55 protein-coding genes and 3 pseudogenes (2 of these 58 cut by a window edge) are annotated in these 57,671 nt (G+C 45.7%); 51 read left to right on the top strand and 7 right to left on the bottom strand.

Features of this window, described 5'->3' with window-relative positions:
- The 16 genes and pseudogenes from ABEW73_RS00875 to ABEW73_RS00800 form a co-directional block, all read left to right on the top strand.
- Positions 1 to 13, top strand: the 3' end of a protein-coding gene (locus tag ABEW73_RS00875; RefSeq protein WP_430172645.1) for a GNAT family N-acetyltransferase. Its footprint begins 464 nt before the window's first position; only the last 13 of its 477 coding nucleotides appear in the window; the start codon falls outside the window, past its left edge; its stop codon occupies positions 11 to 13.
- A gap of 20 nt (positions 14 to 33) precedes the next feature.
- The gene (locus ABEW73_RS00870) at positions 34 to 774 is read left to right on the top strand and encodes an SDR family NAD(P)-dependent oxidoreductase (protein WP_430172647.1); all 741 of its coding nucleotides are present in this window, start codon (positions 34 to 36) and stop codon (positions 772 to 774) included.
- Positions 775 to 826: 52 nt separating this feature from the next.
- Positions 827 to 1,306 (top strand): NUDIX hydrolase, encoded by a 480-nt coding sequence (locus tag ABEW73_RS00865; RefSeq protein WP_430172649.1) that lies wholly within the window; start codon positions 827 to 829, stop codon positions 1,304 to 1,306.
- A gap of 42 nt (positions 1,307 to 1,348) precedes the next feature.
- A complete protein-coding gene (locus ABEW73_RS00860) occupies positions 1,349 to 1,894 on the top strand; it encodes a GrpB family protein (RefSeq protein WP_430172651.1) in 546 nt (181 codons plus the stop codon).
- A gap of 5 nt (positions 1,895 to 1,899) precedes the next feature.
- Complete coding sequence (locus tag ABEW73_RS00855; protein ID WP_430172653.1) at positions 1,900 to 2,781, top strand: class I SAM-dependent methyltransferase; 882 nt, start codon at positions 1,900 to 1,902, stop codon at positions 2,779 to 2,781.
- A gap of 75 nt (positions 2,782 to 2,856) precedes the next feature.
- Entirely contained in the window at positions 2,857 to 3,342 is a 486-nt protein-coding gene (locus ABEW73_RS00850) for a histidine phosphatase family protein (RefSeq protein WP_430172655.1), read from the top strand.
- Between the two features lie 144 nt (positions 3,343 to 3,486).
- Positions 3,487 to 4,182, top strand: coding sequence for a response regulator transcription factor (locus ABEW73_RS00845; RefSeq protein ID WP_430172657.1), 696 nt, complete (start codon positions 3,487 to 3,489; stop codon positions 4,180 to 4,182).
- Entirely contained in the window at positions 4,179 to 5,714 is a 1,536-nt protein-coding gene (locus tag ABEW73_RS00840; RefSeq protein WP_430172659.1) for a sensor histidine kinase, read from the top strand. The genes ABEW73_RS00845 and ABEW73_RS00840 overlap by 4 nt, the downstream gene beginning before the upstream one ends.
- A 177-nt stretch (positions 5,715 to 5,891) precedes the next feature.
- Positions 5,892 to 7,100: a WD40 repeat domain-containing protein gene (locus tag ABEW73_RS00835; protein WP_430172661.1), complete on the top strand. Its 1,209-nt coding sequence runs from the start codon at positions 5,892 to 5,894 to the stop codon at positions 7,098 to 7,100.
- 72 nt (positions 7,101 to 7,172) lie between these two features.
- Positions 7,173 to 7,862: a stalk domain-containing protein gene (locus ABEW73_RS00830; RefSeq protein ID WP_430172663.1), complete on the top strand. Its 690-nt coding sequence runs from the start codon at positions 7,173 to 7,175 to the stop codon at positions 7,860 to 7,862.
- A gap of 303 nt (positions 7,863 to 8,165) precedes the next feature.
- Positions 8,166 to 8,597, top strand: coding sequence for an STAS/SEC14 domain-containing protein (locus ABEW73_RS00825; protein WP_430172938.1), 432 nt, complete (start codon positions 8,166 to 8,168; stop codon positions 8,595 to 8,597).
- A 938-nt stretch (positions 8,598 to 9,535) separates the two neighbouring features.
- Positions 9,536 to 9,985, top strand: a pseudogene (locus ABEW73_RS00820) (GNAT family N-acetyltransferase); the annotation flags it as partial.
- Complete coding sequence (locus ABEW73_RS00815; protein ID WP_430172940.1) at positions 9,977 to 10,465, top strand: GNAT family N-acetyltransferase; 489 nt, start codon at positions 9,977 to 9,979, stop codon at positions 10,463 to 10,465. The pseudogene ABEW73_RS00820 and the gene ABEW73_RS00815, both read left to right, overlap by 9 nt.
- A 29-nt stretch (positions 10,466 to 10,494) precedes the next feature.
- Positions 10,495 to 11,376 carry a GNAT family N-acetyltransferase gene (locus ABEW73_RS00810; RefSeq protein WP_430172665.1) on the top strand — a complete coding sequence of 294 codons (882 nt, stop codon included), beginning with the start codon at positions 10,495 to 10,497 and terminating at the stop codon, positions 11,374 to 11,376.
- Positions 11,377 to 11,404: 28 nt separating this feature from the next.
- Positions 11,405 to 11,848, top strand: a complete 444-nt coding sequence (locus ABEW73_RS00805) for a GNAT family N-acetyltransferase (RefSeq protein ID WP_430172667.1) — start codon at positions 11,405 to 11,407, stop codon at positions 11,846 to 11,848.
- Between the two features lie 39 nt (positions 11,849 to 11,887).
- On the top strand, positions 11,888 to 12,262 hold the full coding sequence (locus ABEW73_RS00800) for an NUDIX domain-containing protein (protein WP_430172669.1): 375 nt from the start codon (positions 11,888 to 11,890) through the stop codon (positions 12,260 to 12,262).
- Between the two features lie 156 nt (positions 12,263 to 12,418).
- Here the strand turns inward: ABEW73_RS00800 and ABEW73_RS00795 are convergent, their stop codons facing one another.
- The gene (locus tag ABEW73_RS00795; RefSeq protein ID WP_430172671.1) at positions 12,419 to 13,627 is read right to left on the bottom strand and encodes an S-layer homology domain-containing protein; all 1,209 of its coding nucleotides are present in this window, start codon (positions 13,625 to 13,627) and stop codon (positions 12,419 to 12,421) included.
- Between the two features lie 371 nt (positions 13,628 to 13,998).
- Here ABEW73_RS00795 and ABEW73_RS00790 point away from each other — a divergent pair, with 371 nt between their 5' ends.
- Both ABEW73_RS00790 and ABEW73_RS00785 read left to right on the top strand, forming a co-directional pair.
- The gene (locus ABEW73_RS00790; RefSeq protein ID WP_430172673.1) at positions 13,999 to 14,676 is read left to right on the top strand and encodes a class I SAM-dependent methyltransferase; all 678 of its coding nucleotides are present in this window, start codon (positions 13,999 to 14,001) and stop codon (positions 14,674 to 14,676) included.
- Positions 14,677 to 14,716: 40 nt separating this feature from the next.
- Positions 14,717 to 15,190, top strand: a complete 474-nt coding sequence (locus tag ABEW73_RS00785; RefSeq protein ID WP_430172675.1) for a DinB family protein — start codon at positions 14,717 to 14,719, stop codon at positions 15,188 to 15,190.
- Between the two features lie 54 nt (positions 15,191 to 15,244).
- On the opposite strand, the gene ABEW73_RS00780 is transcribed toward ABEW73_RS00785, so the two are convergent.
- Positions 15,245 to 16,729: an endonuclease/exonuclease/phosphatase family protein gene (locus tag ABEW73_RS00780; protein ID WP_430172677.1), complete on the bottom strand. Its 1,485-nt coding sequence runs from the start codon at positions 16,727 to 16,729 to the stop codon at positions 15,245 to 15,247.
- Between the two features lie 48 nt (positions 16,730 to 16,777).
- On the opposite strand from ABEW73_RS00780, the gene ABEW73_RS00775 reads away from it, so the two are divergent.
- The 12 genes from ABEW73_RS00775 to ABEW73_RS00720 all read left to right on the top strand — a co-directional run bounded on the left by ABEW73_RS00775 (position 16,778) and on the right by ABEW73_RS00720 (position 24,904).
- Complete coding sequence (locus ABEW73_RS00775) at positions 16,778 to 17,173, top strand: hypothetical protein (RefSeq protein WP_430172679.1); 396 nt, start codon at positions 16,778 to 16,780, stop codon at positions 17,171 to 17,173.
- Positions 17,174 to 17,321: 148 nt separating this feature from the next.
- Positions 17,322 to 18,590 carry a LamG-like jellyroll fold domain-containing protein gene (locus ABEW73_RS00770; RefSeq protein WP_430172681.1) on the top strand — a complete coding sequence of 423 codons (1,269 nt, stop codon included), beginning with the start codon at positions 17,322 to 17,324 and terminating at the stop codon, positions 18,588 to 18,590.
- Between the two features lie 148 nt (positions 18,591 to 18,738).
- On the top strand, positions 18,739 to 19,227 hold the full coding sequence (locus ABEW73_RS00765; RefSeq protein ID WP_430172683.1) for an NUDIX hydrolase: 489 nt from the start codon (positions 18,739 to 18,741) through the stop codon (positions 19,225 to 19,227).
- A 45-nt stretch (positions 19,228 to 19,272) separates the two neighbouring features.
- Positions 19,273 to 19,695 carry a hypothetical protein gene (locus ABEW73_RS00760; protein WP_430172685.1) on the top strand — a complete coding sequence of 141 codons (423 nt, stop codon included), beginning with the start codon at positions 19,273 to 19,275 and terminating at the stop codon, positions 19,693 to 19,695.
- Positions 19,696 to 19,806: 111 nt separating this feature from the next.
- Positions 19,807 to 20,346 (top strand): YfiT family bacillithiol transferase, encoded by a 540-nt coding sequence (locus ABEW73_RS00755; protein WP_430105287.1) that lies wholly within the window; start codon positions 19,807 to 19,809, stop codon positions 20,344 to 20,346.
- Positions 20,347 to 20,352: 6 nt separating this feature from the next.
- Positions 20,353 to 20,793 (top strand): NUDIX hydrolase, encoded by a 441-nt coding sequence (locus ABEW73_RS00750; RefSeq protein WP_430172687.1) that lies wholly within the window; start codon positions 20,353 to 20,355, stop codon positions 20,791 to 20,793.
- Between the two features lie 39 nt (positions 20,794 to 20,832).
- Positions 20,833 to 21,300: an NUDIX domain-containing protein gene (locus ABEW73_RS00745; protein ID WP_430172689.1), complete on the top strand. Its 468-nt coding sequence runs from the start codon at positions 20,833 to 20,835 to the stop codon at positions 21,298 to 21,300.
- Positions 21,301 to 21,357: 57 nt separating this feature from the next.
- Positions 21,358 to 21,936, top strand: coding sequence for a hypothetical protein (locus ABEW73_RS00740; protein ID WP_430172691.1), 579 nt, complete (start codon positions 21,358 to 21,360; stop codon positions 21,934 to 21,936).
- Between the two features lie 56 nt (positions 21,937 to 21,992).
- The gene (locus ABEW73_RS00735; RefSeq protein WP_430172693.1) at positions 21,993 to 22,676 is read left to right on the top strand and encodes an HAD family hydrolase; all 684 of its coding nucleotides are present in this window, start codon (positions 21,993 to 21,995) and stop codon (positions 22,674 to 22,676) included.
- 39 nt (positions 22,677 to 22,715) lie between these two features.
- On the top strand, positions 22,716 to 23,597 hold the full coding sequence (locus ABEW73_RS00730; RefSeq protein WP_430172695.1) for an alpha/beta fold hydrolase: 882 nt from the start codon (positions 22,716 to 22,718) through the stop codon (positions 23,595 to 23,597).
- 16 nt (positions 23,598 to 23,613) lie between these two features.
- The gene (locus ABEW73_RS00725; RefSeq protein ID WP_430172697.1) at positions 23,614 to 24,129 is read left to right on the top strand and encodes a hypothetical protein; all 516 of its coding nucleotides are present in this window, start codon (positions 23,614 to 23,616) and stop codon (positions 24,127 to 24,129) included.
- A gap of 88 nt (positions 24,130 to 24,217) precedes the next feature.
- Entirely contained in the window at positions 24,218 to 24,904 is a 687-nt protein-coding gene (locus ABEW73_RS00720; RefSeq protein ID WP_430172699.1) for a class I SAM-dependent methyltransferase, read from the top strand.
- A 344-nt stretch (positions 24,905 to 25,248) separates the two neighbouring features.
- Here ABEW73_RS00720 and ABEW73_RS00715 read toward each other — a convergent pair.
- A pseudogene (locus ABEW73_RS00715) lies at positions 25,249 to 25,436 on the bottom strand (transposase); the annotation flags it as partial.
- A 142-nt stretch (positions 25,437 to 25,578) separates the two neighbouring features.
- Here ABEW73_RS00715 and ABEW73_RS00710 point away from each other — a divergent pair.
- The 17 genes and pseudogenes from ABEW73_RS00710 (at position 25,579) to ABEW73_RS00630 (ending at position 45,706) form a co-directional block, all read left to right on the top strand.
- Positions 25,579 to 25,659, top strand: a complete 81-nt coding sequence (locus tag ABEW73_RS00710) for a hypothetical protein (RefSeq protein ID WP_340390707.1) — start codon at positions 25,579 to 25,581, stop codon at positions 25,657 to 25,659.
- 105 nt (positions 25,660 to 25,764) lie between these two features.
- A complete protein-coding gene (locus ABEW73_RS00705) occupies positions 25,765 to 26,484 on the top strand; it encodes a response regulator transcription factor (protein ID WP_430172701.1) in 720 nt (239 codons plus the stop codon).
- A gap of 3 nt (positions 26,485 to 26,487) precedes the next feature.
- Positions 26,488 to 27,888: a sensor histidine kinase gene (locus tag ABEW73_RS00700; protein ID WP_430172703.1), complete on the top strand. Its 1,401-nt coding sequence runs from the start codon at positions 26,488 to 26,490 to the stop codon at positions 27,886 to 27,888.
- A gap of 251 nt (positions 27,889 to 28,139) precedes the next feature.
- Entirely contained in the window at positions 28,140 to 28,499 is a 360-nt protein-coding gene (locus ABEW73_RS00695; protein WP_430172705.1) for a hypothetical protein, read from the top strand.
- Between the two features lie 201 nt (positions 28,500 to 28,700).
- Positions 28,701 to 29,825 (top strand): FtsW/RodA/SpoVE family cell cycle protein, encoded by a 1,125-nt coding sequence (locus ABEW73_RS00690; protein ID WP_430172707.1) that lies wholly within the window; start codon positions 28,701 to 28,703, stop codon positions 29,823 to 29,825.
- Between the two features lie 47 nt (positions 29,826 to 29,872).
- The gene (locus ABEW73_RS00685) at positions 29,873 to 30,487 is read left to right on the top strand and encodes an undecaprenyl-diphosphatase (RefSeq protein WP_430172709.1); all 615 of its coding nucleotides are present in this window, start codon (positions 29,873 to 29,875) and stop codon (positions 30,485 to 30,487) included.
- A gap of 27 nt (positions 30,488 to 30,514) precedes the next feature.
- The gene (locus ABEW73_RS00680) at positions 30,515 to 31,525 is read left to right on the top strand and encodes an LCP family protein (RefSeq protein WP_430172711.1); all 1,011 of its coding nucleotides are present in this window, start codon (positions 30,515 to 30,517) and stop codon (positions 31,523 to 31,525) included.
- A gap of 120 nt (positions 31,526 to 31,645) precedes the next feature.
- On the top strand, positions 31,646 to 32,008 hold the full coding sequence (locus tag ABEW73_RS00675; protein ID WP_430172713.1) for a hypothetical protein: 363 nt from the start codon (positions 31,646 to 31,648) through the stop codon (positions 32,006 to 32,008).
- Positions 32,009 to 32,292: 284 nt separating this feature from the next.
- Positions 32,293 to 34,353, top strand: coding sequence for an alpha-galactosidase (locus tag ABEW73_RS00670; RefSeq protein ID WP_430172715.1), 2,061 nt, complete (start codon positions 32,293 to 32,295; stop codon positions 34,351 to 34,353).
- A gap of 20 nt (positions 34,354 to 34,373) precedes the next feature.
- The gene (locus ABEW73_RS00665) at positions 34,374 to 36,992 is read left to right on the top strand and encodes a carbohydrate-binding protein (RefSeq protein ID WP_430172717.1); all 2,619 of its coding nucleotides are present in this window, start codon (positions 34,374 to 34,376) and stop codon (positions 36,990 to 36,992) included.
- Between the two features lie 135 nt (positions 36,993 to 37,127).
- Entirely contained in the window at positions 37,128 to 39,431 is a 2,304-nt protein-coding gene (locus ABEW73_RS00660; protein ID WP_430172719.1) for a glycoside hydrolase family 95 protein, read from the top strand.
- Positions 39,432 to 40,134: 703 nt separating this feature from the next.
- Entirely contained in the window at positions 40,135 to 41,079 is a 945-nt protein-coding gene (locus ABEW73_RS00655; RefSeq protein WP_430172721.1) for a hypothetical protein, read from the top strand.
- A gap of 29 nt (positions 41,080 to 41,108) precedes the next feature.
- Positions 41,109 to 41,903, top strand: coding sequence for an ABC-three component system protein (locus ABEW73_RS00650; protein ID WP_430172942.1), 795 nt, complete (start codon positions 41,109 to 41,111; stop codon positions 41,901 to 41,903).
- Positions 41,821 to 42,117: an ABC-three component system middle component 7 gene (locus ABEW73_RS00645; RefSeq protein ID WP_430206363.1), complete on the top strand. Its 297-nt coding sequence runs from the start codon at positions 41,821 to 41,823 to the stop codon at positions 42,115 to 42,117. Before ABEW73_RS00650 ends, ABEW73_RS00645 begins: the two co-directional genes overlap by 83 nt.
- Entirely contained in the window at positions 42,107 to 43,720 is a 1,614-nt protein-coding gene (locus ABEW73_RS00640; RefSeq protein ID WP_430172722.1) for a DUF2326 domain-containing protein, read from the top strand. The genes ABEW73_RS00645 and ABEW73_RS00640 overlap by 11 nt, the downstream gene beginning before the upstream one ends.
- A 58-nt stretch (positions 43,721 to 43,778) precedes the next feature.
- Positions 43,779 to 44,150, top strand: a complete 372-nt coding sequence (locus ABEW73_RS00635; RefSeq protein ID WP_430206362.1) for a hypothetical protein — start codon at positions 43,779 to 43,781, stop codon at positions 44,148 to 44,150.
- Positions 44,151 to 44,543: 393 nt separating this feature from the next.
- Positions 44,544 to 45,706 (top strand): annotated as a pseudogene (locus ABEW73_RS00630) (IS3 family transposase).
- An 84-nt stretch (positions 45,707 to 45,790) separates the two neighbouring features.
- On the opposite strand, the gene ABEW73_RS00625 reads toward ABEW73_RS00630, so the two are convergent.
- The 4 genes from ABEW73_RS00625 to ABEW73_RS00610 form a co-directional block, all read right to left on the bottom strand.
- Entirely contained in the window at positions 45,791 to 46,861 is a 1,071-nt protein-coding gene (locus ABEW73_RS00625; protein ID WP_430172726.1) for a retron St85 family RNA-directed DNA polymerase, read from the bottom strand.
- A 602-nt stretch (positions 46,862 to 47,463) separates the two neighbouring features.
- The gene (locus ABEW73_RS00620) at positions 47,464 to 48,336 is read right to left on the bottom strand and encodes a phosphoribosyltransferase (RefSeq protein ID WP_430172728.1); all 873 of its coding nucleotides are present in this window, start codon (positions 48,334 to 48,336) and stop codon (positions 47,464 to 47,466) included.
- A gap of 237 nt (positions 48,337 to 48,573) precedes the next feature.
- On the bottom strand, positions 48,574 to 49,467 hold the full coding sequence (locus tag ABEW73_RS00615) for a carbohydrate ABC transporter permease (RefSeq protein WP_430172730.1): 894 nt from the start codon (positions 49,465 to 49,467) through the stop codon (positions 48,574 to 48,576).
- 19 nt (positions 49,468 to 49,486) lie between these two features.
- Complete coding sequence (locus ABEW73_RS00610; protein ID WP_430172731.1) at positions 49,487 to 50,464, bottom strand: ABC transporter permease; 978 nt, start codon at positions 50,462 to 50,464, stop codon at positions 49,487 to 49,489.
- A 174-nt stretch (positions 50,465 to 50,638) separates the two neighbouring features.
- Here ABEW73_RS00610 and ABEW73_RS00605 point away from each other — a divergent pair, with 174 nt between their 5' ends.
- The 4 genes from ABEW73_RS00605 to ABEW73_RS00590 all read left to right on the top strand — a co-directional run.
- Positions 50,639 to 52,180 (top strand): response regulator transcription factor, encoded by a 1,542-nt coding sequence (locus tag ABEW73_RS00605; RefSeq protein WP_430172732.1) that lies wholly within the window; start codon positions 50,639 to 50,641, stop codon positions 52,178 to 52,180.
- On the top strand, positions 52,158 to 53,993 hold the full coding sequence (locus tag ABEW73_RS00600; protein WP_430172734.1) for a cache domain-containing sensor histidine kinase: 1,836 nt from the start codon (positions 52,158 to 52,160) through the stop codon (positions 53,991 to 53,993). The genes ABEW73_RS00605 and ABEW73_RS00600 overlap by 23 nt, the downstream gene beginning before the upstream one ends.
- Positions 53,994 to 54,115: 122 nt before the next feature.
- A complete protein-coding gene (locus ABEW73_RS00595) occupies positions 54,116 to 55,729 on the top strand; it encodes an ABC transporter substrate-binding protein (protein WP_430172736.1) in 1,614 nt (537 codons plus the stop codon).
- A gap of 99 nt (positions 55,730 to 55,828) precedes the next feature.
- Positions 55,829 to 57,671, top strand: partial view of an alpha-galactosidase gene (locus ABEW73_RS00590; RefSeq protein WP_430172737.1) — the 5' portion only. It continues 269 nt past the right edge of the window; 1,843 of the gene's 2,112 nt are visible here — the first part of the coding sequence; the start codon lies at positions 55,829 to 55,831; its stop codon lies beyond the right edge, outside the window.

Below are 57,671 nucleotides of genomic sequence, written 5' to 3'. Positions count from 1 at the left end.
GTTATCTTTTTAGAATAACGGAGGGTTAAAACAATGAGTGGAGGTCATTTCATCATCACGGGAACTTCAAAAGGAATCGGCGAGGAACTGGCCTATATGCTTCTTGAGAAGGGGAATGTCGTATATGGGATCGCGAGAGGAACGTCCGACAGATTGAGCAGCTATCCAAAATACAGGCACCGTGTATATAATCTGAGCGATGCGTTGGGGCTGGAGGAGCTTATGGATAACATATTTGAGGAGATCGATCCCGATCACGCGGATATGATCTGCCTTATCAATAATGCGTCCATGCTTGAACCACTGAAGGCCATTGAACGATGTGATGCGACAGATATTCATATGAATGTGCAAATCAGTCTGATTGCGCCAATGATCTTAACGTCCTGCTTCATCAAGAAAACGGAGGGGCTATCCATTCGAAAGAAAATCATCAACATTTCTTCTGGCTCTGGAACATATCCAGCACCTACGATGAGTGTGTACTGCACGGCGAAGGCCGGGATCAACATGTTTTCGGAGAGTGTTGGGACCGAGCAAAGGAACCGGCAGAACCCGGTGGAGATTATCGCGGTCAATCCTGGAATGGTGGACACGGATATGCAAAGAATGGCCAGAGGGAAGAATGAGCAGGAGTTTGAAATGGCCAAAGCCTTCGCCCATGCGCATGAGTCAGGACAGCTGCTATCTACAGAGGAAATCGGGGCGCATCTGTTACATATCATCGACAAGGATTTTGAACCCGGAAGCATTGTCAATTATAACGAAGTCTAAGGGCTAGTCTTGTGAAAGTTGAAGGATATCTTATCTATCGGGGGCTGTTCTCATGAAGATGCCAGCACATATCGTCGCTGTAGGCGGCGTGGTTGAGAATGAATGCGGTGAAATATTGTTGGTGAAGGACCGTAACGGCTGGGTTTTTCCAGGTGGGCAGGTGGAAGCCGGAGAGAATCTCATGGATGCACTGATCAGGGAGATCATGGAGGAAAGCGGGATCGAGACCATCGTTTCGCATCTGATCGGCGTCTATTCCAATACTTCAACCTATCCGGGCCACAGCGGGGTCACACAGGTTCCAACGAAAGTGATGATGGATTATGTGTGCAAGCCCACAGGTGGAGAGCTGAGGACATCGGAAGAAACGACGGACAGTCGTTGGGTCGCGAAGGAGGAAGTGCTTCAATTGATTACAGCCCCGGCCATTCGTACGCGTTTCCAGGCTTATTTGGATTTTAACCAGGCCATCGTCTATATGGAATATATTACGAAACCGGAGTTTGAAATTAAGCTGAGACGGAATATATAAGGACTTCGTATTGGTCTATCATATATCGAAAGGAACTTTCGCATGGAAGAAGTTATTGTAACACCATACAATCCGGACTGGAAAGACGAGTTCGAACGGGAAAAAGCTAAAATTGAGTCAGCACTGAAGGGACTTGAAATTCACATCGAACATATCGGGAGCACATCGGTGATGGGTTTAGGATCGAAACCGACCATCGATATGATGGCTGGTGTCCAAAGTTTAGCGCAAGTAGACGAACATTACATAAAGCATTTGGATGGGATCGACTATGAATATGTGTTTAAACCGGAGTTTCCGGAGCGGCTCTTCTTTAGAAGAGGGCAATGGCGAGCGGGGACGCATCATCTTCATATTTACAAGTATCAAGGCTTACAGTGGAACGAGCAGATTTTATTCAGGGAGTATTTAATGAAACATCCGGATACAAGGGATCAGTATTATACCTTAAAAAAAGTTCTCGAAAATCAATATAAACATGACCGCGTAGCCTATACCAACGGCAAGGCTGATTTCATTCGTGAAGTGATCCATAAGGCAAAGCTGGATACAGATTTACTCAATAATCTTGATGCTGGAAGGAAGTAAAGATGATGTCCGAATATTACTGGGATTCTAAAATCGAATATTTGAGAAATACCAGATGGTTATATTACAACGATGATTATCTGGAGTTTCTAGTGAAGAACGTCTGGAAATTGAATGACTCCGTTAACATTGTGGATTATGGTTGTGGATATGGATATCTTGGACTGAAGCTTCTCCCGCTATTACCCGAAGGGTCAACCTATACAGGTATAGACAAAGGTGAAGATTTGATCAAGGAAGCAAGAGAAGTGTTTGACAAGCTGCCCTATTCCGCTGAATTCATTCAAGGAGATATTGAGGACATGTTTGTGCAACGTCAGTATGACGTTGCGATCTGTCATGCATTTTTATTACATATGGCAAACCCTCGGATGATTCTTCAAAAAATGATTGATAGTGTACTGGACGGCGGCCGAGTCATTTGTTTTGAGCCCCATTGGATTGCGAATACGGCAAATTATGGCTTCGATGAAATCCAGCATTCAGAAGTTGTCCGTCTAGGCATATTACAGAAATTGTATGAAGCGAGTGCCAAAGATAGCGGTAAAGATGGGAACATCGGCATGAAGCTGCCGATAATGCTAAGTCAGCTGGGATTAGGGAATGTGGAATGCCGAGTCAGTGACAAAGTGAATTTTTTGAACCAGAACATGGACGCTGTAGAGAAGGATCGGCTTTTTCAGTCCCTGAAGGAAGAAGGTATTGGGCAGGAACAAGAAGATCCGGTTAAGGTAGTGGAGCAGTTGGTGCAGAGAGGTTTAACAATAGAAGAAGCACAAGCCCAATATGCCGCCGAACTTAAGTTGTTTCAGGAGTTTGATAGCGATTCGTGGTTAACTTACGCGCCGAATATGAAGATTTCTTTTGGCACGGTTAGTAGAGAATAAACTTACCTAAGGAGCCCTATGAAAATTGGATTGGTAAGACATTTTAAAGTTATACATAAACCCGATAGGAATTGGATGACGTCCGAACAGTTCAATGCTTGGGTGGAAGCTTACAACAACGCTGAAATTGAACAACCAGACCTGGACTACGGTTTTTCGGAGTGGAACATCTGCATTTCCAGTGATTTATCCCGAGCCATTCAGACGGCAGAAACGATATATCCAGGCTCGATCATCGCAACGAATCGGTTACGAGAGATTGAGGTTCAATCGATTCATCCTTTGGGAAATCTAAAGCTTCATTACCATATATGGTTGCTGATGGGGCGTTTGGCTTGGTATTTCTCTCATGGCTCCCAAGCGGAACGGAGAAGCGAAACACTGGATCGAGCTGGGCATATCGTCGATTGGATCGAAGAACGTTACCGTAATCGCAACGTATTAGTGGTTAGTCACGGCGCATTCATGAAAGTGCTGACTCAGGAATTGTCCAGAAGAGGTTACCGAGGAAAGGGACTTGTAAAACCCAGGAATGGTGCCATGTATATTTTTGAAAAATAAGCGGGTAAATGAAAGAGAGCCATAGGTTCTCTTTTTCTGTTGAAGTGTACTGCAGCCCATCCAGGTTGAATTATGATGCCGGATACGGTACCATCATTGCACTAGTAAATGTTGTAATCGGCCAGTAAAGGAGTCGTATCTGCAATGACCAAGGTACTTGTAGTGGATGATGAGATTAGTATCTCAAGCGCAGTCGCTTATGCGCTGCGAAGAGAAGGACATACGGTGGAGACGGCAGGGGATGGGCAGGAAGCGCTGGAGCGTGTAGAATCGTTTGATCCTGACGTGATGGTGCTCGATGTTATGATGCCGAAGCTTAGCGGGTACGATGTCTGTCGCAAGCTCGAGAACCGGCAGCGCCCAGCCATTCTGTTATTGACGGTGAAGAACGATATTGTGGATAAGGTGCTCGGCCTCGAGCTTGGTGCGGATGATTATATGACGAAGCCCTTCGATATGCGGGAGATGATCGCCAGGGTAAAGGCGTTGTCCCGAAGAAGCCGCACACCTGAAGCAGCCGGGCAGCAAGTCCCGGACCAGCATGTGATCCGGATATCCGAGCTTACCATTAATCTGTTAAATCGCACCGTTCACGCCCAGGGCAAGCCCCTTGAGCTCACGCCGAAGGAGTTTGATCTCATGGCTCTCTTGGCCCGGAATCCGGAGCGGGTGTATTCGCGCGAAGCCTTGCTTGAACAGGTATGGGATATGGATTTTGCCGGCGGCACGCGTACGGTAGATATTCATGTCCAGAGATTGCGCAAGAAGCTGGGGAACCAGCACGAAGTGATCCAAACCGTTTATGGTATCGGATATAAAAGCACGGAGATTCCATCATGAGCAAAAGAAAGGTGCGTTTCGGCTTAAAATGGAAAGTCGCACTTCTTCTCGCCTTGCTGCTGATTGCCGTTGTTGTTGTTCTAAGCACAATGGTTCTTGCTGGGATACGGGAGGATCAGCGGGTTCGCCTGGAGCAATCCTTCGCCCATGAAGCCGAAGCGGCCAATCTCAGGGTTCATCAGGAATTTTTGACGAATCCTCAAACCCAGCCGGATGAATTTATGGAAAGTGTCGGTCAACGGTTAGCGGTCGATCTTGGAACCCAGAGCGGCATGCCGGTGACCCTGTATAAGCTGGATGGTACATTCACAGGGACCTCCCTTCCGTTTCAGCCGAAAATGGATGTACAAGACGCACTTGCACACACAGCGCAAGGGCGTTCCGCCTATATTACCGAGGGGGACCAGCTGCTCTATCTTGCCCCGCTTCGGAATATGGATAAGCCGATCGGAACGATTCAATTCCACGCATCGCTAGCCGAGCAGCATGCTTTCTATGATCGGATCCAGAACCTGTTTATCGTGACGGGTCTTGCCGTATTGGCCGCGGGTTTCTTAATCGGTTTTCTATACGTCTGGCGGCAGGTTCATGTCATCAGCAGACTGAACCAGGCTGCGCAGAGGATTGGTGAAGGAGTCTATCTTAGCGAGCCGACGGTTAAGCGAAACGATGAGCTCGGCGAACTGGCGCAAGGCATATATGAGATGAGCGGGCGAATTTCCTCCTCGGTGAGCCAGCTCACGGAGGAGAAGCTGAAGCTGCTGGATGCCATCGAACGGTTGCAGGAGCTGGAACAGCAGCAGAAGCAGTTTATCGGGAATATCAGCCATGAGTTGAAAACGCCGCTGACTTCCATACTGGCCTATGCGGATTTGCTTGAAATGTATCGCGATGATCCTGCCCTGCTTGAGGAAGCCAGAGGACAGATCAGCCAGGAAGCACAGCGTCTATATCGATTGGTGGAGAAGGCGCTTCAGTTATCGTCCATGGATATTTACGAATTCGAAACCCGTGCGGAACACGTAGAGCTTCTGCCGATTCTGCAAGAAGCGGCAGCCCGGCTGGAAGCCAAGGCAGAGCAGTCTAACATTACGATTCAGTCCTCCCTAACGGATGGCAAGGTATGGGCCGATCCGGAGAATCTGATGCACATGGTTCTAAACCTGCTGGATAACGGAATTAAATATAATCGGCCCGGAGGGACCGTCACGCTCTCGAACGAAGTGAAACAGGACGAGCATGGCCATGTTCGGATGATCATTAAGGTAAGCGATACTGGAATCGGAATCCCGGACGATGCCAGAGAACGGATCTTCGATCCGTTTTATACGGTGAGCAACGACCGCTCCAGGGTTCACGGAGGAACTGGCTTAGGGTTATCTCTAGTACGCAATCTGGCGGAGAAACAGCATGGTTCCGTTCAGCTTGCGGAATCGGGTCCCGGCGGTTCTACGTTTGTGATTGTCCTGCCGATGAATCGGCCACAATCGACAGAGGTTATTTCGACAGAAGAAAGTTCAGACTTGAAATAAGGTCTGGGCTTTCTTTTTTCAAGGTGATCTATTTGTTTACAAGTTCGTTACAAGCTCGATATCGTATCGAGATATTCGTATTCTATACTGAGTTCAACAGGGAAACATGAGGTATGCTAAGACGAAAACTGCAGCTGCCATTAACTCCTTGGGGGATATGCATGGGAGGAACCTGTTATGAAAAACAGACTAGATAAGCATGGATTCAAGTTGCTGTTTGTTGTTGCTGTTGCTGCAGCCCTCACGGCCTGCCAGTCCCAGGATCGGTTGACGATTGTGGAGCCAGGCAGCAGTCAAACCGGCCAGCCCCCTGTATCGAATGCTGGAGAGACGGCATCTGGGGAGCGCAAACTCACGGTTGTGGAAGGGGCGAGTGGGCAATCCAGTCAGGAAGTGGTCGTGAATCAGACTCACCGGATCGCCTCGTCCAACATTGAGGCATGGCTGTCGGAGAATGAGGTCAAGGTGCTAACAACCCAGCTGATCAAGGAAGCGACCGAAACGGAAGAACCGCAATATGCGTATACCACCGAAGCAGTGAACGTAAGCACAGGTGAGCGGCGTGAGCTCACGAATCATGAAGAGTCGCATCCAGGCGAACAGCTTGTCAAAGAAGAGATCTCGCCAGACGGTAAATATAGCTTTATTCAGAAATGGAGGGATAAGTACACGGCTGACAATTTCCTGAAGGATTTGAGTACAGGCAAGAGCATTCCGGTTAAGGGTGACAATTACATGGAGATTGGGGGGTGGCTGGATTCCGACACCTATGTTCTCGCAGCAGGCTCCATGAGTGGCAAAGGCGATATTCGACTCATTTCCACGGACGGCACTTATACCACCATAGCCATTGAGGATGAGGATGTTGAACTTTACAACCAATTCGGAGCGAGTAAGGGCCGGATCTATTATACCGATGTGAATCAGGTGCTTAAGGTCGTTGAACCCGGACAGTCGAAGCCGATACATCTCATTGAAAATGTATGGAACTTTGCGATTTCCCCGGACAGCGAATACATTGCCGTTGCGACAGCGACCAACACAGGAGGGGACGAGAGCAGCAAATTGCTGATCTATGACGCTGCCGGCAGTTTGCAAGGTTCTCTTATCGGAAAAGGCAATCTGATCTCGTACTTGTCCTGGTCGCCGGATTCCGCCAGATTAGCCTTCGATGTGTATTCGGAGAATGAGAGCGGGATGAACGGAGTGTACGTGTTTGATACCTCATCGGGGAAGGTAAGCTGGATGGCGCCCTATTATTCTGCGGTGCATCCTGCCGCCCATCCTGTCTATCCTCTGACTTGGAGTCCAACTGGAAAAAGACTGGGGATTACGATTGATGATAAAGAAGCTTTAATTGCGACGTATGTGATGGATTTTAAATAGGGTTATATCGAGCTTCATCATATTACTCATCGACTTAGTGATGTTGGTGAGATAACGAGAGGAATGGATAAAATGAAATCATTAAAAAAATCAATCGTGGCAATTGCCGTGCTGGGAATGACGTTAACGGGAGCGGCAGGTGTCTATGCGGGAGCCAATCTGGAGAAAATCTCGGCTTACCTGAATCACAGCATCGGCTTCAAAGTGGACGGTGCCGTGTATAATACGGGCAAGAAATTGACTCCGATCACGTATCAGAACACGACGTACTTGCCGGTTCGCGCGATTGCGGATGTACTGGATGTACCCGTGCAATACGACGCGAAGAATCATCAGGTGCTGATCGGAAGTAATCCTGGAAACGGTCAGACGATCGAGTTAACCACAGTGAAATATAGCGATGCTCAATTAAAAGAAATCAAAAATGCATTCTCTAAATTTGATGGTTTCCAAGCACCGTATGCACCAAGTCAGATGGTAAAAGGCGATGTGTATCAAAAGACGGGTGCTTCGGGAGATGGAGTCAACATGGTCTTCAAACATATGACGGTATACATTTCCCCAAGAGACTACGCTCACGGATATGACAGCAAACCGGTTACTTTGTCCAATGGGGTTAAAGCGAAATGGTATACACCGGATGATACGGACATGCTGGGATTTCAGATCAATGACCGCTTCGTGACGATCAGCTCACCGGATCATTCCTTAAGCAAAGCACAGCTGGAGAAGGTTGCTGTAAGTGTTGCCCTATTAAAATAAGTATAGAGACAAAAGCGATAGAGATATGGCTTAGATATGAAAAAGGCGAATAGCGGTTACGAGGAAGCTTGCAGGTGATAGAAATATCCTGCGAGCTTTTTCATTTTTAGAAGCAACCTGTGCTGTGATATTTCCTGGGCAATCTAATCTGGTAATACATGGTACGTTGTGAAATGGTTAGATGATTTCCGTTCTGTAAATATATGGATGGTATGAGACTGATAACTTGTATCGGAACTCGTAAATAAAATAGACTCATTTCGTAAATAGTGTTGCTTCAGTGGCAGAGCAGTTTTTGTTTACATTGATTTTATAGCAAGTTTACGCATAATAGATACTAAGGGAGATGATTCCACTTTGATTGATAAGAATATTAGCACTACAGTTGCAGGAGATTTGATTGTTACTCGTCTGATATGGAAGATAAACACTGATGACGTTATTGAATGGTTTAATGGTTTTGAAAAGTCATGTCAGCAGTTTATTGGTGAAGGTCTGAAATACAAATTATTGGTAGATAGAAAAGGATATACCCCAAACCACTTCTCCGTTCAAAAAGCATGGAAAGATAAGTTCTTCAATGAAACCATTCTGAATCATAGCAAGGCAATTGCGTTTCTTCTTGAAGAAGGGGAGATCATGAATTACTTACAGCAATCCAACACAAAAGAATCCGTTAAATTTTTTGATAATTATGAACAAGCATTCAAGTGGTTAAAGAACTATCCAAGATAAGAACTTTACTGAACCAGTTGCTCTCAACAACTGGTTTTCTTATGCCCGCAGCTTTACTGTTGTTGTGAAATTGACATACTTGCAAGCTTCTAATATCTTGTTTGCAACAATATTAATGAAAAGAGCTAAAAAAAGAAGCAGCATGATCGCTGCTCCTTCCCAAATCTATTAATTACGCTGCAATAATAGGTATCCGCTAATGTTGGATGTTCTTTGGCGGAATACGATTTTGAAACCTACATCATGATCCAGTAAGCAGGCTAAGGCGGTTCTTAACAGTGCATTCGGCGTCAAATCAGCTCGGCAGGGAGAAGCATTGCCAATGACACGGGCAGCAACGATTCTACGCGCGGAGCCCGTAACAAGAGGGTTTTTTGACCAGCTGATTAATACTAAATCCGGTTGAGGAACAGCAGTGACACGACCCATTCAATTCACCTCTTTTACTATAGTAGAGTCAGTATATTAAATGATATACCGATGTGAAGTGTGCAAAGCAAAAGGCGGAGTTTTACAAAGTCGGTTACAACCCAAATTGACGAAAGGGGAACTATAGTGTGAATCTTATGAAAATCTTGGAAGAGTTTAACTAAAGTCGTTTAATTCCAGGAATATTTCATCTCTATATGGTACTATTTGGTTAAGTTGTGTTAAGGACGGGAAATAGAAGAGGGAAGTATGAGAACAATCGAACGAGCCGATATATCGGCACTTTTGAATATTGAGGATGAACCTGCTATACCTTCTTGGCAAATCGATAAAATCGAAGCCTATTAAGATTGTTTTACTGCGCCGCTTTGTCGCATTATATTCTCGAACGGCGTTGAATTAGATATTTCGACGAGCACGATCCAATACCCGAACATGACGCAGCTAGAGGATGAGTTAAGTCGTATAGGGGTATCGATTCATACCGATATGGAAGGGAGGACAATGATATGGACATGGAGTTAAAACCGATCAATCGAAAGAACTGGGAAGAAGCATTGGCATTGCAGGTTTCGGATCAACAGCATGGGTTTGTGCCAGCGGTAGCTGTATCTCTAGCCAAGATCTACATCAAACCGGATGGTGATGAAGTCGAATATATTCCCTTTGCGATATACGACGGGAACCGAATGGTTGGATTTATCATGCATGCATATGAGATGAATACAACCGATGTGTATTGGATTAACGGCTTTTTAATAGATGCAAGAGAACAGGGTAAGGGATATGGCAAAGCAGCTTTACTCCAGATGATTGCATGGATCCAAAGCCAATTTCCGCAATGTGAAGAAATATGCCTGACCGTGCATAAGGATAACCGGATAGCGAAAAATTTGTACAGCAATCTAGGTTTTATGGAAACGGGAAACTGGTTTGGCGATGAGGAAGTTATGAAGCTGAAGGTTCAATCAAACCAAGAAGAACGGAGAAAGGGGAGTGACTCATTGTCGCAGATTAACATCAATCAAAGCAGTCCTGAAGAAGCGCATTCGGTACGGACGAACCTGATCAAATTTAATGCACAGCATATCGCAGAAGATTTACAGCAGAATTATGAGGAGATCAACTTACATATAAAAGATGAGAATGGTGATATCGTAGGCGGGATCAATAGCGTGTTTTGCTGGAATTGGATTGAGGTCGATATTCTGTGGGTGGATGACCGATTCCGGGGGCGGGGATACGGTTCGAGATTATTACAGGAGATCGAGAGGATAGCGAGAGAAAAGAAATGTACCTTCATCAAGCTTAATACCTTCAGCTTTCAAGCGCCGGAATTCTACCGAAAACATGGATTTCAAGAGATTGCACGTATCGACGATGCCCCAAGGGGGCATCAGCATTATTACTTACTAAAAAGATTGGTCATGGAAAGTTAAGTCTTAGTCGAGAAAGGGAGCTATAGATAATGGGAGAGGCGCAGCAGCATATCCATCCGGTATATTCATTAGTTAGAGCAGAGTCTGTCCTCTATTCCAGGTATTTTGCAACATATCGGAAGAACGTTTGGTTCAGACCGAGTTGGCAGCATGTGCAGCAGATGATGGCGGATGCGGACGACTGCTACTGGATCTTGTCTGACGGTATAAGAATAGCAGGAATATCAATATCGGAGAATACCCTGGGATCCCTGTTTTTTATTCCTCCCTTTGGTTTTTCGCAACCGATTGCGGCTTATTTGAAGAATTATATTTTGGATAATATAACTGGAATCACTAGAATACATGCGTACAACGTTCTACCTGAACATATGGCAGCGTTCGTGGCAGAAGGCTTTAAACCCGAGCAAGCAAGAAAATGCATGATTCGACCCACAGCGGATACACACAGCCCCTTACTTGTCGATCAATTTAGGCGTGAACAACCAGAACCAGGTGAATTGGTGCAAATAACCCGACTGATGATGGATGCCTATCGTAATCGTATCGATGACCGTGATGGTGAGGCTTTTACCCAGGACATACTTTATTATTTTGAGAATAATTCAATTGATATTCTATTAGATGCTTCTTCAACTATAGTCGATCAACAATCGAATGAAATTGTGGGTGTATGTTTCGTATCCCTCTGGGAGGACCTACCGTTAATTTATGAAATTGCTGTTGCTCCTGCCTATAGGGGGAAGGGATTGGCCGAGTATATGTTACGAAAAGCCATAAGCAAATTAGACCGCTATTATGACGTCCTACGATTGTTTGTAACTACGGGGAATAGAGCTGAGCTTTTATATACGAAGCTGGGGTTCTTACCAGGAGATGAACTGACGAGCATGATCTATACCAACGAATAAAACCAACAACCATCCGAAGGAGCTTAACATGATTAGACTGCAGCCCATTGATAAGGATAATTGGACCGAATGCATTAAACTGAAAGCCAAGCCGGAGCAAGAAGGCTTTATTGCCTCCAATCTGTATTCGATTGCCCAGTTTCAATTTCTTGAACATTTTGAAGCGATGGTCATTTATGATGAGCAAAAGATGGTCGGATTCGCGTTGTATGGCTTGGACTCCGATGACGGGAACTACTGGATTTACCGTTTGATGATCGACGGGAATTTTCAAGGGAAAGGTTACGGTAAAGAGGCTTTGGAATGCATTGTCGAAGAAATTCGAAACAAACATGACCGGACGGATGTCCTTATGATAAGTTTTGATCCGAAGAACGAACGGGCCAGACAGCTTTACGTCCAAGCGGGTTTTGAGGAAATCGGCGTCATGCCGTGGTCGGATGGTGAATCCGTAGCGAAGCTGATGCTGTAAACCCTTGGCCTATACGTATGTGGAGAGGATTATGCTGATATGAAAATCATAGTGATTGGCGGCGCCATCATCCGGGATCATCAAGGGCGAATATTGCTCCAGCGACGCTCGGACTATGGCAACTGGGGCCTTCCCGGTGGCGGCATGGAGGCCGGAGAGTCCGTTGAAGAGACGATGAGAAGGGAAGTGCTCGAAGAGACGGGGCTGGTCGTCCACGATAGTGAACTTTATGCGGTCTATAGCGGACCCAGAATGCAGTATCGATATCCGGACGGAAATGAGGTCGTGTTTGTTATGTTTATTTTTAACGCCACGGTGGATTTGGAAGGGAAGACGGAGGAGCAAGGCAGAATACTTATTCATCGCGATGTGAACAACGAGTCGTTGCAGTTGGAATTCAAGGCCATTGCATGAGATTGATCTAGAGGATATCAGCTCTGTTCAAAGGCCAGTATTTGAGGATCTGCACAACGGGTTGGCGGGTATTTTAAGAACTTGATATGTCTTGTGCCACGATAAAAGGGAGTGCCTGCTGCTTGTAACAGTTGTGCACTCCCTTTGCTAACTTAACTAGAACTTGGGTTCATACCATATGGCTTGGGTAAAGTCCTGGAACTTATCAGCGTAATAATACATAACTTCAATGTTGTTATTTTCGCCGGTTGCTTTTTGACCCTTGCTTCGGATAATGGGGATGAATTCTGCATAGTATGCGCCATTCAAGGAGATTCGAACAGGCTGCTTAGGGTTGCTCAACTGCTCGTAAGTATAATAGGATGGCTCCCCGTTCACGTTGATCTGCAAGTCGATTTTCTCCGTAGCCTTCAAGGCCAGATAGAATTCCGGCAAGGCATCGCGATTCACCAAAGCAAAGTCATAAACCGGACTTTGTCCGTGTCCTGATGGGGAACCCGCATAGATAAAGTTTCTTGTGCCATTCGGAATGAGATCATCCGGCGATGGTTCCCGGACATAGTCGCTGCCACTATAATAGTCGTAAATTCGATGCAGGACAACTGCGGTTTCTGCTAACGTTACCTTTTGATTCGGGCGAAAATACCCTTTCGTATCGGGTTTCATGATGCCGGCCTCGGCAAAGCCGAGCAGTGCATAGGCTTTGACGTGATCGAGATCGGAGGCTAAGGAAAGCCCCCATCTTTTGTCTTGCATCAACCCGATTTCGGGCGCTAATGGCTGATAGGCATACTTCCATTTATCATAATGGTAGTAGGAATTGAAATGTCTTTTGGGAAGATCTTTAATCGCCCGCAGTCTCGCGATATCCTCACCGTCCGATAACTCCAAGGAATATCCAATATCATCGAACAGCGCATTCAGCGTAATCAACAAGTCCCAGCGTGTTAACACTTTCTCCGGTATATACTTGAAGGTTTCATCGTCGTAATTGATTCTGTCTGCGGCTCCGATTAATCCGTTCGGCGCTGAAGGTATGCTGCCGTAAACATCCTTAAAAATCTGGTAGGAGGGGTGTCCCTTAGGCACGCCGGGAATGTTGATATTCTTATCGGCTTCGACCCGGAAATCGGTAAACAACCGGTGAACCATAAGGGTAAGATCGGATTTGGTCACCATCTTGCCCAAGGTTTTTGTCCGATACTCCATGTTCTCAAAAACCCCATGGGATCGAAGAAAGTCAATGGACTCATTGGCCCATGCATACTTGGCTTGACCAGATTCCGCCGCACTTGCCACGGATGTCATGCAAAACGATAAAATAAGGGTTAAAGATAATAATTGACGCCACTTTCTTAAAAACATTTGAATCCCCCTGTATGTAGTTATGTATTGGATTTATATCCCATCATTGTAGACGACAAATTATGACAAAAGCAATGTTTTTTTAGTCCTCCTTACCTATTGAAAGAGAGTTGGTTTGCATTGTTCTTAAATCCGAAGCGTATGGGTTGAGAAGGCGAGTGCTGGGGATATCGAATGATACAGGATGATTTTCGACGGGGAATTTTTTAATGTAACCGTTGACATTACGGAACAAAATGGTAATATTTTAAGTCATTAGATATATATCGGTTGAATGGGTACCTGTCGGCTTCCCACAAGATCATGTAACAACAGGTTTCTGCTATCTTGGATGGTGAATGTAATGCAGCCTATCACGGAGGAGGAAACGTATGGGAATCGATTGGTATGACATGGTCGCACGCAGGAATGGCGGCTACAAAGGAAGAGCGGTGTGTACCGTAGTCGGGAGATCGGCGGAAGAGGTGTTTGAGGAGCGGTTAGTGGAGATGCTGCCGCAGTTTCATTCGGTGCTGGACGCAGGCTGCGGGCATGGCGAGTTCACGCTCCGGATGTCCAGGCATGCTGAGAATATCATTGGTTTTGACAACTCCGCGGAGATGATCGGAATCTCCCAATCCTTACTCGAGAGTAGCGGAACCCGGAATGTGGAATTTGTGTATGCCACAACGAAGACCGAGATGCCCTTTCAAGATGGTCAGTTTGATCTCATCTATGACCGCAGAGGACCCACCTCGATCCTGGAACATCCCAGGATATTAGCTTCAGGCGGCACCATCATCGGCATACATAATGCTGTGACTGCCGTTCGAAGGCGATTGTCAGAGAATGGCTACATGAATGTCGAGATTGAGGAGTATAATGAAGCGATTAGTTACTTCCCGAATGCACGCGAATTTGCATTTTATCTGTCGGATACGCCAGGGAATCCTGACTTCACCTTGCCGGAGATGAAGGGGGAGCTGGAAGCCAAGATACGAGAGAATCAGATCAACGGACAGCTTGGGGTTTATGAACATAAATATATCTGGAAAGCGATGAAGGCGTGACATCAAATCGTTTATCATACCAAAAAAGGAGTGTTGCGATATGGATCATGAGTTCAACCGGAAGTGGCTGGAGGACAAATTTGAAAACATCCGCAGCCGTACCTTAAAAGTGCTGGTGCAGTTAAACGATGAGCAAGTCAATTGGCGGCCCAACCATTCGAGTCTGAGCATATCGACGTTGATCAGGCACATCGAAGGCAACATACAAGAGCGGGTCATGAAGGGGATTCTGCATCAAGATGTTACGCGGAACCGGGAGGAAGAGTTGACGCAGGTTTTTGTCAGCCGGGATGATCTGATTCAGATCGTGAAGAATCGGTTTCAGTTCCTGATCGATACGGTAAAATCCATGTCTGGCGAGGACTTTGAACAAGTTCAATCAGTACGCGGTAAAGAACGCAGCAACCTCGACACACTGCATCAATGCGCCACGCATTATTCGGAGCATATGGGTCAGATTTTTTACATCGCGAAGCAGTGTTTGGCGGTTCAGTATAAATCCACATCGATTTAATAAAGTAAGTCCCCCTTAGATGGCATCTTCAGCGATCAAGGGGGACTTTTTATTTTACGGTTGACCTGGAGAAGGGACCTGGTGAGTTTCTTTTTTCTGCATCATGCTCGTCAGCGGCTCGGACTCTCCATACGTGATCGATTCGTTGACTCCCACATCTAGCTGCCCATTATTGAACTGGATACCTATAAGATGCGTCCCGGATGGCGATGAAATACCCAATGCGCGTCCGCTGGTAGCGGTTCCGTTCAGGCCCTGATTGTTGCCCGGCGTGAAGACGGCCAGCAGTTGAGAAGGCGAGAGCTCATCTCCAGGGACGTTATAGTTGGCAAGGAACTGCTCCATACTCAGGTCATAACAGCAGGGCTGCTTCTTGATCCAGATCACCTTGGTTTCATTCGGGCGGATGATGGTGTCGGTGCTGTAGCGATCCTTCGTAATGGTCCAGCGATTGGACTTGGATTTGTCGAACGGAAGGGCAGGGTCGTAATAGTAGTAGATTTGATACCCTTCCAGATCGATCTCTCGGTCATTCGGATTGTAGATCTCCACATAATTGTAATTCCCTTGCTCGTTCGAGTTAGCGACGACCTCAGTGATGTGCAGAGCCGTGGTCAAGGGCAGCTTGGGCACGGTTTCCTCGGTGGTTTTGTTTGACTTTTGCAGCGTGCCTTCCATCATGACGGGATAATGATCGCTCGGATATTGGCCGTCTTCATGATAGTTGATAATTTCACTGTGCAGGACATTCCAGCCCTGGCTGTGCAGAATCCAGTCGATCCGGTTTCCGCTGCCGCCGCCTGAAGGGTCCTTGTAATTATGGAAGGTTCCGAGGTCATCGTTGGTGTGTTTTTTGGCGGTGACATGTGCATCCGACAGGCCGTTACTTGTGAAAATCGAATACGTATCGCTTCCCGGAACGGTATTGAAATCGCCGGTTACGACCACGGGGATATCCGAGGCAAAGGCCTTCATCTTGTCGACAATGAGTGCGGCGCTCTTCTGCCGGGAAGCCTCGGATTGGTGATCCAGATGCGTGTTGACCATATAAAAGGTTTTGCCATTCTGAAGATCCTGAAATCGAACCCAGGTTGCCATCCGCGGAATCTGGTTACCCCAGCTGGCGGAGCTAATCGTCTGCGGCGTATCGGACAGCCAAAAGTGAGACTGCTCCAAGGGCTTCAGCCGCTGCGTATTATAAAAAATCGCCATGTACTCACCTAAGTTCCCACCCTCACGTCCGACTCCAATCCGATCATATCCTGGCAGATCGTTCTCCAGATCAACAATTTGCCGGTGAAGCCCTTCCTGCGTGCCGATGACGTCCGGTTTATGCTCCAGAATCAGGTTCTTCGTAACAGGGCGACGGTTCTCCCAAGGTTGACTGTCATTGGCGGCATAACGCAGGTTGAAGCTCATCACGCGCAAAGGCCCCGAAGATGCTTCAGCCGCACTTGCCAGTTCGCTCGAAGCGGATAGCGACGCTGTCGTCAGAACTGTAAGCATCATAAACAGGCTGGTGATTTTGGGAATTCTCATTAAAACTCCTCCTTCGTCATGTGCAAGATGATGTTCCTTCTAAAGTGGATGTTAAATAGGTTTAACCTGTCCTCCCTTCCTGATTTGCCCATATCATATCTTATTTTTAGCTGGTTGCGTATTTACAATTTTTTAGGTTTTTGCTTTCGTTTTGGATATTCGGCTGTTCCAGCTGTTACGGATGAAGCCTACTGGGTGCAATCTGAAAGTCCGTTAATGACTCTAGAACAAACTGCGGAATTCTTGAACCTTACCGAGTCTCAGGTGAAGAATATCATCTCATCCGAGAATGCGCTAAGAGGGCAGGGAGCTTCAGAGGGCTTGCCGTTTCCTTATATTGTGGTGCAAAGCGAAATCTACATCAGCAAAATGGGGCTTATCTCATGGCTTGAAGAGCTACACGGAAAAGAAGGGTGTATTGATAATGCAATAGTTACGATCTAAGGACCGTTTGCTAACGTTAAGACGGACAATACAGATACTCAACTAGAGGTTGAGTATCTGTTAGCTTACTCTACTTCTTCGTTATGTTTTTTCGTTATGCTGTTGTGTATAGTTGAAGCATCTCATGGAAAGCGTGGTGTCTTGATTGATGAATCAGGCGAACAGCGTAATTAGCAACAATATCGGCAGGCTGCGAAAACAGCTCGGCATCACACAGGAGCAATTGGCTAACAGATTGGGTGTCAGTTATCAGGCCGTGAGTAAATGGGAGAATGGGCAATCCTGCCCGGATATTTTACTAATTCCGATGCTGGCAGATGTATTCGGAGTCACGATTGATGAGATTTTTGGCAGGACTGTCCATAACATCGATTTACGGAAAGGCCTCGTACTGGAGTATTTGTTCGATGGTGATGTACGAGACAGCAGCGGAGAGGGACGACATGGACGGCTTGAAGGCGGAAAATATGGCATCGACCGCTTTGGTCGGAAGGGCGGGGCTTTAGCGTTAGATGGCAGAAATCATTACGTCCGGATCGATCAACCGCCTATTCTTTCTAATGATGCTTTTTCAATATCCGTATGGTGTTATTATGATACGCACAAGATCCTCCGAGGATGGCATAGCGCAATTGTTTCGCAAGATGGCCACCACCAGAACCGGGCGTTGCAGCTTAGCACGAAGGATGAGTATATTACGCTCCATGGTTTCCTGAGAGAACCGGATCTATCGATGAACTCCAAGATCGTGAAGGAACACTGGTATCATGTGACCATGACTTACGAGGAATCCCGATACCGAATGTATGTAAATGGTCGTCTCGTTGCTGAGCGTTCAGGCAGTTTTACACCATACCATGAAGAACCGATGTATATAGGCAGAAAATCAACCGATGAACCGTATTTCTTTTTCCAGGGGCGTATCGACGACCTGCGGATCTATCATCGTATCCTTGAGGATTGCGAGATTGAAGCTCTCCATCTTGAAGGTGGTTATAAGCCGGCTCCAATGCCACAGGTGGAATCTGTGGAGGAACCCATTCCGGTTCTGGAGGGATTGGACGACATCCGTATGATCTTTACAAAAGATACCATTGACGCAGCGGCTGACTGGTATACCCGGAATTTAGGATTCAACATATTAATGCAGGAAGAGGGCTTCTATATGTTGACGTTGTATAACAGCCCGAATTTGTTGTTGGAGTGCGTGAAAGCAAGGGAGCCGGAATCTGGACAAGAGGCCTCGTTTATATTCAAAACCAATCGGGACATTGAAGAACTGCGTTCCTATTTATCTTCGGCTGGCGCGAGAGTTGAGCAGATTCGGGACGAAGGCTTCGCATGGTTTCTGGATTTTTCGGATCCTTTTGGACAAGCCTGGATCATTATGCGTGAGAAGGGTATTCATCCGTTTTGAAGTTTCAACGACATGGTTGGATTGCGCGTAATGTGCGTTAACGGTAGAATGATGTTAATCAGCAAATATTTCATCCAAGAACCCTCCTCGTGGTTAACGCCAAAGGTGGGTTCTGTTTGTTTATGATCATGTGCAAAGGAATGAGGATATGACAGAAAATGGAATTGTGCTTGTGGTCAGCGTTACCCTTGTTCAAGGGGATCAAGTGTTCATCATCCAGGAAAATAAACCTTCGGTGCGGGATGCTTGGAACTTCCCGGGCGGGCGCATCGAGCCTGGGGAAGCTTTGCTTGAGGCGGCTATAAGAGAAGTGAAGGAAGAGACAGGATATGATGTCCAATTGACAGGCACTACAGGGGTTTATCAATTCCTCAGCAGTTTGAATAACCATGTCATCATGTTTCATTTTACCGGGGAAGTGGTGGGAGGCTCGCTTCAATTGGGAGCTGGCGAGATTAAGGATAGCCGGTGGGTTATGCTGCCTGATATCTTGGCAGATGACAGCATGAATTTCCGGGATGTCGAAGTCATGAGACAGATCGTTGAGAATCTCAAGAATGGCGTGCAGCACTCGCTTGCATTGTTTCATCCGTCTTTACTTCTAACTTCGGGGTCATCGCATATTCATAATTCTTAGCGGATTATTTCGTATTATTTTTTTGAATAAAGGAGCGAAAGAGGGATGATCCAACCTAAAAAAATCGCTTTTGGCGGATTCGTTGTCATCGGTATGTTCATATTACTGTACCTGATGACAGAAACTCATGATGAAATTCAAAGAGCGTATCAAGATTTATCTCCCCAGCAATTCTCGTTATTAAAGATGAGCTTATACGGATTTCTGTTCGGAGTTTTAATAGAGTGGAGAGCACTGGGTTGTTTAATTAAGGGGCAAGTTCGATTAAGCTGGCTGTCATTACCAGCTGCTATACTTACGGTCATCATCTTCATTCCTAGTATTTATTGGCTCGAGTGGTTTGGACTTGGAAGGCTGTTTGTTATAGAGATATTCGGGAAACCGGAAATTCACATGCTGCTTTCCGTGTTCTCCGGTGTATTGTTTATACGATCTATCTGCAACAACAAACATAGGTCTAACCCATAGATGGGGACTAGTAATAGGATGAGAAGCATGATGGTTCTTTACTGCTGTGGAACACCGTTCATATGTTTTCGTATGTGAAGGATACGATTGATGTATCGAGGAGGTAAGGAAGTGGTCAGCATCCGTTTTCCCCTGGGTTCCTTTGAGCCAAAGGTGGAGCCGACATTGGAGGAGAGGCAGAGGTTTATACAACAGATACCTTCAATCGTACCGACGCTCCGGCAAATCATAATGAAATGTCCCCTTTCCCAGCTGCATATGCCTTATCGTGAAGAGGGGTGGAGTATTCAGCAAATTGTGCACCATCTGGCTGATAACGATATGAACGCATATCTGCGATTTAAACGTGCATTGACCGAGGAGGAGCCGGTGGCAAACTCATACCGGGAGGATTTATGGGCTGAACTGAGTGATTACACGGAGGTTCCCATTGAGAACTCGCTTACGCTTTTGGAAACACTTCATTTTCGTTTTCTTATCCTGCTGAAGGATCTACAGCCCGAGGATTTCAAAAGAACCATGAGAACTCAAGTGCTTGGCAGCATTACACTGGATATCGCGCTGCAGCGATTCGTGTGGCACAACCAGCATCATATCGCGCAGATTACATCCATATTGAACCGTGAAAACGCGAAGTTACATAAGGAGTGAGCCCAATTGAGCTGGAGATCCAAGTATGCTTATGGAGGCATTGTGTTTAATCAGAATCATGAGGTCTTAATGAGAAGTCCGAGCGGCCATTGGGGCGGCTATGTTTGGACCTTCGCCAAAGGCGGTGCTGAATTAAGCGATAGCTCCCCGGAAGAAACCGCAACCCGGGAAGTGTTGGAGGAGACAGGTTATAAGTGCAGTATTATCGCGGCCATTCCTGGTGAATATGAATCGGATACATGCGTGACGAAGTATTTTTTAATGAGACCGGATGTTTGGAGTGCCGAGTATGATGAGGAAACGCAGGAAGTCAAGTGGGTTAGCGTGGAGCAGGCCTTTGAAATGATAGAATTGACAACAACCTTAAAAGGTAGACAACGCGATAAGGATGCATTAATCAGTGCGATACATACGATGAGGGCATTAATAATAGAGAATAGATTCTAATTATCCATTTTATTAGGAATCCAAAGGAGCCATCAAATCATGGGAATGTCAGATTACTATAAGGATCTAAGAGGAAAGATTGGAAACCAGTTAATCTTTATGCCGTCCGTTGCTGGCATTATCCGCAATGATCAGGGTTTTATTTTATTTGGAAGAAAGCATTACGAAGAATTATGGGGACTTGTCGCCGGTGCCATCGAGCTGGGAGAATCTCCGGCAGAGGCGATGACCCGTGAAGCGAAGGAAGAGACCGGGCTTGATATCGTGCCTGAACGAATCATTGGGGTATATGGTGGAAAAGAACGCCGATATACGTACAGCAACGGACATCAAGTGGAGTACCTCACCATTGTGTTTGATTGCCGCGTCATCTCGGGTGAGTTGGATCGTGAGAATGACGAGTTCGCGGAACTCGTGTTCTTTCCGGAGGATCAGCTGCCGCCCATGGCTTTAAAATATCCGGAACATATTTTCACCAAAGCCAATGGAGAGCGGGCTCATTTCTGAAGTGCATGACAGACTGAAATCTAAACCGTATGCATGAAATTTGGAGGTGGCGGCGCTATGTCGGAGAGAATGGAATCAAGATGGAATCCGCATGCTGCCTTACTTGGTTTGATCGTAGGCATATACGTTGTGATTTACGCGCGAGTCATCATCCGGTTAATTTACCACTATCATGTTGTATTGTCTTTCGTATCGGTAATATTGGTTTGTTTGCCAGTGCTGTTGCTGCTGCTCATACTGTATCTGATATCCAAAACATCGAGGAGCAAGTTACAATCCATGCATTATTGGTCGACGGGAATTATCGGGGTGCTTCTCTTATCTTTTTCTATCTACGCCTTAAGTTACAACCATTCACAGCAGCACTTCGATTACAACCGTTGGGTAGGTTATCCCGAACAAAGATCGATGATGGTGGACGATTTCTTACAGAAACATGATTTGATCGGTTTAACCCAGGGGGAAGTGATGGTTCGTCTGGGTGCCAACGACAATGCCAAATCGGCAAATGCCGCTGACGATAAAGCTGTGTATGATCTTGGAACACGGCGAAGGGCCGATTACAAAAGAGAGAGTCTCTATATTTATTTTGATGACCGTGGTTATGTCAAAAGTTATGAGATCTTACCGAGATAGGAAATACATGATGGATTCTCTTTCCTAGACAGACAATAGAAAGCAGGTCCCCTATGATGTTAAAAGCGATAATCTTCGATCTTGATGAGACATTAACGGACAGAAGGGCAGCAATTAACTCGTTCATTGAGCGATTGATTGCCAGGTACTTCCCGAATACCGATGAAGATACTCAGCTCATGATAGCCAAGCGATTCAAGGAAGCGGATCATTATGGCTATCGGGATAAGCAGGAAGTTTATCAGATGCTGGTCGAACGGCTTCAGTGGGTGAATCCGCCTACGGCTGATGAATACTTGTCATTTTTCAGAAAAGAAATTCCGCTTTGCATCCAACCGATGGATCAGCTGTTTCCCGTGTTGCGTCAGTTGAAATCCAAGGGACTCAAGCTAGGCATCATCACCAACGGAACCGTTCAAGTTCAAGAAGGAAAGATTCAACGATTGGGTATACGCGAATACTTTGATTCGATCGTGATTTCTGAAGAGACGGGCGTCAAAAAACCTGATCCTGCAATTTATATGAAGGTTCTGGAGCGCCTTAATGTACTGCCATCAGAAACGTGGTTCGTCGGCGACCACCCACATAACGATATCATCGGAGCAGCGCAATGCGGTATTAAACCCATATGGTTTACGCGAGATGGAAGTTGGGACTACTCCGAAGTAGTAAAGCCATATCGGACCATACATAAGCTGGAAGAATTGATTCGTATTTATAACGAACATCATGAAAGCTAGCAATGAAGGTAGAGTCCAGTGTCATTGGAGGTGTAGGTATTGAGGCGTTTTAAAAGCGATAATGGACAAAAGCTCGTTTATGAATCCTATGACCGCCTGATGGCGGGATGGACGGTACCGTATGAGCAGCATAAAATATCCACCACATACGGTATGACTCACGTAATAACGGCAGGTTCATCGGACCTCCCCCCGCTGCTGTTATTGCATGGAACGGGCGATAACGTCGCCATGATGTGGATTTATAACGTGGCGGAGTTATCCCGCAATTTCTATATCATCGCCGTGGATAATATCGGAGGTTCGGGGAAGAGCGAGCCAAGCGACAAGTATGCTCATGATTTCAATCAGGCAAAATGGTTGGACGAAATCCTTGAGGCTATGAATGTAGAGGCTGTCTATATCGCCGGTGTATCCTATGGAGCTTATCTGGCCTATCATTACGCCATCGTCAGACCGAATAAAGTAAGAAAGATTGTATGCTTGGCTGGCGGCATTGCCGGAAGTCAGCTTGAAGTGATGAGCAAAATGATGAGGGCTTTTCTGCCGGAAGCACTATTCCCTTCAGAACGGAGTGTGCGTGCACTGCTTCGCAAGCTGTGCGGTGCCCATGCAGATGCATTCGAGAACAACCCGGAGCTTATGCAGCACTGGTTCTACTTGCTGAAGTACTTTAACAATCGATCGATGATGAAACACACCATTACCATCCATTCGTCTGCCGACATTCAGGCCATTCGCAGCAAGTCCTTATTTGTTATCGGCGAGCAAGATTTGCTTAGCTATTATCCGAAGGCGGTTGCCAGACTGGAGACAAATGGGATGCGTTACCGGATCGTTCCGGGCGTGGGCCATGCGATCAATCATGAGATGCCGGAGTTCGTTCATGAAGAGATTATAGGCTTTTGCAGGGAAGCGTGAGGGAAATGTAATGACAATGAAGATTAAACATCTCACCGGTCTGTTCATCAATGCTCTGGTCTGTCTAATATTGGTTCTACTGGGGAATGCCATGACCCCGAAGCCCGGCACTAGTTCTGGAAACGGAAATCCAGTCATCCTGTTGTTAATCCCTCTGAGTATTCTTTTCCTGGTGCTTGTTCTTCAATGGATTCGTATGTTCAAGGATCTTAATATGTCCCTCAGCAAGTTAAGCATACTGATCTTAGCCTTGGCTGGCTATATTATAGCGGGTTATGTATTTCAGCTTCATAGACTCGAAATCTATAGAGACATCCAAGCCGATGCATTCAAATTGAGATATGGCGAAGTGGACTGGAACCACATCGAATCCATTACGACGGGTATTTTATCGATACATATGAATAATCAGTTCTTTAATTGGAATACGTACTTCATGATGATCGCCTTCTCGCTTCTATTATGCTTCATATACAAGTGGATACAAGGACTTGCAAACCGAAGATGTGACGGAACATCAGCGAAAAAATAAACCTGACAGCTGGGTGGATAGTAGGGAAAGCTGTTGCGCGACTTGGAAAAGAGAGATTGATCGACCAATTCAGGGGAGTGAATACCAAATGGCTATTGAAGAAATATACGGAAAACAGGCAGAAGCCTATGAGTCGATGGTTAGCAGACAGCCCGATTTATCCGAAATCCTTCATGGAATCAGACCATACGAGGGGCTGGATGTACTTGATTTGGGGGCAGGATCAGGACGATTATCTATGCTGCTAGCCGGAGACGTCAGATCTTTGATATGTACTGACATAGCGCAGCCGATGCTGGATATTTTGAATGATAAATTATCTGAAGCCTCTGATTCTCGTAATTGGACTACCGTAGTCGCTGATCATCGCAGCCTGCCGATTGATTCATCGAGTGTGGATCTGATCGTATCGGGCTGGAGCATTAGTTATCTGGCCGATTCGAGTCATGACGATTGGCGTGAGAATCTTGAACTTGTCATGACAGAGCTGCAGCGAGTTTTGAGACCAGGCGGGACGATTTTGATTCTGGAAACGATGGGAACCGGAACGGAGACACCGAATCCTCCCGATTTCCTGACCGGTTATTACGCTCAGTTGGAGCATCGATACGGATTTAGCCATCAGTGGATTCGGACGGATTATGTTTTTGATACAGTAGAAGAGGCACAGCGGAACACGGAGTTCTTTTTCGGTCAAGAGTTAACTGACAAGATCATAGCGAATCAATGGTCCACGGTGCCGGAGTGCGCGGGGATCTGGTGGAAGTACGTTTAACTAGGAGGTGACGCGGCCTCGTGGAACTACTAATATATGTGGCCTTGTTTATCCTCAACATTCCGATATTCAAGTGGATATTCAGAAGAATTTTTTATGATGTCGACGATCTGAAGCAGTCGGTGAAATACTCATTTACGCCTGACATCATTTCTTTGTTTCGAAGACGGTTTTGGAAGGATCAATGGGGTGAGTTGAAGTTATCTGTATTCTTAGGAAGCTGTTTTTTTATATTCGCGATCGAGTGTGTAATAGTGATCAAAATAGTGGACGTAATTTTTCAATAGGGTTATCTGAGGGTGTGTACTTTCATCTGTAGTAGTCCTTTTTTCTGCGACGGATTGTCAAGCTGAGTACGACAACTCTTCCATAAAGGCTTCGTGAGCAGATTTCCACCTCAAGCATTTACGGGGGCGGTTTTTGATGAGCCAGCGGCCTCAGCTAACACTTCATCCGAGATACCAGCAAAGCCATGACCTTTGGGAATAAATTCTCTTAAAAGACCATTGCCGTTCTCATTGGATCCCCGTTGCTAAGATACGGCTTTGCTCTTTCCTCGCTGGAAATGGCCTAAATAAAATTTCAAGAACATGTACAGGTTTATTACGGAGCAATATGCCCAATGACAACGAATAATATACCCCAATTGATTTACCAAGGAAAGGTCACTGTATTTGCTGCAACACGCACATAATCCAGTTGACAGGATTCCCTGGTCAGTAGAAGCTTTTGACAAGTTAATCAATTTAGAGTAATATCCACATGTAATAATTACACAGGTAAGAATAAGGATCTGAGTACAAGGCTGTCTCTTTACAGGGGGGGCTTTTTTTGCGTTTTTACGTGTTAGAAATCGAGTTATGGGGGTGGAAGCTATAAATACCGCTAATCGTAATCAAGTACTTATTGTTGAAGATGATGCACATATTAGACGTTTTGTATCGATAAATTTAATAAATAACGGATTTGTGGTGAGTGAGGCTGCATTTGGAGGAGAAGCGATACAACTCTTCACTACGAATCGACCCGATGTTGTTGTTCTGGACATTATGCTGCCAGATGCTGATGGATTTGAAATCTGCCGACAGTTAAGAGAGATAGAGCCTGCGGTCATCATCGTCTTTTTAACTGCACGCGGACAAGATCTGGACAAGATCAAAGGCTTAGAAATCGGAGCTGATGATTATATTGTCAAACCGTTTAATCCGTTAGAGCTTGTAGCACGAATTAATGCGATATTGCGCCGAACAGAAACTGCTCTAAAACCACAAAGATCCGTGATTCAATCCGGTCCAATTCGGATGGATCTGAATTCGAATAAAGTGTTCAAACATGACATCTTTATTGAATTAACGCCGAAGGAATTTCAACTAGTTAGAACCTTTCTAGAACATCCCGATACAGCACTATCCCGGAATAAATTATTAAATCTCGTATGGGGAGAGGATTATGTTGGAGATCCTAAAACAGTAGATGTTCATGTGCGAAAGTTACGGGAAAAGATTGAAGATGATGGCTCCAAGCCACATTGGATTGAAACGGTATGGGGAGTAGGATATCGCTTCAGGAAGGACGGTTAAGAAGTGGGTATTCAGAAAAGATTAGTAGGAAGTTATTTTGTGGTCATCTGTATCACTGTTCTCATTCTTGAGATTTTTCTCATGGTTTACGTGAGATATTATTATCTTCATAATGTTGAGCGGATTCTGATGAATCAAGCGGAGCTGTCTGCTTCTTTTTTTCAGCAATATTTTGCCGATGAAGATCTGGAGAAACAATCGTATCGATTATTAAAGGGGTTTGCACATAACTCGGATGCGCAAGTACAGATTATTAATTCCTCAGGCCGACTTTTGCAGGACTCTACCGGACTACCAGGCGGCAATGACATGACTACGTATTTAGATGTACGAACTGCACTCCAAGGACAACCAGGCACTTGGAGAGGAAAGGACCCTTCCACTCAAGAAGCGATATTAGCGGTATCTTTTCCCTTACGAGCCGATGATATCATCGTGGGAGAAGTCAGATTTGTCACTTCCTTGACTGAAACACTACAGACGATTAATCGTATTGCAATCGTACTGATCTGTGTAGGTCTGTTTGTTCTTGCGATTGTTACCGTTCTTGGACTATTGTTGTCTCGGACCATCACGAGATCAATTAAGGATCTTAAACAGGCAGCAGATCAGATGACAGAAGGAGACTTCAGCATAAGAGTACATAAACGCTATCAGGATGAGCTGGGCTCTCTGGCTGATACGTTAAATATGATGGCTGGTAGAATCTTGAAGAGCGAACAGCTTAAAAACGATTTCATTTCATCCGTGTCCCATGAACTGCGAACACCATTAACGTCAATTAAAGGCTGGGCCATCACGCTGAAATCGAGTGGGATTCACAACGAGCAAATCCTTAAAGAAGGATTTGCTATTATTGAATCAGAAAGTGACAGGTTAAGTCGAATGGTGGAAGAACTATTAGATTTTTCTAAACTGGATAACGGAAGAATTGTCATACACTCAGCACCTGTCCATCTATCAGAATTATTGCATCATGTGGGTAGACAACTTGCCCCAAGAGCAGCTCGGCAAGGAGTATCACTCGAAATACAAGCAGAGGAGAATCTCCCTAACATTAATGCAGACGAGAATCGTTTGAAGCAAGTACTAATTAATTTAATTGATAATTCACTCAAATTTACAGATGCCACTGGTCGAATTTTTATACACGCTCATACAGCTCCAGAACAAGTTGTTATTACCGTTGAGGACAATGGCTCAGGAATCTCAGAGGAGAATCTAGAGAATGTGCTGCAAAAATTCTACAAAGTAGATCCACATGCACCTGGCAGCGGTCTGGGTCTATCCATATCAGATGAGATCATTAAGTTACATCATGGAGAATTACGCATAATTAGTGAGGTAGGTAAGGGTACGACAGTCCAGATCTACTTGCCGATAGAAGAAAATTATAAAATTTAACTTTTTCATAACCACTTCCTTCCCTTTCAAAGATATTATAGTAAATAACCTTGACAATCGAGGAGTTGGTAATCAGAATGCTCAACAAACTCATTAGAATAGGTTTCATATCAACTACGTTATTGTTGCTCGGAGGATGTGGGATTCCCGCAACACCAGTAGATATGATTAAGCCTCCATTATCAGAAGCAAGTATTGAGCGAGACAAAATCAACCATGAACTTATCAAATTACTACCTGACGAGGTTCAATTGTTAGTCCCTACGCAGGGAAAAGACGGTAATGATATCTCGTTCGGAGATATGGACGGGGACGGTATTGATGAGGCCGTCGTTGTATATGAAGAGAATAAAGCGACAGGTAAAATGTTGAAAGCGGCGCTATTTAAGCAAGATAATGAGGAGTGGCGAATCGTCTCGGAAGTCGAGGGCTTTGGTTACGGCTTGGAGTATGCTGGATTTCCAGATATCGATCAGGACGGTCGATCCGAGCTCGTGCTTGGCTGGTCACTAGGGGCTGCAGGAAATGGTCTGGACATTTATGGCTTGAGTGAAGATAAATTGAAGCTGTTATCCAAGGAGGAGTATCACGGTAAGATTGATCTTGAGTAATCCTTCCCAAGGATTGTAGTTGAAATGAGGGAGGTGTCCTATGATTTGAAAGGTAAAATAAGGGGCCGACCTGAATCATAAAACACAATAGTCCGTAGCACTACGTCATGAAACAAGGCGTATGTTCGCTCATCGGATTATTTGTGATGTTCATTTTTAGGGGTATTCCTACAGAAATTCTACAAAATAGAGGTACTCATCATGTTTATAACCCACATAATTTCAAAACTGGATAAATCTATGCTGTTCATTATATTATGTCTTGTTGCCATTGGTACGATTGCTATTTATGGAGCTACAGTGGATACGAATTTAGAAGGCCTTCACATTAGTTATTTATATCTATTCGGTGCATTTTGCATTCCTATGCTGGTTCTCGCATTGTTAGATTATAGAGTTCTGTTAGGTAAGATATCTTACGTTCTCTATGGAATTGGCATAGGGATGCTGGTTCTTGTCAAGTTTACCGGAGAGAACATTAACGGTGCTGTTCGTTGGCTAAGTATTGGAAGTTTTCAGCTTCAACCTTCTGAATTAGCTAAATTATTTACAGTGCTTCTGATTGCTCATTTATTAGGCAAGCGAGAGGGAGCCCAGCTTCGTTTTGTTCAAGATATATTACCGATTTGTATCATTTTCATGATTCCTATCATCTTAATCATGCAGCAGCCGGATTTAGGCACTTCTCTAGTTTTTGTGGGTGCACTGCTTAGTATGCTATGGGTGGGTAACATCCGTTCATTATATATGATTCTGTTCATCAGTATTATGATCATTACGGTAGGCATAATATTATGGCTATACTATGCCAATTTCGAATTGTTATCCAAGATTGTAGAGCCTCATCAAATGTCAAGAATTCAGACTTTTCTTGACCCAGCCAGCGATCCCGATAAATCATGGCATGTTAATAACGCGAAATATGCGATAGCTTTGGGAGGATTGACTGGAAGTGACGTATCTTTTTTACGTAGAGGGTTTGTTCCTTATGCGTATTCCGATTCGATCTATGTCGTCATAGGCGAGGAATATGGTTTTTTGGGTTCTGCGGTGCTGTTGCTGCTATATTTCCTTCTCATGTATCGTATGGTTCATATCGTCAAGGTTAGTAGAGAACTTGCAGGGTCATATCTGGTTACCGGGCTTATAGGAATGTTAGTTTTTCAAGTTTTCGTTAATATAGGCATGCATATCGGTTTGGTACCCTTGACGGGTATTTCCTTACCGTTCATAAGTTATGGAGGCAGTTCACTACTTAGCAATATGATTGCAATTGGCTTGGTATTAAGTGTCAAATTTCATAAAGACGATATCTATATAGAATGAAATAAGACCAACCTTGTTATTACAGAAAAAGAAAGCAGGTTAAGAAATTGGGCATATCTCAAACAGATGATCTCGTATTTCAATTCATCAATCAAATGGCAGTAACATTCTCTGCATTAAATCCATTCATGCGATTTTTATCAGAAAAAGCGGAGTACCTCTTTTACCTGGGGATTGTTGTTTATTGGTTTACTCGCATCCATAAGAACAGGCAAATGGTGATAACAACTCTTTCGTCAGCTTGTGTTGGATTTGGTGTTGGGAGTATACTTTCTCACTTTTTTTATAGGGATAGGCCTTTTGTCCATCATACGGTTAACCAATTAATTGAACATGCCCCTAACGCTTCATTTCCAAGCGATCATTCGATTGGAGCCTTTGTAATCGCAACAGGTATATGGTTGTTTCGTAAGAAAGATGGCGTAATTTGGCTTGTATTGGCAGGTTTGATCTCATTCTCCCGAATTTGGAATGGTGTTCATTATCCTTCCGATGTCATCACGGGAGCATTCATTGGTGTAATTAGTGCATTTATGGTTTATCAAATGGTTCATCGATGGTCTGTAGCTCATAAATGTTTGAACGCGGGCATCAATCTTTATGAAAAAATCGAGAAAAATATTTGGAAAAGTTATAAAAAAGCTTCTAAACTCAAAAATTGAATTTATTAGAATTGAGTGGAGGAAATTATGTCTACTAAACCCAAGAGAAAAGCAATTCGTAAAGTTATGATGAGCATTTACCTTGTCATAATCGCCCTGATACTTGGAGTTGGAATCTATGCGGGGTATATATATTATAAGGCGGATGCTGCGATTCAACGTGTGGCAGCTCCAAAGCTGGCTGATGATCCGATCGGTAATGTAAAGAAGGAATCGATTCAACCTATGACATTTCTTTTGGCGGGTGTAGATAGTCGGGATGGTGCTGATGGGGTGATGAATACAGATGTTCTTATGCTTGTCAGTTTCAATCCACAAACCCAATCTGCTAGTTTGTTGTCCCTGCCGCGTGATTTGCTGCTAAAACCTAAATCGTTGCCTGCTCATAAATCCAATTATTATTATGCTTATTACTATATAAAGGATAAGTCAGAGGCTATTCCTAATACAAAACGTTTTTTCTCTGATTTGCTAGGTTTTCCGATTGATCATATGGTCGTGTTGAATTTTGATGCCTTACGGCAGACCGTGGACGCACTTGGCGGACTGCAAATCGATGTCGACATGGATATGAAATATAACGATTCCGCAGACGGAACGCATATCGATTTAAAAAAGGGCTTGCAGACTCTTAATGGTCAACAAGTGCTCGACTATGTCAGGTATCGTAAATCAAATCAAGGGACTCGGGAGTCCTCCGATTTCGCACGTAACGATCGACAGCAGCAAGTGATCAAGCAGATCATTGAGAAATTGGGGGATTTTCAAGGGATTTCCCAATGGGGAAACATATTGGACATTATCGGTGAAAATGTGAAGTCTGATATTCCTGAATCTGATCTTCAACAATGGGTCTATAATTTCCCGAAAATCAAACCGAATCAGATTCGTTCATTGCAGTTGGAATCCAGTTGGAAAAGTCCCTATGTTTACGTAAACAAAGAGGATTTGCAACAAGCGTTGATAGATCTAGCTGATGAAGCAGGTGTCCGTTCAGAAATTTCGTTTAAATGGGAAACTATTGGGGTACTGGAGTGATCCGTGCATTGAGTCCTTTAGTTGGTCAGACCTGATTTAACTTCATCTCAACTTTCGCTATTTAAACAATTAAACAAACCCTATGCAATCACTAAGGATGCCCATAACGAGATATCGGATATGACAACAGAAGGGCTGCCGTGCTGGCTGGTACTTACATCAACTAATGCAGTAGTACCGGGAGAATTCTATTCGAAGCTGTTCGATCGGAAACTTGAAAATCGAAATGAGGGTGCAACGATTGTGTTTCAGAATCGTAGCCAATATGAATGCGGCCTGAGTATGGTTGTTTCCGATAATGGAGCAGCTTTGTCTGAATGGAATGTTTATTACACCATTCAAGACTGTGAACGAAGTTTAATCAATGCTCGGAGGCTTGGTGCGCATTCCATCATTGAGACTCAGGATAAGCCTGGGATTGGCCGATTTTCCAGTTTCACGGGTCCTGATGGTATCAAGTGTTTCATCATGGCTCGCGAATAGGTGCTTTATTTCAATATAGCTTATGTATTTACAGAGGTTATCCGGGCGATTCGTTTGTCCTCGGGTAACCTTTTTAATTAGGTGATTTCATAGCGAAATGAGGCCATATTGCATTTTAACAAATGGGTTGCTCCAGATGTGTTATATCCCGATATGGATCGGAAGATCGTTGTATAGTAAGCGCTTTATCCTCGCTTCTATAATGATAGCAAGCTGTAAAAGGCGCTTGATGCGATAGCGTCCTGAATGCAGCACAGATGCACGCAGAAGGAGGCAATCCACAGATGTTAGGAAGCAGCGATACGGCGGTGAACGTGGGGGTGAATGCCGAAACTCACATTCGCTTGGCGAATGGTCTGGTGGCCATTGAGGTGGATTTGGAAAAAGGCGATTACGCCTACTCAGGCAGCAGGGGATTCGCTCTGCAAGAAGTACGAAGCGGCTTTCGATGGCAGGGCCGGGAATACCATACGGGACATTATGACCGCCACTATATGGCAGGGCAGCCGGAGGAGATTCAAGATTCGTTCGGACCCGGAATCCATGCCGTGATTAAGCATGAATCCGATCTGCTCCCAGGACTGGAACAGCATTTTTATGTCTATGAGGGAGCTTCTTACTTCATCACGCGGGTCGTCATAGTCGGTCAAGAGGAATTGAAGGTAAACCGCATCGCGGTGGTGAAAACCGATAGCGTATCGAGCGGGAGCGAGACGGTTCCGGAAGAAGCGCTGCATGTGCTGCGCGTGCCGTATGACAATGACAAATGGGTGCGCTATCTCGCGGAGACGGCTCCACTGGAGACGGAAAGTTATGAAGTTACGGCCTTGTTTCAGCCGGATAGCCGCAATGGATTGATCCTGGGCTCGATCAGTCATGACGTGTGGAAAACCGGCATTCGCGTGAAAGGGGAAACGGCAGGCAAGTTGGATGAACTGGAATTGTACGCTGGGGCAGCCGGCACCATGACCCGCGATTCTCAGCCGCATGGCTACGTAAGAGGAACGCGCGTCGAATCTCCGCTCGTTATGGTAGGGGATTATGACGATTACCGGACGGGGCTTGAGGCATATGGGGAAGCGAATGCGAAGATAGCGCCTGCTCTAAGCTGGGAAGGCGGCGTTCCGATGGGCTGGAACAGCTGGTCGGCTGCGATGAGTACACTGGATTATGAGCTGTATACCGCAACCAGTGATTTTCTGAAGCGGGAGGTTCAGCCGCAAGGCTTTCATAACGGGGACACGTTATACATTAATTTCGATGCGTTCTGGGACCGGCTTACGCCTGCCGAGATGGAGGATGCCTTGAGAAGGGTCCGTGAGAACGGACACAAACCGGGTACATACTGGACGCCGTTTGCATTTTGGGGAAGTCCGGCTGGGTTCGGCAGCCCCGTTGAGGGCACCGATGGGAAGTATACCTATGGCGATATCCTGCTTCGTGACCAGGAAGGCGAGATTTTGCCGGATATTGCCGGCGGCCTTGCGATTGATCCTACGCATCCCGGGAACCTGGCGCGAATCGATTGGTTCATGGATAAATTCATCTCCGAGGGATTTGAGTATATCAAGCTCGACTTCATGGCCCACGGGGCTCTGGAAGGCAAGCATTACAACCCGGATATTACGACGGGGATCGCTGCATACAACTACGGCCTGTCGTATCTGACGGAGAAGCTCTCCCCGGAGCGAATCGGCAGACCGTTCTTCATCAATCTGTCGATTGCGCCGCTGTTCCCTTATTCCTATGCGCACAGCCGCAGAATTTCCTGCGATGTGTTCGGAACGATCCAGGACACGGAATATTTGCTGAACTCGCTGACGCACGGGTGGTGGATGAACGATACGCTGTACCGTTTTAATGATCCGGACCATGCCGTGATCTATAAAAGCTTCAATCAGGATTCGACGACCCGCTATGAAGGGCGAAGCCGTCTGACCGCGTCCGTGATCTCGGGAACGGTGCTGCTGCTGGGCGATGACTTCCGGCATGAGGAAGCGGCATGGCGCGCCAAGAACTGGCTGGGAAATGAGGCGATCATCGAGATTGCCAGATTGGGCAGAACCTTTGTGCCCGTAGAGGGAAATCTCGGGAAAAAGGCTGCGGATACGTTTGTGCTGACCCATCCGAGTGAAGCGGGAACAACGTATGTTGCCGTATTTAACTTTGACGGGGCCGAGTCCGTGCAGAAGACGGTTTCTTTGGAACGGTGCGGACTCGAGGCGCACGCTTCCTACACGGTTCTGGATGTGTGGGAAGGCACGACAGGTCAAGCGAACGGCACACTCACGGTCGAGTTGGCGCCTGCCGAATCGAAAATCCTAAAGCTTAGCCGAAATCAATGAATAGAAGGAGGAGAGGTTCAGTGAATATCCATCGGTTCAAGTTCTTCCCAAGGTCATACATGCTATTCTTATCGATTCTGCTTGCGGGGTCTATGCTAGGAAGCTCCCTCGCTTCGGCAGAGCCGCAGCTGCCGGGTACGTCAGCGGCCGGAGGCATCCTATCCTACGAGGCCGAAGCTCCTCAGAACACGTTTACCGGTAATGCAGGGGCAGCCGATTGCAGCTTCTGTTCGGGCGGGCAAAAAGCCGGCAATCTGTACGGCGGCTCCACGCTGACGTTTAACGGGATTCAAGCCGATAAGGCCGGTATATACAATATGAACATGTTCTACATCTCCGGGGATTCCCGCGCAGCTTCGATCTCCGTGAACGGAGCGGAGAAGGAGAATTTCAGTTTTCCGAAAACAGCAGATTGGAACACGATCGGCACTTATCAGATTCAAATCTATTTGAATCAGGGCAGCAACACGATTTTGTTCGATGATGCAGGCGGCTACTCGCCCGATTTTGACAAGATTGAGCTGACCTTTGATTCAGCCGGCGAAAACGGATCAGGCCCAGATGGTAGCATTGGCGATTTAGGCAAGCAAAAGAAAGCCACGAGCTATGGCCCCATCACCTTGACCGAGTATGCCAACGGCTTCAAGGTATCCAATCCGACGTACGAGCTGCTGTACAACACCTCGACTGGACTGTCTCAATACAATTGGAACGGCCAAGCGGTTGCCAAGGGGTTATACAGTGAGATCCAACTCGACCGGATGGTTGCAAGCAAGGACTATAAACATCATAAATTTTATAAAAATCAGGTGGTTCCATTTCAGGATGCAACCGGTAAGGGCATCAAGGTGACGGTCGTGAATGAGGATGGGGGAAAGCCATCGCTCAGCCAAATCTATTACGTCTATGAAGATGGGCCGTATCTGCTTACGGAAACAGTCGCTTCTCATCATTCCGCCATATCTACGGGAAACATAGCGCCCATCGCGATGGAAGCGAGAGGCGGCATCGACATCGGCAGCTATGACGATAACCGGGTCCTCGTCGTTCCTTTTGATAATGATGCTTGGTCCAGATACCAAGCGAAGTCGATGAATACCGGCCTCAACAACGGTCTGTATATCAGCTCGGAGCTTACGGCCATCTATGACAATACGAGCCGGAACGGCCTCGTCATCGGATCGGTGACGCATGACACGTGGAAGACCGGCATCTATTGGAGCGGCTCGAATGACAAATTGAACAAACTGCGTGTATATGGCGGATTTACGTCATCCACCTCCACGTGGGACACGATCCCGCATGGAAAGGTAACGGGCAAGCAGATAACTTCGCCGAAAATCATGGTCGGCTTTTTCGAGGATTACCGGACCGGGCTGGAGGAGTTTGGTCAGGTGAATGCAGCGATCCAGCCTCCGTTAGCCTTTGGCGAAGACATTCCTGAAGGCGTTCCAGTCGGCTGGAACAGCTGGGGAGCTTATGCCAGCGATTTGAGTTATGACAAGGCAGCTTCGGTTTCGAATTACTTTAAAGACCATATTCAAAACCATTCCTTCAACAATGAAGGCAATATCTACATCAATCTCGATTCCTATTGGGATAACATGACGGATCAGCAGCTGACAGATCTGGTTCAGCTCATTCACAGCAATGGACAGAAGGCCGGCATCTATTATTCGCCGTTCGTGTACTGGGGCAACAATATGGAGCAGGAAGTCGAAGGGACGAACGGCAAGTATAAATACGGCGATATCGTGCTGCGCGATTTGGACGGCAACGTGCTGCCGACGCTGGACGGCGCTTATGCCGTGGACCCGACACATCCCGGGGTGAAGCAGCGGATCGATTATTACATGAATAAGTTCAAGAGCAAGGGCTTTGAATATATCAAAATCGATTTTCTGAGCCATGGGGCAATGGAAGGCAAGCATCATGACGCCAACGTTCAAACCGGCATCCAGGCCTATAACCAAGGAATGGCTTACGTGAATGAAGTGCTGGACGGCTCCATGTTCATCAGCGCTTCCATCGCGCCGCTGTTCCCTAGCCAATATGCGCACAGCCGCCGCATCTCCTGCGATATCGACGGCAGCATCGGCAGCACGGAATACCAATTGAACAATCTCACGTACGGCTGGTGGCAGAACGGAACGATCTATCATTATACCGATCCGGACTATATGCACTTAACCAAAGGCGGATCGATGGAAGGCGCGCAGTCTCGCGTCAATGCGGCCGCGATCTCCGGCACGGTCTTCCTGAATTCGGATGACGTAACGGATGCGACGGCACGGCAGTACATGGAAACGCTGTTGACCAACCCGGAAGTGAACGGGCTAGCGATGAAGGGCAAGGCGTTCCGGCCAGTAGAAGGCAATACGGGCACGCAGGCAGCGAACGTATTCGTGCTGGACGATCAGGGAACCCGCTATGTAGCCGTGTTTAACTATACGCAAAATGCGGCGCAGCACACCGTGGATCTCGTTCGGGCCGGTATCGCTTCGGAAGGGGCGGCGTCCTATACGGTGACGGATGTATGGAGCGGTCAATCTCGGACGGTGTCTGGCTCTTCGCTGGATGTGACGCTAAAAGCAGCCGAATCCAAGCTCTATAAAATCGTCCCTAATCCATACAAGTAGTCATAGATTCATCACGTACATCTGCAAGTTCATCGCGGTTCTCCGTCTCATCCGGGAATCGCGATTTTCTTGCTTTTGCTGGAAGGGTAACGCTTATCTCAAGACTGGAAAATCAAATGAAGAGGAGAATGCAACATGCCAGATATGAAACTATGGTACACGAAACCGGCCCAGGGCTGGTCGCAAGGGCTGCCGATCGGCAATGGCCGAATGGGAAATGTGGTCATATCCACTCCTGACAGAGAGATATGGAATATCACCGAAACTACTTATTGGTCCGGCCAGCCGGAGCCGGCTCAAGGGCGAAGCAACAGCAAAACGGATTTAGAGCAGATGCGGAAGCATTTCTTCCAGGGCGATTATCGCGAAGGCGATCGACTAGCTAAGAAGCACCTGGAGCCGGAAAAATTGAATTTTGGCACCAATCTCGGACTATGCCAAGTCGTTCTGGAGTTTGATCATAACGTGAAGCCATCCGAGGGCGGGAGACAAGATACAGCAGCTGAGCCGCTGTTCCATCGGGAACTGGATCTGGAGGAGGCGGTGGCGCGTTCTTTTTGCAAGATCGATGGAGCGGAGATGACGCGAGAGGTATTAGCTTCCCATGCCGATCAGGTCATCATTTCGCGGATCCGCAGCAGCCATGGCTCGTCAGGCGTGTCATTCCGCGTTTCGATTCGTGGCGAGAATGGTCCTTTTCATGCTGTCGTAACCGAAAAGGACACGATCGAATTCCAGGGACAGGCGCTGGAAGGCGTACATAGCAATGGGGAGTGTGGGGTGTCCTGCCAAGGTCTGCTGCGCGTCGCGGCGGAAGGCGGGCAGGTGAGTTCCACGGATGACACCATAACCGTAGCTGGGGCGGATGAGGCGGCGATTTATTTTGCGGTGAATACTAATTACCGTCAAGAAGGCGAGGGCTGGCGTGAGAAAAGCGCGTTGCAACTGGAGCAGGCTCTGCTGCTAGGATATGACGGGCTGAAAGCCAAGCATCTGGCGGAGTATCAACCGCTAAATGCCCGCGTACGATTGGATCTGGGGAGCACCGAGCATTCCAGCCTGCCCACGGACGAGCGGATCGGCAGGTTTAAGCAGGGCAAGTTGGATGACCCGGCGTTATTTGCGTTGTTTTATCAATACGGCCGGTACTTGACGATAAGCGGTTCGCGAAAGGACTCCGTCCTGCCCATGCATTTGCAAGGCATATGGAATGACGGCGAAGCCAACAAAATGGCCTGGAGCTGCGATTATCACCTGGATGTGAACACACAGATGAACTATTTTCCGACGGAGGCCGCGAACCTGAGCGAGAGCCATGAGCCGCTCATGCGGTACATCCAGCAGCTATCGGTGGCCGGACGCTCGGCTGCGCGCCATTATTACGATGCCGACGGCTGGGTGGCCCATGTATTCTCCAATGCTTGGGGATTTGTTTCACCGGGGTGGGAGACCTCCTGGGGGATGAACGTAACGGGTGGACTGTGGATCGCAACGCATATGATGGAGCACTACGCGTACAACCGTGATCAGGCTTTTCTGGAGAAGCTGGCTTATCCCGTTCTGAAGGAAGCGGCGGCCTTTTTCATGGATTACATGACGGCACATCCGGAATATGGCTGGCTGGTGACAGGTCCGTCGAATTCGCCGGAGAACAGCTTTTATACCGGCCATCCAGAGGATGGCCATCAGCAGCTGTCCATGGGTCCGACCATGGATCAGGTCCTGGTCCGGGATCTGCTGGAGTTCTGCGTGAAGGCTGCACAGACACTGGATACGGATGAGGAGCTTCAGCAGAAGTGGCAGACGGCGCTGGATCAATTGCCTCCGCTAATGATCGGCAAGAAGGGGCAGCTGCAGGAATGGCTGGAGGACTACGAGGAGGCGCAGCCGGAGCATCGCCATCTGTCGCATCTGTTTGCCCTGTATCCCGGCAGCCAAATCACGCCGCATCATACGCCGGAACTAGCAGCGGCAGCCCGAGTGACGTTGGAGAACCGGAACAGCCGGGCCGACCTGGAGGATATCGAATTTACCGCAGCGCTGTTCGGACTCTTCTACGCCCGATTGCATGACGGAGACCAAGCCGTGCAGCATATCGCCCACCTGATTGGGGAGCTGTGCTTCGACAACATGCTCACCTACTCCAAACCCGGCGTAGCCGGAGCCGAGGCCAATATCTTTGTCATCGACGGCAACTTCGGCGGCACCGCCGCCATTGCGGAAATGCTGCTGCAGAGCCACGAAGGCGAGATTCATCTCCTGCCCGCACTGCCGGCTATATGGCGGACTGGCAGCGTGAGAGGGCTGAAGGCGAAAGGGAATATTGAGGTGGATATGAGCTGGGAAGATGGGAAGTTGGTTGGGGCGAGGGTGAAGGGGAATGAGGATAATAGTGTGCGGGTGTTTTATGAGGGGAGGGAGATGGAGGTAGGTCTTTAGGCAGGGGGGACTATGTTTCAGCCATAAAACTGGAAATAAAGTGTTTAGGTAGAATGAGGTGGTCGGTCAGTTTTAGGGAGTTGTAAAGCGATGCGATGAAAGAGAAGAACAACCGCTATGTTTCAAAATGTTATTCGGTTACTTCTTAAATATAAGCTGAAAAATTTATTTGAAGGTAGAGCCGTCGACTTGGATATTATACTATTTGATAGTATAGCTAGTGAAATAACTACGGTTAGGCATTAGTGTAAGAGAAAATAGCAGAATATATTATTGTATATAATGAGTAGTATAAAAATTGCTAATCTTTTTTATGAAAGGTTTATGTTTGAATATTTACACACTGAACTGAAACAAGCTGATTCCCTTGGGTAAAGGGATCAGCTTGTTTTGTTAATTTATTTTTAATAGCGTTCCATCTCGTCTTTGACTAGTCCTACCAACTCAGCAGCCTTTGATCTTAACCCAAATTTACCTAATTGTAAAAAGCCTTACTTCCTGAAAATGAGGTCTATAGCACTAATTTAAAATGAGTCTACTGCCGCTTGTAGTGGACTTTCAATTGTCGGAAATGGGAATATTTTCTGGTGTTTAAAACTCAAATAGGCTATGATTATTGTAGGTATAGCACATAAATCGTGACTCAGGCCGCTAAACAAAATGAAAAATTTAAGTACTTAAAACCAAAATGTGGAGGGTTAGTATGAGTTCAAAAATGAAGATGAGTTGGGCGCTACACCCTACTGCTGGAAGAGTATCAGTTGATGATATTCAATTGGATGAGACCTTAAACGATTCACTTAAATGTGAGTTCTGTCATGTTGAATTAAGTTTTGTAGGAACGTATATAAAGCAGGACAAGTATGTTGCACCAATCTTACGATTGAAAAAAGGTAAGAAGAACCATTTAGAATATGACGGTGGAGAATGTCCTTATAATAAATCTAACAACAAAACTCAGACACTTCGTAAGAGCAAAGTGGCGGGTGTTGTCCTTGATAAAGAAACTGTTATTAGAGTTAACATCCCTGTTGAATTAAAAAAATCATTAATGGATGTATTATCTCAAGACTTAATACCTAAAAAGGAGAAATCGGAGAATCCTAAAACTAAAAAATCACCGGGGAATTATTCAAATAGTGAGGGCGAACTATCAGACTACATAAACTCAGCAAGAGCTTTCGCAAAAATAGCTAAATATTTTGAGCAAAATAAAGTTCAGAATTATCTTGAGTTTAAGTTTTTTGGAATTACGGCAAGGTGGATGGATATGTATTTTGAAGAGTGGGATAAAGTTTATGGAAAATTCCAATCAAAATCACCAAAAGAACTGGTTTGCTTAAGAGGAGTTTATGCTTCAACGGGTCAACCATATGTAGATAATAATGGGTACGAGTGGGTTCACATTAAATTAATGAAGACATCCATATCCTCAAAAACCACTTCTCAGACATTTCCGCAAATCAAACTGTTTAAACCGATGTTCACCAATTTTTTGAAACAATTAGATGAAGCGAAGAGAAAGGCTGAGCCTATAGAAATCACCTTCTTTGGAAGAATTGAAAGATACGAAAAGGATGGCAATAAAAACATAAAAGGCGTTGCAGTGCTGAGAAGGCAGATTCATTTTGAGAAAATAAAGCATTAATTCAAAGTCATGGAGGGTCTATATTGGAAATGCCAGAATTAAATGATCCTTATCTCATTGCAAGAGTCTCTATCACAGAAAATACGGATAATGCACATTTGCTAGAGGTAGATGGAATATGTCCGTTATGTGGAAATTACTTGCTCATACAAAAAGGTAAACGAATGAACAAAAAGTATCAAATTGCACATATATATCCGAATAGTCCAATCCCCCATGAAGTAAAAGAACTTCAGGGGCTTGAAAGACTAGGTACTAACTGCGAAGAGTTTGAAAATAAAATAGCTCTGTGTAAGGATTGTCATGGATATTATGACGATCATAAGACTAAAGAAGAGTATTTGAAACTAGTTAAGATCAAGAAACGTCTATTGGCTGCTTCTAAAGCGAAGATATCCACCTCACATCAAGACATAGAAGAAGAAATAGTATTAGTTATCAATTCATTGATGAGTATTGATCCTGTAACGCTACAAAAAATGGAGTTAGAATATAAGGCATTAAAAATTTCTAGTAAGATTGAGATGACATATGCCATTTTGAAAGCTAAAATAGAAACATATGTTTGTGTTTATTTCAATCTAATTAAAGAAACATTTCAGAACTTAGATCAAGAGAATAAATTAAACTTTGATTTAGTTGCTTCTGAAGTTAGATCAAGCTTCTTAAAATGTGATGAAGAAATTGTTAGTAAAAGTGAGATATTTGAAGCACTCGTAAAATGGCTGAAATCCAAATCAAATGGTTCATCAAGTGAAGCCTGCGAAGCAGTCATATCGTATTTTGTTCAGAGTTGTGAGGTGTTCCATGAAATTTCCCAATAAACTATATACTTATAATGAAAGTATTATTAGTAAACTTCCCATTATCATGAATGTAATTGAAAATGATAAGGATTTTTCCCTCTCTGATTTATATTCTAGTGTCATCAGTAAATTTCAAAATATCACCGAATTTCTAGATGCACTCGATTGTCTGTATGCATTAGGAAAAATAGAATACAGTTTTGATTCGAGGAGAGTTAACAATGTTATTTGAAATTATTTGCGATCAGTTCAAACAGAAGAGAGTTGAATTCCTTCCTACATTAAATACTGTATTAGGGGATGACTTTGGGAGTAATTCCATTGGCAAGTCTACGTTTCTAATGATTATAGATTTTGTGTTTGGTGGTAAAGATTATATTTTAAAGTCCGCGGAGATTCAAAGACATGTGGGCAAACATACTATAAAGTTTTGTTTCATATTTCAAGAAAAAAAATACTACTTTTTGAGAGATAACGAAGATTTGGAAACTGTAAGTGAATGTGATGAATCATATAATGTTGTATCAAAAATCTCTCTCTCTCAGTATTGCGAATATTTAAAGCATAGCTACGATATACACCTCCCAAATATTAGTTTCCGAGATATAGTTGGGAGATATTCGCGAATTTATGGGAAAGAAAACCTTAATGAAAAGCGTCCGCTAGATATTGTTTATAATGAAGCTGCTGGAGCGCCAATAAATGCACTATTAAAGTTGTTTGGATTGTTTAGAGTAATTTCGGAATTGGAGGACTTATTAAAGCAAAGAGAAACAGAACTAAGTGCATATAGAAATGCACAGAGGTATAACTTTGTATCCTCAATTGGTAAACGAAAATATAATGAAAACTTGAAAGAACTTACTCAATTAGCAGAGATAAAAGAACAAATTTCAAAAGATCTGGATAATAATTTATTAGATATTGATTCAGAAAAAGCAGAAGAAGTTATCAAATTAAAACAAAGACTTTCCATTGCAAAGAGAAAGAGAAGCAAATATTATTCTCAATATGTAACTATCGAGAATAACATGAAAGAAAATTCACCAATAAGATCTGAACAGTTTGATGATTTGTTACGATTCTTTCCTGATGCTAATATACGAAATATTACAGAAATTGAGAAATTTCATTATGAGATAAGGAATGTTTTAAGGACAGAATTGAAGGCAAAGAAAGAAGAGTTGAACAAAATAATTTCCTTATCACAAAATGAAATTGATACAATTGAAGAAAATATTAAGAAAATTATTCAGATACCAAATTTATCAAAAGCCATACTAACAAAATATTCAGAGATACAAAAAATGAGCGAAAAATTAGAAAGTGAAAACAAAGCCTATTTAACTTCAATAAGTCTTAAAACATCTAGAGATGATACCAAAGCCCGCAGGGATCAAATGAGAAGGGATCAATTAAATCTACTTCAAATAGAAATTAACACCAAGATGCAGGAGATTAATGATTATATATATTCTGGACAAAAGAAGCCGCCCGTTATTACATTTGATAAAAATCAGTATAAGTTTGAAACTATTGACGATACTGGCACAGGTACATCCTATAAGAACATGGTTGTGTATGATCTAAGTGTACTGGAGCTAACAGTATTGCCAATACTAATTCATGATTCTGTAGTCTTAAAACAAATTGCCGATGAAGCAGTAGAAAAAATATTGAAGAAGTACCTTCAATCAGAGAAGCAAATATTTATTTCATTTGATAAGAAAAAAGCATATACAGTAGAGAGTCAAAAAATATTAATGGAAACAAAGGTGCTAGAACTTTCTCCTAACGGGAATGAACTATTTGGAAGATCGTGGAATAATAAATAACCTAATCTGAAGTACTCTGAAGTTGTTAGGGTTGTGAAACTGACCATTGGGTGGTAGAGTGTTTGCAGGCATGCAAGAGGCAGTTTGTTATGATAGTCTCAATCGTCTCATAATAATGTATTGGAACGGTACACATTTCCCACGTTTAGATTACGATTTTGCTGGTAGAGATGAAATTGCAAGTGCTATTGATCGATCTCTATTACGACAGAGGCAAATTAATAGAATGAATCAAGTGTCGGGCTATGGAGATAATAGATATTGTTTATTCGTTCATCAACCACAAATACAAGCTATGAGTGACAAGAATAAAGAGGACTACATTTTTGCTTTAATGTTGATGCAGTATGAGGCTGACCGATATGTATTAGTTTACACTATGGAAACCTCGATGAACTTATCAATGTTGAATTTAGGACAATTACTATGAGTCAAACACCTCACTATAGAATTGATGAACTCAAAGCCTATAGCGAAAGGAATTTCATGAACGAGTCGAAAGAATTAAGATCACAGTGGAAATAAGAATCAATCAATTATTATAAAGACTTCTGCTAAGGTATTGGCGGGAGTTTTTTGTTTATATGTATAAATGAATTTTTTCCTGTTGATGAAATGTGAGGAAATAATTCAACCAAAGAATCAAGATTATTTAATATCTTTATAGGGACAACCCATCTATTGTATGTAGACCTATAATCAAGTAAAGAGAGCCCTTACCCCTCCCGGGTAAGGGCTCTCTTCTGGATCAGCTACACAAGTTGGACAAGAAAAATAAGGGCTTGTAGAATAAACCTATCATGTTAAGGAGCGGATCTCTACAATGCCAAAACAACAACGGGGAACCTTCACCTCAGAATTTAAAAAGCAAATGGTGCAACTCTACGAAAAATCAAGAGCAGCGATCGTGGAAGAATATGACCTCACGGCCTCAGCTTTAAATCGATAGATCAAGCAAGCTCAAACGACGGGTTCGTTCAAAGAGAAGGACAATCGTTCACCTGAAGACAATGAGCACTCATCGCTATGCGCAAAGAACTCCAGCGCTTGAGGATGGAGAACGATATTTTAAAGCAAGCCGCGCTGATCATGGGACGAAAGAAGCTATCATCCAGAACAACTGTGATAAATACTCGGTATTAGCAATGTGTGACGTCCTGCAAATCGCAAGAAGCACCTTTTACTATGAAAGTGAAGGAACAACCGAACGAAGACGATCTAACCGAAGCGATTGTGGAGATTTTCCACAAGAATCGAAAAGCTTACGGTACACGAAAGATCAAAGTCAGGCTCCAGGAACAAGGCTTTGTCGTGTCCAGACGTCGAATTGGCCGAATCATGAAAGAGCAGGGGATGGTTTCCGCCTATACGGTAGCCCAGTATAAGCCCCATAAGACGGCTTGCAACGAAGCTACTACAGCAAATGTCCTGGATCGAGAGTTTCAGCAGACAGAAGCCAAACGTTTCGTCGTAAGCGATCTGACCTATGTGAAGGTCCAAAACAAGTGGCACTACATTTACGTACTCGTTGACCCGTTCAATCGAGAGATTATCGGTCATAGTGCAGGTCCGAACAAGGACGCTGATCTGGTTCCTCGCGCCTTCGCCACAGCACAGTGTGATCTGCATCAGATTCAGTGATTTCAGACAGACCGTGGCAGTGAATTTAAAAATGAAAAGATGGACGAGCTTCTGGAGACCTTTGAGATCGGCCGTTCTCTGAGCATGAAAGGCTGTCCCTATGACAACGCCGTAGTGGAAGCCACCTACAAGGTGATGAAAACCAAATTCATAAACCAGATGGAGTTTCAGAGCCTTCATCATTTGGAGATCGAACGATACGATTGCGTCAACTGGTTTAATAAGCATCGCATTCACGGAACACTGGGATACATGACACCTGTTCAGTACCGCCAAGAGGCCCTTAAAAAGCTGTCTGATTTACTGTTGTCAATCCACCAAATTATTCTCTATCATAATATTTAATTTGAATGTATAATTTTTGGAGTTAATGAGTAAAAAATGTATGCGAAGTTATGGCAACAGACCATATTGACTAGGATTAAGCATCTAGTCAATATGGTCTGTTACATTTATACTATTTTTTAACTTGTGTTGAAGAAGTAACTGTTTTAAGTAAATGAATGACTCTTGAGCCTCAGTGTCATGAGGATTAATATTTAGAATGAAATTTGTTTTGCCCAGAAGATGGTATAAATATTGCAACTTGTTTTCAATATCCATTCTTGAAACATGATTATCAAATCCATAACGCTTAATGTAATACATACTCTGTCTTAATTCTCTTCTATACTTTTTTGAGGCTTGTAGTTTTTCATTAACAACAATTCCAGTTACTTCCTGTTGTTGATTTTGCTTACGAACTCTAGTTTTTTTTTCATTTATTAAAAAACCCTCGGATAATAAAACATTTCTCAGGAAATTAATTACGAAGCCTTCATTAAACTGCCCTGAAAGTGTTAAATCATCTGCATAACGTGTATATCTAATACCATGTTTAGATGCAAATCTGGAGATTCTATGATCTAGCCTTAGCGTGATTAGATTAGAAAGCATTGGACTTGTAGGTGCTCCCTGAGGTAATTCGTCGTCCAAAGTACAAATTTTCGAAAGGATGACCGCAACTTGCTTCGAATAACCAAGAGATCTGAAATAAGAGAAAACTTTATCATAGTCTATTGATTTGAAATAATCTTTGATGTCTATTGTGAGTACTTTTTCTTGTTTTCTATGATACTTCGCGTTGTCTTTAATTGAATAACCAGTTCTAAATGCCTTTGTAAATGCACTTGGTGTTAAATTATTCAATATCTCATCAAGAATCCACCTCTGAATAACTTTCAAATTAGGAAGTGGTTCGTGAATATATCTATACTCATTTTTATTTTTCTTTGGTATTTTAAACTCTCTGTAAAATGAACGTTGAGAATTGCTCACTTTCATTATATAGTTCTGATGATACCCTACTAATTGAGAAAAGTGATTTGCATCATAAATTACGGGAATATTCTTAGAGAATATAAATTCAGCATAATTGAGACAAGCACTAATGTAGTTGTCTGTTTTATTATGATATTTTGCAAAATGATAGAACTTATCTTTGTACTCATTCCATTCCATGACATCACCTTAGGAATAACAGTTAGTGTTTCAGTCCTATTACCAATCAGATCTACTATCTTCACATTTGGTTGAAATTAAAGTTGCCTTTAGAAAATACATTCAGTCTAGCTTCTTACTTTAATTTCAAGCAAGTGTCACGTAGGCGTAGCCGGAGTGGTGATTATAACTTTTATTGTAGACTCTGGCGGAGAGAAAAGTTATGATCACCAAGGCTTGTAAATAATGTTCTTCTTAGCTTGGCGACTCGCCAAACCTGTGGTTTAAACCACACTAAGTCTAATAGGACTACTTTAAGTTTTTATAATTTAATGGAAGATAAATATCATACCTGCTAATTTTGTTTATCAAATACTCCGTTTGAGGGCTAATCATGGCTTCTGAGTTTTTTCGCTGCAAGTTTTTATTTAATTCAAGGAGTAGCGATTCTCCCTTAGATGATAAAGTTAGACCCTCCTCTGTATAGTAAGCTAATTTATCATCTATTACAAGATTCAATAACTGTGCAATTTCTGAGTATTGGTATCCTTGATTATGAAGTGATTCAATGTTTCCATTTCTCTTTACTAATTGTAGAAGTAGGACTAAGTGTTCGTTGTTAGTTATAAATTTTTTCTCGGAAATGGGGCAACTCTCCCTTTTTTTTCTTTCCAAAATACTGGAAACGTATTATTAGGGGTACGAATCATGCTAACGAGAGCTTCTGATTTACCGTAACCCAATTTTTCGTTCCTATGAACTTTTATCTGACTTTCAATTGTTTCCATAATCTCAATTTTAGATGAAATATCTGTTATTGGATAATGTTCACTGATACCTTTGTTGAGAGTAAGTGATACTATGACGTGAACACCTGACTCAATTATTTTTTGTATTCCCTGACTTAAAGCTACAATTGACGCAACGATGATTTTATCAGTTGAAATTTTCTTAGTTTCTAATAAATAGTTGAGGGCAGAACAAGCGGTATCACCTGTTCCAATAAAATCATCAACAACTATAAGGAGAGCCTGTTCATTGTTAATTTCCGAGCTATCAGCCTCTAATCCGTTAACAAACCGAACATTTTTATCTGCAAAATGAGAAATGTAGTGGAACTGTTCTGTAAACAAGTATTGAACAAATGTCGAACTCTTGGATTTACCAATATCTTCGGGAGCAATTAATGGCGCTATGTAAATAGTCTTTATTTGAGTCAAGTTTAATTTTGGATCATTGGACAAATGATCTAATATTTTCTTTATGTGTACCTTGTATTGATCTGAGGTAATTCTTGTGAACCTTTCTGTAAGTTCTAGAACTAGTAGTTGCTGAGGTTCTGATAACTCTGATAAAAGAATACAAAAACGATTAAAAAGACTTGGTAGATCTGGATCATCATTTTCAATTTCCCACGATTTATTACTGAATAATTGAGAGAGTTGAACTAATCTTTCTGCGCTTAGAATACTGGTCTTTTTTCTGCTTTTATCCATTATAATTCCTCATAGAATATTGTAATAAATTAAAATATAGTAATACGACAAATTAATAAATCTCGTGATATCTTTAATAATAACTGTCTTTGATATTATTTCCAAGATATCATTTCGACAATAGACTAGCAGATTCGACACTAGATTAGAGGTTAGATAATATTTTACATTTTCATAATAAAGAAGAGAGCCCTTACCCCTCCCTGGTAAGGGCTCTCTTCATTTCCCAACAAACCCTTAACTCTTTATAGCCCCCATCATAATCCCCTTCACAAAATACCTTTGTACAAAAGGATACACCATAATGATCGGCAGCGTAGCGACCATGGTTACTGCCATCCGGATGCTTTCGCTGGAAACCGGGATCCGCTTGGAGCCCTGCGCCAGCTGCTGCGCGTCGGACATCATGCCGGCAGTCTGGAACTGGTTGAGGATTTTGACCAGGACGGCTTGCAGGGTCTTCAGTTCCGGTTTGTAGGTATACACATAGGAGTCATACCAGGAGTTCCAATGGCCGATGGCCAGGAACAGGCCAATTGTGGCGAGCACCGGCACGCACAGCGGTAGGATGATGCGGAAGAACGTCTGCAGGTCGTTCGCTCCGTCGATTTTGGAGGATTCCTCGATTTCGCCGGGGATTTGCTCCATGAAGGTCCGCACCAGAATCATCAGGAACACGCCGATTAAGCCGGGGAAGATGTAGACCCAGAAGGAGTCGATCAGCCCCAGGGATTTGATGATCATATACGTTGGGATCAGCCCGCCGCCGAAATACATCGTGAACACAAAGAAGAAGGAGAAGTATTTCCATCCGAGCAGGCTGCGCTTGCTGAGCGGATAGGCGAGCAGCGTGATGAAGAAGATGGATGCCGCGGTTCCGACGACGGTCCGAAGCACGGTGATCTTAATGGCGCTCCAAATTTCCGGATTCCGGAAGATGGTCAGGTAGCTCTCGATGGTTGGCACGCGCGGCCAGAAGTACAGGTTGCCCCGCATCGTATCGGTCGCATCATTCAAGGAGATGACCAGGATGTTCCAGAACGGATAGAAGGTCACGAGAAAGATGCCGGTCAGGAACAGGTATAAAGAGGCATCGAAGATACGCTCGGGCACGGTTTTTTTGCTTAACATGGATGTACCTCCTTATGGTTTAGAATAGGGACTGCCCGTTCAGCTTCTTCGCCGTATAGTTGACGATGACCACAATAATGAACGCGACCACGGAGCTAAACATGCCGACGGCTGCCGCATAGGAGAACATGCCGTTCTGAATGCCGTAGCGGAACGAATAGGTGGACAGGACGTCGGAGTAATCCCGCGTCAGGTCATTCCCCAGCAGGAAGTGCTGGTCGAAGCCCGCGTTCAGGATGCCGCCAAGCGCCAGAATCAGCAGAATGACAATCGTTGGCTTCAGGTGGGGCAGGGTGATGTACCGGATCTGCTTAAAGCGGTTGGCGCCGTCGACCTTGGCCGCTTCATAGAGCTCCTGGTTGATGGACGAGATGGCCGCCAGATACATGATCGAGCTGTACCCCATGTCCTTCCACGTATTGCCGAGCGCGACGATCCACCAGAAGTACTTGCCGTTCTGCAGGAATAAAACGCTTTCATCGGTAATATGGAGGAATTTCAAAATGCCGTTAATCGCGCCGTCCGAGGAGAGCAGGGTCACGATGATGTTGGCCGCGATGACCCAGGATATGAAATAGGGAAGATAGGAGGCGGTTTGCACCGTCTTTTTGAATTTCACATTCTTGATCTCATTAATCGCGATGGCGATCAGGATCGGCAGCGGGAAGGAGAAGAGAAGCGTGATCAGCGTGGAAGCCAGCGTATTTCGCATGACGATCCAGAAGTCGCCGTTGTTGAAGAAGTAACGGAACCATTCCAGGCCGACGAACTCGCTCGTAAACAGGGTCGACCAGAAGCCGCCAAGCGTCGGCTGGTAATTGACGAAGGACATGTATAGACCAACCATGGGCGTATACGCAAACACAATGGCCCAGATCAGTCCGGGCAGCATCATCAGGAATAGATACTTTTGCTGTTTCAGCATGGCCCAGCGGCTTTTTCGATGAGGACTTAAGTTCAAGTCACTCCGCGTCTGTAAGGTTGTAGCAGGTTTCATATGGGGCACCTCGCATTTCAAGTTAACTCAAATTATAAGACTCGGAAAAAATGAGTGTCGATATGACAATGTAACGAAAGATGCTTGAAAATAACTTACATTGCTTGTTCCCATAGTTAAAATAACGAAACCGCTATAATATTAAGGGATAAAGCCGACACAGGGGGTATGAGCATGTATAGCATTTTTCTCGTGGATGACGAAGAGCTCGAGCTAGAGATGATCCGAGATTATATTCGTTGGGAAGAGATGGGGATATATGTAGCCGGAACGGCCCTGAACGGCAGGGATGCCCTTGAGAAGATCGAGGTGATTCAGCCCGATATCGTACTGACGGACGTCCAGATGCCCGTCATGAACGGGCTCGATATGTCGAAACGGGTGAGTGAGTTATTCGACTGGATTCAGTTCGTTTTCCTGACCGGACACGATGAATTCAATTATGTGAAATCGGCCTTAAACGTGGGAGCCGTTGGCTATTTATTGAAACCGCTAGATCTGAGCGAAATTGTAAGCGTTATCGATAAAGTGAAACGACGCTGTGAGGAAGTGCGGATGAAGAACCGCTCCATTCGCGTGACCAAATCCAATATTGTACGAGAGATGATGTTCGAGCAGAACGAGGAGCGGTTCAGGAACCTCGCCGCTGGCTATCATAAGCTGTCACGCCATACGGAGCCGAGAACGTATACCCTTACGCTGCTCGGCATCGATGCTCCACACGCTGCACAGCCGGGGCTGTCCCTCGAGGATGGCATGGCGCGCCTGCAGACGTATATGGAGGAGTGGCTTGCGGACAAGAAGCTCGAGGCGGATCTAGTCATCTGCCGGGAAGGCGAGCTGGGCGTTTTCATGGATGCCGCCAGCCATCTGAGCCGCTTCACATGGGAGGATCTGCTGAAGCAGATGCAGGATACGCTGGGTGTTACGATGACCGCGGCCGTGAACGAGGAGCCGGAAGAGCTGCCCCGCATCCAGGATTTATACCGGGAGACGCGGCAGATGCTGGAGGAGATGTTTTACGTCGGGAACGGGAGAGTCATTTATGCCAAGGACGTGTTGCGGCAGCTGGAGAGTCGGCAAATTCCTCCTTTCCAAGAGACGGCCTATTTCGAGGACATTCATCAGCTGGCATTCGAGCAGGCCGAGCAGAAGCTGCGGAATTACTTCAACGGGCTGGTCATGCTGCGGATCCGAAAAACCGAAGTGTGCGACTTTGCCATCGGACTGGTGGAGCGTCTGCTGGAGGGGATCCACGAACCGATCACGGAGAGCCACAAGCGGGCGGAGCTTTACCATGCCATCTATCAGTGCCGAACCATTATTGAAATCGAAGCGATCATCATGGATTTCGCCGGGCATGCGATTCGGACGCTGGAACACCGATTCATGGACAAAAATGCAAGGCTGGTCCACCAGATTCGCACGACGATCGACCAGACCTATCACCAGGCCATCACGATCAACAGCTTGTCCGATCAGGTGTATCTGTCTCCCAACTACCTGCGCTCCATCTTTAAGGAGAAAACCGGGATGACGATTCATGATTATCTGACGAGAATCCGGCTGAACAAAGCCAAGGAGCTGCTGGCCGACGATTCGCTCAAAGTGCAGGACATTGCCCAAAAAGTCGGCTATGAGAGTACCTCTTATTTCATTTCCCTATTCTTAAAAAACCAAGGAGTCACGCCGAATGAATACCGCAAAAACATCTAGTCAACCCGGCCCGTGGAGCCGTCTGGCGGGGGTTTTCCCGTTCACGCATCTACGCGCATACACCAATTGGCGTCTCCGACACAAGTTCTTTTTCATCTTTCTGATCGTGATCATCCTCCCGTTCTCACTGCTGATCTATTACTCGTATTCCTCAACCCGCAGCACGATTACGGAGCATACCTATAAGGCGCTGGGCGGATCGCTGGCACAGATTAATACTAACGTGGAGAAGCGGCTGGAGTATTACAATCAGCTGGCGAACATCCTCTACATGGATGCGCAGCTTCGCAATTATCTGTCCACCGACTATGAGCAGGCATATTATTACCTGGATGCCTTCCAATATATCAACCGGACGCTGCCGTCCCTGATGACCCTGAATGCCAATATTCTGGGCATCACGATTTATACGGGGAACCATACCCTTTATTCGGACGGCCAATACGTCAAATATACGGAAGAGCTGCCCCCGGCGATGGAGGAACAGGTGCTTGACGCGGCAGGCAATACGGTGTACTTCCATTCCGAGGATTTCAGGACCGGTGATGCGTATATCACCATTGCCCGTTCGTTAAGTTATTTCAGCTTGCAGCATCCGTACGGGATTTTGACCATGGACATTAATGATAACGAATTCTACTCCCTGATCAAAATGGAGAACTACAACAAGAGCGTATATATTATCGACGAGTTTGGTGGTGTGATCAGCACGGGGGATCAGAACCTCCAATCGAACCAGCTGTTCGACGTGTTTCCGATTCAAGAGCGGATGACCCAAGATGCGGGTTCATTCGATATTAAGATTAACGGCCAAGAGCGTTTTTTCACTTATAAAAAGCTCAGCAACGGCTGGTCCACGGTCATCACCGTCCCCTACGACGAGCTGCTGGCTAATGCGAATCAGGCGACCAAGAATGTCATCTGGTTCTCCGCGCTGGCGATTGGCATTGCCATCCTGCTGCTCTACTTTACGACTAAGGTCATGACCAAGCGCATCGAGGTGCTGCTGCAGCAGATCCGGAAGGTGGAGCGCGGGGATTTCCGGCTGTCGATTAAGCCGATGGGACATGACGAGATCGGCCAGGTGTCCTTTGCGTTCAATAAGATGGCCTCAACCATACAATCCCTGATCCATGACGTGTACGTGAAGGAGATCGCGAGGAAGGAGTCGGAGCTGAATACGCTCCAGGCCCAGATCAATCCCCATTTCCTGTACAACACCCTGTCGTCCATCTCGTCTCTGGCGATCAAGGAAGGAGCCATGCAGGTCTACCAGATGGTCAATTATTTGGCCAAGTATTACAGGGTGTCTCTGAATAAAGGGAAGCGTATCATTCTGCTGGAGCAGGAAATCAACCTGGTGAAGAATTATGTCGCGATTCAGAAGATTCGGTTCCGGGACAAGCTTCATATGCATTACGATCTGGATGAACAGCTGTTCGGGAACACGACGATAAAGCTGATTCTGCAGCCCTTCATCGAGAACTGCATCAATCATGCCATTGGGGACGAAGCGGGAATCAACATTAACGTGAAGCTGGGGCAGGAGGGGGACGACATCTTGCTCCAGGTCATCGACGACGGCATCGGCATGACGCCCGAACAGCTCGACCACGCGCTTAACAAATCGGATAATCTGTCGGGATACGGCGTGAAAAATGTGGATGACCGGATCAAACTCACCTACGGGGAGGAATATGGCGTCAGCATCTTCAGCCGTCTCGGCATCGGAACCGCGGTGACCATTCGCATACCTGTAATCTCCGATAGGCATCCAGCAAACGAACGGGACAGGCGGCAAGTGTTGCTCTGAATGAAAGACGTTTTGCATCATGAATTGTAAGATTGCGTTATAGATGATTGAACTCCTGATTTTTACAATGATAGATATATTCGAGCTTTTGAATATGACGACCTTAGAAAGGGGTTCAACAAATGAAGAAACTAAAATTGATTCTGGCAGCAGCCCTTGTTATGACAACGCTTTCGGCTTGCGGCGGCAACGAGAAGGCGGCATCGGGTGGAGACAGCGGTACGGATGCGGACAGCAACGCGCCGATCACGTTAACCTGGTTTGACCAAAACACGGGGGATGCCTTTACCAACCCGGTTGCGCAAGTGATTACGGAAAAAACGGGCGTCACCGTCGAGATCCAGCAGCCTACGGGCAATCCGGTCGAGAAGCTGAATCTGATGCTGGCCAGCGGCGATCTTCCGGATGTTATTTTATTGAGTCGTGGAAGCGATATCATGAACAAGTATATTACCTCCGGCGCGATCGTCCCACTGAATGATCTGATTGAAGAGCATGGACCGAATATCAAAAAAATGTACGGCGACACCTTGACCAAAACCCGAAGCGAGGACGGCAAAAATTATTATTTCTCCAACTGGTACGGCTTGGAGCAGTACCCGGTATTCGGATTCATGATGCGCATGGACATCATGAAGGAGCTGGGCGTCGGGGATAAGGCGAATAACGGCGAGCCGTTTACCGCGGAGGAATTCGAGGAGCTGCTCGTCAAGTTCAAGGAGAAGTATCCAACGATCGACGGGAAAGAAAGCATTCCGATGACACTCAACGGCGAGAATATCGGCAGCGTGACCGGCAGCCTCAAAGGAATGTACGGCATGATGGCGTATTACGAAACAAACGGCGAGCTGAAGAAGGACGTCCGCGATCCGCGCTATCTCGAAATGGTCAAATTTCTGAACTCCCTGTACCGCAAAGGCCTGCTGGACAAGGAATGGGCAACGATGAAGACCAAGCAGTTCGAGCAGAAGCTGGGCAACGGCAACGTGTTTGCCACGGCGGAAGCGCTCTGGAATGTGGGAAATGCGAATGCGCTGCTCAAAACCGAGGCAGCCGATAAAGCCACCGAGGACGAGCGTCAGTTTTACCAATATAAAGTGCTGGCCCCGGGCGTGAAGCCGGAAGAGGCCACTTACGGACCGAAGAGCTCCCTGGGCTGGGACGGCGTCGCGATCAGCCGCTCCAACAAGGATCCGGTCCGGACGATGAAGCTGCTGGATTTCCTGGCCAGCGAGGAAGGTCAGTATCTGCTGATGTGGGGAGTAGAGGGTGAGCATTGGGATATGAAGGACGGCAAGCATGTGCCAAGACAAGAAGTGCTGGACGCCTTCAAGAAGAATTGGGACGAAGCCTCCCGTACGACGGGCATTCGCAAGTGGACCTGGATGATCAAGAACGGTCCCGGCGAGGACGGAACCCCGTATGACCTGATGGGCCGTTACCAGACCGATCCGGTCACGGATCTGGCGATCAAGAACCTGGCCGATACGTCGTTTGATACAGCACCGTATGACAACCTGGGGCCGGCTGGCGGAACGCCGGAAGCCATTATGGAAACGAAGGTGAACGACACCATCAATAAATATTTCCTGAAGATGGCCCTATCGCCGTCGGAGGATCAAGTGGTGGAGTCCTATAACCAGATGATGGCCGAGATCGAGGCAGCTGGTTTGGCCAAGCTGGAAAAGATTTATACGGACAACTTCAACAAACGTCAAGAGCTGTGGGGCAAATAATCTGGCCAAGGGGAGTCAAAAGATGCTTCGTCTTTTGGCTCTTCGTTTTTTCTTACTCAGGCAAAACCATATCAACACGAATCGGAAGGATGATATTCTGTGACCATTCAATACCAAGAACAGTTTCGCATGTTTGCGTTACAAACCGATAACAGCTCCTATCTGTTCGGCATCAACGACAGTGGCAATCTGCAGCATCTCTACTGGGGGGAGCCGCTCAGGATCGAAGATGCGGCGCCGCTGCTCCGGCCGAGATCACACAGCTCGTTTGACGCGGAAGTCCATTCGGAGGTGGAGGAATACAGCTTCTGGGGCGGAGTTAAATATAGCGAGCCCAGCCTGAAGGTCCGCATGCCGGATGGCGTTCGCGACTTGGCGGTTCGTTATGCCGGGCACCGCACGCTGCAGACGGAAGGCAGGGAGACGCTGATCATCGTCATGAAGGACGAAGCGTACCCGCTCGAGGTGGAGCTGTCCTACCGGGCGATTCCCGAGTGCGACCTGATCGAACGTTCGGCCCGGATCGTAAACCGCGGCGAGGCGGATATTGTGCTGGAGAATGCGCAGTCCGCGGCATGGGTCATCCCCTATCTGGCGGATTACCGGCTTACGCACGTGACGGGGAAATGGTCCGGCGAATTTCAGCTGCGCAGCACCTTCCTCACCGAAGGAAAGAAGGTGCTGGAATCCCGCAGGGGCTTTACGGACAGCCACGCCAACCCTTGGTTTGCGATGGATGACGGACATGCCACGGAATCGGCGGGGCAGGTATGGTTCGGTGCGCTGGCCTGGAGCGGGAACTGGAAGATCACGGCTGAGCGGACGGTGTTCGAACATGTCCGGGTGACCGGAGGCATCAACGACTTCGACAGCGAGTGGGTGCTGGGAGCGGGAGAAGCCTTCGATACGCCAAGCTTCGTCGGGGGATACAGCAGCGGGGGCTTTGGCGGGATGAGCCGACGGCTGCATCGCTATCAGTATTCGGATGTCCTGCCCACCAGCGATACGAGACCGGTACTGTATAACTCCTGGGAAGCGACGTACTTCGATGTCAATGCCAAGGATCAAATGTCTTTGGCCGAAAGAGCCGCGCGCATGGGCGTTGAGCTGTTCGTCGTGGACGACGGGTGGTTCGGCGGGCGCAACCATGATCGCGCCGGGCTTGGCGATTGGTTCGTGAACCGGGAGAAGTTCCCGAACGGCCTCGGCGAGCTGATTAACCGGGTGCATGAACTGGGCATGGATTTCGGCATCTGGGTGGAGCCTGAGGCCGTCAATCCGGACAGCGACCTGTACCGGGAGCACCCGGATTGGGTGTACCATTTCGAGACGCGGGAGCGCTCGGAGCTTCGCAATCAGCTGCTGCTGAACATTTCGAAGCCAGAGGTTAAGGCTTATATTCTGCAGTTTATGACCGACCTGCTGGAGAAGCATGACATCAAGTTCATTAAATGGGACATGAACCGGACGGTGACCGAACCCGGCATGAAGGATCATCCGCTTCACCGGCAGAAGGAAATCTGGATTCGCCATGTACAGAGCCTGTATGAGATCTGGGCAGAGCTGCGGCGCCAATTCCCGCATGTGGCTTTCGAAACCTGCGCCGGCGGCGGGGCGCGCATCGACCTCGGCATCTTCCGTTATGCCGACCAATCTTGGCCGAGCGATAATACGGATGCCTTTGACCGCCTCAGCATTCAGGAGGGCTTCTCGTATACGTATGCTCCGCGGATGATGACCTGCTGGGTAACCGAGTCGCCGACAGGGATGAATCGCAGACAGGTATCCCTGAAATACCGGTTCCACAGCGCCATGATGGGAACGCTCGGCATCGGCTCCAACCTGAACGAATGGAGCGATGAGCTGATTGAGCAATCGGCCGAATATGTGGCGCAGTACAAATCCATTCGCCATCTGGTTCAGTTCGGCAGCCAGTATCGCT

The sequence above is a fragment of the Paenibacillus lautus genome (assembly GCF_050482385.1).
Taxonomy (GTDB): Bacteria; Bacillota; Bacilli; order Paenibacillales; family Paenibacillaceae; genus Paenibacillus_AQ; species Paenibacillus_AQ lautus_B.
This window is presented reverse-complemented; position numbering and strand designations above follow the sequence as displayed.

Bases quoted from the DNA above. Each gene is read 5' to 3' on its own strand.
- ABEW73_RS00785 (WP_430172675.1), top strand. From the start codon at position 14,717: ATGGATCATGAGTTCAACCGGAAGTGGCTGGAGGACAAATTTGAAAAC.
- ABEW73_RS00860 (WP_430172651.1), top strand. From the start codon at position 1,349: ATGGAAGAAGTTATTGTAACACCATACAATCCGGACTGGAAAGACGAG.
- ABEW73_RS00775 (WP_430172679.1), top strand. From the start codon at position 16,778: ATGTTAAATAGGTTTAACCTGTCCTCCCTTCCTGATTTGCCCATATCA.
- ABEW73_RS00620 (WP_430172728.1), bottom strand. From the start codon at position 48,336: ATGGATAAAAGCAGAAAAAAGACCAGTATTCTAAGCGCAGAAAGATTA.
- ABEW73_RS00765 (WP_430172683.1), top strand. From the start codon at position 18,739: ATGACAGAAAATGGAATTGTGCTTGTGGTCAGCGTTACCCTTGTTCAA.
- ABEW73_RS00840 (WP_430172659.1), top strand. From the start codon at position 4,179: ATGAGCAAAAGAAAGGTGCGTTTCGGCTTAAAATGGAAAGTCGCACTT.
- ABEW73_RS00745 (WP_430172689.1), top strand. From the start codon at position 20,833: ATGGGAATGTCAGATTACTATAAGGATCTAAGAGGAAAGATTGGAAAC.
- ABEW73_RS00770 (WP_430172681.1), top strand. From the start codon at position 17,322: ATGAATCAGGCGAACAGCGTAATTAGCAACAATATCGGCAGGCTGCGA.
- ABEW73_RS00615 (WP_430172730.1), bottom strand. From the start codon at position 49,467: ATGTTAAGCAAAAAAACCGTGCCCGAGCGTATCTTCGATGCCTCTTTA.
- ABEW73_RS00790 (WP_430172673.1), top strand. From the start codon at position 13,999: ATGGGAATCGATTGGTATGACATGGTCGCACGCAGGAATGGCGGCTAC.
- ABEW73_RS00830 (WP_430172663.1), top strand. From the start codon at position 7,173: ATGAAATCATTAAAAAAATCAATCGTGGCAATTGCCGTGCTGGGAATG.
- ABEW73_RS00610 (WP_430172731.1), bottom strand. From the start codon at position 50,464: ATGAAACCTGCTACAACCTTACAGACGCGGAGTGACTTGAACTTAAGT.
- ABEW73_RS00655 (WP_430172721.1), top strand. From the start codon at position 40,135: ATGAGTTCAAAAATGAAGATGAGTTGGGCGCTACACCCTACTGCTGGA.
- ABEW73_RS00870 (WP_430172647.1), top strand. From the start codon at position 34: ATGAGTGGAGGTCATTTCATCATCACGGGAACTTCAAAAGGAATCGGC.
- ABEW73_RS00680 (WP_430172711.1), top strand. From the start codon at position 30,515: ATGTCTACTAAACCCAAGAGAAAAGCAATTCGTAAAGTTATGATGAGC.
- ABEW73_RS00660 (WP_430172719.1), top strand. From the start codon at position 37,128: ATGCCAGATATGAAACTATGGTACACGAAACCGGCCCAGGGCTGGTCG.
- ABEW73_RS00845 (WP_430172657.1), top strand. From the start codon at position 3,487: ATGACCAAGGTACTTGTAGTGGATGATGAGATTAGTATCTCAAGCGCA.
- ABEW73_RS00675 (WP_430172713.1), top strand. From the start codon at position 31,646: ATGACAACAGAAGGGCTGCCGTGCTGGCTGGTACTTACATCAACTAAT.
- ABEW73_RS00600 (WP_430172734.1), top strand. From the start codon at position 52,158: ATGAATACCGCAAAAACATCTAGTCAACCCGGCCCGTGGAGCCGTCTG.
- ABEW73_RS00865 (WP_430172649.1), top strand. From the start codon at position 827: ATGAAGATGCCAGCACATATCGTCGCTGTAGGCGGCGTGGTTGAGAAT.
- ABEW73_RS00605 (WP_430172732.1), top strand. From the start codon at position 50,639: ATGTATAGCATTTTTCTCGTGGATGACGAAGAGCTCGAGCTAGAGATG.
- ABEW73_RS00795 (WP_430172671.1), bottom strand. From the start codon at position 13,627: ATGTTTTTAAGAAAGTGGCGTCAATTATTATCTTTAACCCTTATTTTA.
- ABEW73_RS00650 (WP_430172942.1), top strand. From the start codon at position 41,109: ATGCCAGAATTAAATGATCCTTATCTCATTGCAAGAGTCTCTATCACA.
- ABEW73_RS00625 (WP_430172726.1), bottom strand. From the start codon at position 46,861: ATGGAATGGAATGAGTACAAAGATAAGTTCTATCATTTTGCAAAATAT.
- ABEW73_RS00690 (WP_430172707.1), top strand. From the start codon at position 28,701: ATGTTTATAACCCACATAATTTCAAAACTGGATAAATCTATGCTGTTC.
- ABEW73_RS00810 (WP_430172665.1), top strand. From the start codon at position 10,495: ATGGGAGAGGCGCAGCAGCATATCCATCCGGTATATTCATTAGTTAGA.
- ABEW73_RS00595 (WP_430172736.1), top strand. From the start codon at position 54,116: ATGAAGAAACTAAAATTGATTCTGGCAGCAGCCCTTGTTATGACAACG.
- ABEW73_RS00805 (WP_430172667.1), top strand. From the start codon at position 11,405: ATGATTAGACTGCAGCCCATTGATAAGGATAATTGGACCGAATGCATT.
- ABEW73_RS00705 (WP_430172701.1), top strand. From the start codon at position 25,765: ATGGGGGTGGAAGCTATAAATACCGCTAATCGTAATCAAGTACTTATT.
- ABEW73_RS00640 (WP_430172722.1), top strand. From the start codon at position 42,107: ATGTTATTTGAAATTATTTGCGATCAGTTCAAACAGAAGAGAGTTGAA.
- ABEW73_RS00850 (WP_430172655.1), top strand. From the start codon at position 2,857: ATGACGTCCGAACAGTTCAATGCTTGGGTGGAAGCTTACAACAACGCT.
- ABEW73_RS00645 (WP_430206363.1), top strand. From the start codon at position 41,821: ATGGTTCATCAAGTGAAGCCTGCGAAGCAGTCATATCGTATTTTGTTC.
- ABEW73_RS00725 (WP_430172697.1), top strand. From the start codon at position 23,614: ATGAAGATTAAACATCTCACCGGTCTGTTCATCAATGCTCTGGTCTGT.
- ABEW73_RS00760 (WP_430172685.1), top strand. From the start codon at position 19,273: ATGATCCAACCTAAAAAAATCGCTTTTGGCGGATTCGTTGTCATCGGT.
- ABEW73_RS00735 (WP_430172693.1), top strand. From the start codon at position 21,993: ATGTTAAAAGCGATAATCTTCGATCTTGATGAGACATTAACGGACAGA.
- ABEW73_RS00780 (WP_430172677.1), bottom strand. From the start codon at position 16,729: ATGAGAATTCCCAAAATCACCAGCCTGTTTATGATGCTTACAGTTCTG.
- ABEW73_RS00855 (WP_430172653.1), top strand. From the start codon at position 1,900: ATGTCCGAATATTACTGGGATTCTAAAATCGAATATTTGAGAAATACC.
- ABEW73_RS00800 (WP_430172669.1), top strand. From the start codon at position 11,888: ATGAAAATCATAGTGATTGGCGGCGCCATCATCCGGGATCATCAAGGG.
- ABEW73_RS00740 (WP_430172691.1), top strand. From the start codon at position 21,358: ATGTCGGAGAGAATGGAATCAAGATGGAATCCGCATGCTGCCTTACTT.
- ABEW73_RS00670 (WP_430172715.1), top strand. From the start codon at position 32,293: ATGTTAGGAAGCAGCGATACGGCGGTGAACGTGGGGGTGAATGCCGAA.
- ABEW73_RS00835 (WP_430172661.1), top strand. From the start codon at position 5,892: ATGAAAAACAGACTAGATAAGCATGGATTCAAGTTGCTGTTTGTTGTT.
- ABEW73_RS00720 (WP_430172699.1), top strand. From the start codon at position 24,218: ATGGCTATTGAAGAAATATACGGAAAACAGGCAGAAGCCTATGAGTCG.
- ABEW73_RS00815 (WP_430172940.1), top strand. From the start codon at position 9,977: ATGAAGCTGAAGGTTCAATCAAACCAAGAAGAACGGAGAAAGGGGAGT.